The sequence below is a fragment of the Ruegeria sp. F11 genome (assembly GCF_056533855.1).
Window position 1 is genome coordinate 229,161 of sequence record NZ_JBQFOW010000004.1, and the last position, 57,022, is coordinate 286,182.

Below are 57,022 nucleotides of genomic sequence, written 5' to 3' on the forward strand. Positions count from 1 at the left end.
GAGGGTTATCCGGTGCTCCCCGCAGACAGGTTGGAAATGGCACAACCGCAAGAGATCGCCCGGACATTGTGTGATTACCTGTTTCACCGCGCGCCTCAGGCGGGATAGAATCGTGACCGATATGACAGATACCCACCTCACCGCAGCGCCCCAACCAGCAGGCGTCATCCGACACAGGCATTTCGGCCCGGCCTTGCCGCATGACAATTGGGTACCAGCGCCGCGCTACCTGTTGAGACGTGACAGGGTTATCCGGCATGTCGGAAATCTGACGCAGTGCAAAGTGCTGGACATCGGGTGTGGACCGGCTGCGTTGTTATCCGAACTGGCTGCACTTGGTTTTGAGGCCTATGGCGTGGACCGTTCCCGGCAGGCTCTGAACCTTGCGGAGAAGCTCAATACTTCGGCTAGCCCCATGACGCTTCAGCCCGAGCTTGATCCGGAATGGAAGAGTTCCTTTGATCTGATCATGTCATTTGAAGTGATTGAGCATCTGGAGCAAGATGTCGAGGCCATGAGAGAATGGCGGACTTATCTAAAGCCGGGTGGACATATGATTTTGTCGACACCCGCGCACCCATCCCGCTGGAACGCGGCGGATGTCTGGGCCGGGCATGTTCGGCGCTATGACAAAGAGCTTCTGGTACAGTCGATTCAGGACGCGGGCTTTGCTGTCGAAGTGATCGAATGTTACGGCTTCCCGCTGGCCAATATCATGGAGCATTGGCGGGCCCGAGCCTACGGAAAGATATTGGAAACCAACGCCAAGGCAGGGAAAACAGCAAGCGACCTTACAGATGAAAGCGGTAGCGACCGTTCTGTCGAAAGCCGCTTCTGGCCTTTGTTTTCTTCACTTCCCTCGGTGTTGGCAATGAGGTTGTTTTGCCAATTGCAACGTCCGTTCCTGAAGACAGAACTCGGAAACGGGTTTCTCGTTGTCGCTCGCAAAGTCTAAAGAGATGGCCACCGCCCTGCGCTATATCGGAACCGCAGCCGCCCTGGTTTTCATCGGCATTATCCTGATGCGGCATGCGGATGACATGGCATTGCTGAACCTCGGGTCAGGCAGTGCCCGGGTTGCGCTGGCAGGCGGGTTCATCCTGTACGTATTATCGCAACTCGTCGGTGCTACCGCGTGGCGCGTGACGCTGAGCATTCGTGACGTGGACCTGCCGCGCGCCCGTGCCGAAAGTCAGCTTATGGTCTCGCAGATCGGGAAGTATATCCCCGGGAACGTGGCGCACCTTGTGGGGCGGTTCGCGCTTGCGCGCGGCGATGGCGTGTCATCCGCCATTATCGCGTCATCGCTGTTACTCGAGCTCGGTTTCCTGCTGACCAGCGGTGTTCTGATCGTCGGGATTTTGCTACTGATCATGCCTGATTTCGTTGCCGCGATAACGACAGACCTTCCTGAAACTTGGCTCGACGCGTCGAAGTTGAAACTGTTCTTCGGGCTTCTGGCCTGCATCGCAATCGGTCAGATCGTCATCTGGCGCAAGGCAGGGCACCCAAAGCTTCCACTTTCAAAATGTTTGATAGTGTTTTTTCTGCACAGCCTTAACTTCTTGGTGCTGGGCATATCACTCTGGTATGTCGCGCAGGCGATCGACCCCAATGGCGGTGCCAGCATCTGGCAATGCGTCGCGATTTTCACGACAGCCTGGGTTGCAGGTTTCATGATGCCCGGAGCACCGGGTGGTATCGGCGTTCGGGACGGTATTATTGCTTTGGGGCTTGGGCTTTTCATCGACCAGGGCGCCGGTTTGGGAGCAGCGATTGCTCACCGTGCGATCTCGGTTCTGGGGGATGTTGGCGTGTTTGGGCTGGGTCTGGCTTTGCGTCGAAACCGAAACGGTAGTGAGCAAAAATCTGCATAGGCGACGGGCACCGTTCGCCGGGCTTGATGCGAAGGTGATGTTGGCCGAAGGGAGCACACCGTTGAAGGAAGTCACAGATCAGCCCGCAACCGGGTAACACTGGCTGCTACGCGGCCGTCCAAGTGAAGAAGGTCAACGTTCAAAAGTCTGCGACAGATCCAACCGCCGCGCCTAGCTCATCCGTTGCTTGTTGTGATTGAGGCTTAGAATGTCTTTGCGGCTGTAATGCCCGGCCGGGTCCAGCTTCATATGTGCGGCGACAACCTGATCCACGTCGATCTCGGCGTAGAGCGTGGTTTCCTCGCCCATGACTGGCCCTTCGATCACCTGACCGCCGGGCGCGGCGATCATGCTGCCGCCGTCATTGATGACATCCCGCCCGTCGGTCACGTATTGGCGCAAGGGAAAGCTGTCGGGAATGTCGCTGCTGCGCAGAAGGCCCGAGACCGAGACCACATAGATTCGCCCTTCCATCGCGATGAACTGGGTGATGTAGTCAGTGACATCCAGATCGCCGGGCCAGGTCGCGATGTGCAGTTGCTCGCCTTGCTGGTACAGCGCCTGACGGGCCAGCGGCTGCCAGTTTTCATAACAGTTCAAGCCGCCAATGCGTACTCCTTTCCAGCTTTGAACCGTCAGGCCGTGACCGTCGCCATCCGCCCAAAGAAGCCGTTCGTGAAAGGTGGGTTTGAGCTTGCGGTGCACATTCACGACCCCCTTGTCGGGGTGGATTGTCACCAGCGTCGCATAGACCGACCCGCCCGAGGCCGAGCGTTCGACGATACCGGTCATGACGGCCACGCCAAGCGCCGTCGCCTCGGCGCATATGGCGGCGATCTCTGGCCCATCCGTGGTGATGGCAGATTTCAGATAGGCCACATGCCCGATCTTCAGCAACTCGTCATTATGGGCCACGGCGCTGGCCCGCAGCCAGACGGGATAGCCTGACAAAAACACCTCGGGGAAGACCACCAATTCGGCCCCGTTGGCGGCGGCCTCGCGCAGCAGGGCGATCAGCTTGTCGGTGCTCGCCTGCGGGTCAAGAAAAACCGGAGCGGCCTGAACGGCGGCAACTTTCATCAGCGTATTCCTGCAACTGAACCTGCATCTTCCGCGCCGATCACAGCAGTCGCGGAACGGAGTGTCAAATCGCGGGCTTAGCCCGGATTGGCAGGGGCTTTGGCCATGTCGTCGCTCAGCGTACCCCAGGGCTGCGCGGAATCGCACCAGATCTGGATCGTCGGTTTGACCCACGAGCTATCCTGCAGCGTCCCGGCCTTGACCGCCGCCAGATTCTCAAAAGCAGGCAGTTCCGTGGCCAGCGGAGACCCGCAGTTCTTGCAGAAATTCCGCGTCACCGGCTGACCCGAGGCCCCGTTGACCACATATTGACTGAGGCTATCGCCGTTAAAGGTGATGGACGAGGTCGGCACCAGAACATTGGTGGAATAGGCGCAACCGCTTTGTTTCTGGCAATCGGGGCAGTGGCAGACCACCATCATCGCAGGTTCTTCCGCGCTTGAGCTATAGGTGACCTGACCGCACAGGCAGCTTCCTTCGATCTTGGGCATTGGGTTCTCCTTGCTGGTTGATTGGGTTGCGTTATCCGGACTTTTCCCGCTTGGGCATAAGATGGGCGGCGGACTGGTTGAACAGCGTGGTGTTTTGCCCGGCGGATGTTTTTTCGCTGAACTGCGCGTCCTTGTGCAGATTAATCGCGTCGATGACGGCGGGGCGCGTCTTGATGCGCTGCCGCCAGGCGGCGACATTCGGAAAAGCTTCCTCCAGCGGCACGCCCAGAGGTTTGGCGATAAAGGCCCAGGGAAAGCACATCATATCCGCGATGGTATAGCGGCCCATGATGTAGTCACGCCCATCCAGCCAGGTCTCCATCACTGCCAGGGCGCGTTCGAACTCACCCTTGTAGCGCTGGTGGGCATAGTCCTGGTCTTGGGGGGCGTAATTGACGAAGTGGCTCAGCTGCCCGCCCATGGGGCCCTGATTGGCGGCCTGCCAGAACAGCCATTCGTGAAAGGCGATCTGTTCCTGCGGCGTCTGCGGGCCGAACTGCCCTGACCGCGCGGCCAGATACAACAGGATCGCGCCGCTTTCGAACACGGTCTGCGGCCCGCCTTCGGCATCATGATCGACTATGGCGGGCATTTTCGCGTTGGGGCTGATGGCGCGGAATTCGGGCGTGAACTGGTCGCCCGCGCGCAGGTTCATCAGGATGGTCCGGTGCTCCAGCCCGGCTTCGCCGAGCATGATCGCCACTTTCCAGCCATTCGGCGTGGGAGAGTAGTAGAAATCAATCATGACGCATCCGCCAGATTTCCGCCGCTCAGTTCGGCCCGCACCTGGGCCGAGTGTTCGCCCAGTTCCGGAGCCGGGCGCAGATCGGTTGCGGGTGTGCCGTGGAACACCGCGGCAGGGCGTGTCTGGCGCAGACGGCCTGCCTTGGGGTGATCGTATTCGACAAACATGCCATTGGCCTGCAGTTGCGGATGCTGGCGCATCTCGCGCCGCGTCAGAACCGGGGCGCAGGGCACGCCGGCCTCTTCCAGCGCGGCCAGCAGCGTGTCGCGGTCCACATCGCGCACAATCGTCTGGGTCAGATCAAGGCGCGCATCGCGGTTGATGTCGCGCAGTTCGGTGGTTTTAAACCGCTCATCCTGCAGGATATCGGGGCGTCCGGTGGCGTGGGCCAGCGCCTCCCAATGCTTGTTCTGCATGATCGAAATGCTGATATACTCGCCTTTGACCTCGTAGATCAGATCATGGAAGGACTGGCTTTGCTCTTTCTCCATCTCGTCGCCCACAAAGGTGTGGCCGTTCATGTCGGATGCCCAGAGGAACGCCGCCACTGTATCCAGCATCGACAGGGTCACCTTCTGCCCATTGCCGGTACGTTCGCGCGCAAACAAGGCGGCAGTGACGGCCTGGCTGGCCTGCACGGCGGTCAGCTTGTCGGGCAGGATTGTGCGCACCAGACGGGGGCGTTCTTCGTCCGAGCCCGCCTGAACCGTGGTCAGCGCCGACAACGCTTGAATCAGCGGGTCATAGACCGGTTTGTGCGCCAAAGGCCCGTCGAACCCGAACCCGGAGATCGACATATAGACCAGACGCGGGTTGAGCGCGCTTAGCACCTCGTACCCCAACCCCAGACGCTCCACGACACCGGGCCGGAAATTCTGGATAAAGACGTCTGCCTCTTCGACCAGCCCTTTAATCATCGCGATGTCGTCGGGGTTCTTGAGGTCTGCAACCACCGACCGCTTGTTGCGGTTGTTGTTGAGGAATGAGGCCGAATGACCCCCCCGGCGCGTTGCCACGTGGCGGGTGAAATCGCCGTCTTCACGTTCGATCTTGATAACGTCCGCGCCCTGATCGGCCAGAATCATCGTGCACATGGGGCCGGATACAACCGCGGTCAGATCAATGACCCGAATGCCCGACAGGGGGCCGTTACGCTGAATGTCACTGTTCGGGGCCATCGCCAAACTCCTGCAATCTTAGAGTTGACGCTAAGATGCGAGGGGCGGGGGCGATACTGCAAAATCCTCATCAAGAGATGAAGAAAATTCAACTCCTCTGGCCCAACAGCCAGTCGTGAAATCGCTTGAGGTCTGACCGCATGGAGCCTTTGGGCCTCACCACGTAATAAGCGATATTGTCGGCATCCGGAACATCGAAGGGGGCGCACAGTACCCCTGCGGACAGCAGCGGGTCGACCAGCGGCCTGCGCCCCAGCGCGACGCCCAACCCATCCTGCGCGGCCTGAACCGTCAGTTCATAGGTCTCTAGGCCGTAGCGCTGAGCTGTGGCCGGCGGCTGAAGGCCACGCGCCGTGCACCATCCGTCCCATTCGGCGTCAACGGTGGTGTTAACCAGAATCCGCTGGGTTTTCAGAACCTCAGGCAGTGGCATGTCGCCAAGGGAGGCCGCCAGTTTTTGGGACATCACGGGCACGATCTGTTCCTGCAAAAGGGGTGTAACCACGGCCCCGGCCCAGTTCCCCGTTCCGCGTCGGATCGCCAGATCGACATTCTCGCGTTCCAGATCGACCACGCGGGTGGTGGTGACCAGATTGACCTCAAGATCCGGATGGCTGCGTTCCAGCCCTGCCAGCCTGGGCAACAGCCATCCGGCGGCAAAGGAAGGCGTCAGCGTCAGAGAAATGCGTTTTCGACCCGGCATCGACCGGATGGCCTCGGTCGCGCGCAGAATCTCGGACATCGGGCCCTTTATCCGGTCGAAGAACTGGCTACCGTCGGCGGTCAGATACAGCCGCCCTTTGCGGTTTTCGATCAGCCGGACACCCAGTTCGGCCTCAAGCGATTTGACCTGATGGCTGATGGACGAAGCCGACACGTTCAACCGCTCAGCCGCCTTCACCGCGCTGCCTGTCAGGGCAACCTCGTAAAAGGATTTCAAACCACCGAAAGGCGGGAAATAATCATGCTGATCCGTAGGTTTATTTGATGGCATGCCGGTATGTTAGCGCGAGAATACGCAAATGGCAGCCGCCGAAACGGCAGGTGGCCAAAATCTTATTGATATGTTTCTTCCCGCCCGGCGCAATGAAGGTTATCGGCAGCAAAAGACCTTTCATGGAGGGAGGCAAATTTAGCTGATCACGTTGGTAACCTTGATGCCATCCAAGGTAATGGATGCGAACCAATTCCGTTGCCGAGCCTGTCATTTTGATGAACCGTTGAGTCTGCTCAACAATGTTGTTCAAACAACTTAGGTTTGATGATTGGCACTTTGGGTAGGCGGCCAAGGCGATAGATCACGCCAAGCTACTGAAATCGCGCAGAACCCGGCCGGAGTTATTTGCAGTGCGTTGGCCGTTTTTCATCGCCAATTGTCCATTGACCAGAACATGGGCGATTCCAGACGCATAGCGCCGTGGGTTTTTGGCTGTTGCGTTGCTTGCAATGTTGGCCTGATCGAAAACGCAGATGTCAGCTTTTTGCCCTTGGACCAGAGACCCACGGTCCTTCAAACCCAGCCGATTGGCTGGGATCGATGTCAGCTTGGCCACACCTTGTTCCAACGTCAGCGCCGCTTTGTCGCGCACGTAGAACTGCAAGAACCGGGCCGCCCAGCCATAGCCCGAAAGCGAGCCGATATGGTCTTTCAGGATGCCTTCGTTCGCGATGGCAACCGTGTCCGAGATCACCGCGCATTCCGGTTGGTCCAGACACAGTTCGACATCTGAATTGCGGAAAGACTTCGAAGACCACATGCAGGCCATCAAGTTCTCGCCTTCCTCCAGCAGGATATCCAGCACCGCATCATAGGGATGGCAATTGCGCATCCGTCCGATCTCGGCAAAGTCGGCTCCGACGATGTCTTTGTTGACGGTGGCGTTCAGCAGGATGATGTCCGACCATTTCTCGGCCTTGACGATCAACCACATCGGCTGCGGGTTGGCTTTGATCTTTTTGCGGCACTCCGGGTCGGCCAACCGTTTGAGGACATCATCGACCGACCCCGCCTGCGCCCATTTCGGCAGGATCGCGGCCATCAGCGTATGGTTCCAGTCGTGCGGAATGACGTCGAAAGCGATGTCCACGTCGTGACGACGGGCTAGGTCGATCATCTCGAGCGTATGATCCATTGCGTAATCCGGCGCTCCGAATTTGGGCTGGATATGGCTGATCTGCAGTTTCGCGCCCGATTGGCGAGCGGTGGCGATGGCTTCGGCAAAGCCCAGATCATAGTGGGTGTCGCGATTGCGCACATGGGTGGCATAGAGGCGTTTGTACTTCGCCGCGACCTCGCACATCGGGACCAGATGCTCAGGAGAAGCCAGGCTGCCGGGGAAGTATTCCAGACCCGAAGAGAACCCCGCCGCGCCTTCATCCATGCATTGATCGACAAGACGTGCCATTTCGGCAATGTCCTCGACCTCGCCTGGGTGCAGTTGATCGCCCAGAACCGCGCGATGTACCGTGCCGTGGCCGACAAACGCCATGACGTTCACACCAAGGTCGGTTGCGTCCAGCACGTCGAGGTAATCGCCGAACCCGAGCCACGTGTCGTGCTTGGCCTGATCGGTGTACCACGGTGCCACGCGGCTGATATCATCCGGACTGTTTACCGGTGCGCAGCTGATGCCGCATTGGCCGATCACCTCAGTCGTCACCCCTTGATGTACTTGGCTTTCCGCTCGCCCGTCGGCGATCAGGGTGAAATCGGAATGGGTGTGCATGTCGATGAAGCCCGGCGCGACCACCAGACCTGATACGTCGATCTCTTGCGCGGCCTTGCGCTCAGATAGCTCACCTGCGGGGACCACAGCGGTGATTTGTCCACCTGTGACCGCCACGTCGCCGACAAACCCGTCCCGCCCTGTTCCATCGACAATCGTGCCGCCTTTCAGAACAAGATCGACCATGTCGCCTCCTATTTCGCTTCTCCGTACAGCCAGTCGGGCAGGAAAGTGGTAAGGTCGGGGAAGAATATCAGGATCACCATGCCGATGACATAGGCCAGAATGAACGGCAGCACTGCGACGGATATCCGTTCAATCGAGATGCCGGATATCCGCGCCGCAACCGTAAGGTTCGCGCCCAAGGGGGGCGTCAGGAAGCCGATCTCGCAGGTGATGACGGTGAAGATGCCGAACATCACCGGATCCACGCCCAGCGAACTGACCAGCGGCAGGAACACGGCGGTGAACAGGACGATCTGGGCCAGCGACTCCATGAATGTGCCGATGAAGATGTAGAACACGCCGATCAGCAGCAGCACGAGGAACTTGTTCTCGGTGATCGAGGTGATGCCGTCCTGAACCGCCTTGGGCACGTCATAGAACGCGGTCAGTTGCCCGAAGGCCAGCGTGGGCGTCAGCAGGATCAGGATGCCGGTCAGCAATGAGGTAAAGCGCAGGGCCTCGATCAGTTTTTTGATCGTCAATTCTCGGTAGATGAAGAAGCCCACGAACAGCGAATAGAACACGGCCACGCCTGCGGCCTCGGTTGGGGTGAAGGCCCCGCCATAGATGCCGCCCAGGATCAGAACCGGAGCGCCGATGGACCATTTGCCATCCCACGCCGCGCGCAGGAAAGGACCCCAGGAAAACCGCTCACCGTCGCCTCCGTACCCGCGGCGGCGGGCGACGATGTATGTGGTGATCATCAGCAGGATCGTGACCATGACCCCCGGAATCAACCCGGCCAGAAACAGACGCGGGATCGAGGTTTCAGAGACCAGGCCATAGATGATCAGCAGGTTCGAGGGCGGGATCAGGCTGCCCAACGCGCCCGCACTGGCAGTGATGGCGGCGGCAAAGGGCACGTCGTAGCCTTCGCGCTTCATCGCCGGAACCGTGACCGACCCAATCGCCGCCGTGGTGGCTGGGCCCGAGCCCGAAAGTGCGGCAAACAGCATGCAGGCAAAGACCGTCACCAGCCCCATTGAGCCGCGATAGGCCCCAACAAGGTTGGTCGCGATAGAGATCATGCGGGTCGCCATGCCCCCCACTTCCATCAATCGCCCGGCCAGCACGAACAGCGGAATGGTCAGCAGGGGAAATGGCGTCAGGCTGCCATAGCCGGTCTGTGCCATCAGTGTGTAGGGGATGTCGATCAGGTACAGTGCCAAAGCCGTGGTCAGACCGACCGACACGAACAGCGGCACGCCAATGACCGTCAGCACCACAAAGGCGACGGCCAGAACCATCAGAGAGCTCATATCTGATGCTCCTGATCTTTCGTGGTAGCTTCCCACTCCTCATTCAGCATGCCCGGTAAACCGTTTCGCCCGTCACGCCACCAGTTGACGTAAGTCTGCAAAAGACGGATCAGCATCAGGGCGTAACCGATCACGAGAATTGTCTGCGGATAGAACTGATTGATGCCAAGGCTGGGGCTGGTTTCAGGAAACCGCCAGAAGATCGCCAGATAGTCCCAACTGATCCGCAGCATGAACAGGCAGAAGAAGGCCCAGAAGATGTCAGCGACGAAAATGACGATCTTGCCAAACCCGGTGGGCAGCGCCTGTACCGCGACCATGATGCGGATGTGGAACCGCTCGCGCACGCACAGCGACGCGCCCATATAGACCGCCCAAACCATGCACATGGCGGCGGTTTCCTCGGTCCAGTGCAGGGCGACCTGAAACACATAGCGTGCCACCACCTGTGCAAAAACCGCCACGGCGATCACCGCCAGGCAGGTGCAGCAGATCAGTTCCTCGAAATGCCGTTCGAGCCACTTCAGAGCAGCCATCATTGTCCCTCGTCCGCTTTACGGGCCGAAAAAAGGGCGCCTTCTTGGGGCGCCCTTGTTGAGTTTATTGGGCTGCAGCTTGAATGGCGTTCACCAGTGCGATGAAATCTTCACCCCGCTTTTCAGCGAATTCCTGCTGAACACCCTGAGCAGCGGCAATGAAGTCAGCGCGGTCCGGATCGGTGCGCGCCATGCCGCCCTCATCAACCAGCCACTGGCGCACTTCTTCCGTTTCGGTCGCAACCTGGGCCGCGAACTCTGCGCCAGCCTCTTCGGCGGCAGCCATGATCTGCGCGCGCTGCTCATCATTCAGCTTCTTCATGAAGTTGTCTGACGCAAAGAGCGGTGCAAATGCCACGAAATGTTCTAGGATGACCAGATGTGGCTCGAACTCAAAGAACTTCATGTCGCGGATGAAGGACGTGCCGTTGTCGCCGCCATCCACAGTACCGGTCTGCAGCGCAGTGGGGGTTTCGGACCACGCCAGCGGCACCGGGTTCGCGCCAAAGGCCTCGAACGTGGCAATCATGACCTCATTTTTGGGCACGCGGATTTTCAGACCTTCCATATCAGCCATAGTGTTCACCGGGCGCACCGAATTGTAGAAATCCCGATAGAGCGCCGGACCAAAGGCCAGAAGGTGCACGCTGGTGTCGGCCTGTAGCTGGTCTTTCATCTGCTGGCCCACATCGCCGTTTAGCACACGATCCAGATGTTCGGCGTTCTGAAAGATGTAAGGCAGCACCGTTACATCCATCAGCGGCCAATGGGGTGAGACGTTGTTGGCGGTGATGAAGAACCCATCGACCGTGCCCAGCTGCATGGCCTTGAACGCTTCATCCTCGCTCGAGATCTGGTTGCAGCAGCGTAGTTTGACCTCAATCGCGCCGTCCGTGTGTTCGGTGACCTTTTCCTGGAAGATTTTACCGAAACGGCCGTAAAGGGACTCCTCCGGGGCTCCAAAACCCACATTCATCGTGATGTCGGCGGCCCAAACGGATGTCGCGGATAGCGCAAATGCCAAAACCGGCATCGTTACTTTTCTAAAATTGCTCAGTTTCATAAAGTCCTCCTGGTTGGTCGCGTGTATTATCTTGCCGTTTGTCGCCCCGATTTTATTTTAGTTTCACGCAAGGCTAGTACGAGAAGGTCGAATTCTGCAAATCCAGCACGTTGATGGTCTTGCCAAAAGCTGGGGTTTTGAAACCTTCTTCCGGGGTGAGTGTTGTGGGCAAACGCTACTCAATCCTGATAAATGCAGAAAACCATTGTTTTGTCGGGGTATTCATACATTTTTTGGCGCAATCAGAGAGCGTTAGTCTCAGTGGTTGAAATAAGATGGTCAAATCCACCCTGTTCCGCGATTTCACCGCAGGTTTCCAGCACCGTCCGTACCAGGGCCGATCGTTTACCGGCACCGGTATAAGCCACCCCGTAATACGGCGTGTCTTGGTGCCCCGAGATAGGGCGCGCTACGTACCCATTCTGACCCATTCTGTCCAAGGGCCCGCAAATGTTCAGGATCGCATAGCCCAGATCGGCCCCGACCATACCACGCAGAACGGATGAGCTTTTGGTGGTGTGCGCAACGCGCGGCCGCAGTCCTTCGGCGGTGAAGAGCGCCTCAAAGTAGTCAGGCGCGCCGGGCAGGTCCAAAAGGATCATGGGCAGATCAGCCAATTCGGACAGCGCGACCTGCGCTTTTTGTGCCATTGGCGAAACATCCGGGATCAAGGCAATCGGCGCAGCTTTGAACATCGCCAAAAAGGGTTGGGTTTTGGGTGCGGCACGGCGGTAGGTCAGCGCCAGATCAACGACACCACTGTTCAGCATCTCGGCAATGCTGAGCATGTCGCCCTCTTTGATCTCAACCCTGATCTTCGGAAAGTCTTGAGAGATGCGCTTCAGGATCGGTGGCAAAACATATGGGGCGGTGGGTGCGTAACACCCCAGGCGCAGAGTGCCCGCCGGATCGCCGGTCAATGTCAGCAAATCGGATTCAAAGATCCGCGCCTGCTCCAGGAAACTGCGAATTCGCGCACCGATTTCGATCCCCTTGTCGGTGGCCACGATCCCTTTGGCGGGCATACGACGCAACAGTTCGGTCTGCGTGGTGCTTTCGATCATGTCGATGGCAGCGGTGATCGAAGATTGCGAAATATTCACCTCGACCGACGCCCGAGCGATTGAACCGGTGCGCAGGGCTGCGTCAAAATACTGAAGCTGTTTGAGGGTAAAGCGCACAGCCTATCCTTCATTTTTTGTGTGATACTCAGATGGTAATTCTATTTTTCCATGTGACCAAGCTTGGATAGCTGTGGGGAAACAACGACAGGACGGCGATGCAAAAAACCCTTCTTTTCTGTGCAAAATCGGTTGTGACGATGGACCGGACCCAGCCCTATGCAACGCATGTCGCGGTACGGGACGGACGAATACTGGCCGTCGGCGGCCCGGATTGTGCGGTGCCATGGGGGGGTGCCGACGAGATTGTCGACCTTTCCGATTACGTGCTGATGCCCGGCTTCGTCGAGGGCCATGCCCACATGATGGCAGGGGCCATGTGGAATTATGTCTATTGCGGCTACCACGACCGGATTGATCCGCAAGGGCAACTGCACAAGGGCATGACCGAGATCGGGCAGGTCATAGATCGGCTCAGGCAATTCGATGCAGACCAGCCGGCGGATCAGCCCTTGGTGGGTTGGGGGTTTGACCCGATCTTCCTGACCAGCGAACGGCTCAGCCGGTACAATCTGGATCGGGTCAGCACGGATCGACCGATTGCAATCCTGTTTTCGAACTTTCACCTTCTGTGTGCCAACACTGCCGCGTTAAAACTGGCCGGGTACGACCGTGACACCAATGTGGAGGGCGTCATCAAGGATGATGGCGGAGAGCCCACCGGCGAGTTGCAGGAGATGGCGGCGATGTTCCCCGTCATGCGTCGGCTCGGAATTGACTTCCGGGCGCTGACCCAGACTGACGCCGCCCTTCGCACCTATGGTGAAGTCTGCAAGCGCGCAGGCGTGACCACGGTTACCGATCTTTTTGCGACGCTTACGGAAGACGATGTGACACGGTTGAACACCGCGACCAGCCGTGCGGATTTTCCCGTTCGTCTTGTCCCCGCTCTGGGCGCGATTGGGGCGATGCCCGAGGATATCGCCGCCGCAGCTCTGAAGATGCGCCAGGCATCGACCGACAAGCTGCGTCTGGGGGCGGTCAAATTGATGACAGACGGGTCAATTCAGGGCTGGACCGCCCGAGTCCGCGCGCCCGGATATATCGGTGGGCAACCCAACGGGCTTTGGAACACCGCGCCTGACCTGATCTTTCAACTGTGCGAAGCGATGCAGAAACACGGGTTGCAGATGCATATCCATGTAAACGGGGACGAAGCGGCAGAGGTGACGCTGGACGCGCTTGAGGCCGCCGCGCGAAAACACCCTTGGCCCGGTGCGCGCCACGTCTTGCAGCATTGTCAGATGATGGATGCAGCCTTGTTCCGGCGCGCCGCCGAACTGGGCGTTGCCTGCAACATCTTTGCCAATCACATCTGGTATTTTGGCGACCAGCATGCCGCGTTGACCATCGGTCCGAACCGGGCTTGTGCGATGGATGCCGTACGCGATTGCCTTGACGCCGGGGTTGTCACCGCGATCCATTCTGACGCGCCGGTGACGCCAATGGGGCCTCTGTTCACCGCCTGGTGCGCTGTGAACCGGCAAACCATGAGCGGGCAGATACTGGGCCCCGCCCAATGCATCACCGTTGAAGAGGCGCTTTACGCGATCACCCTCGGAGCCGCGCAGACGTTGAAAATGGATAATGAGATCGGCTCGATCCAAACCGGAAAGCGCGCTGATTTCGTCGTGCTGGGCGATGACCCTTTGGGCGTTGACCCGGTCGCGCTGAAAGACATACCGGTTCTGGGCACCGTTCTGGGCGGCGAGGTCCATCGCCTATGAAGCGCTTGCCTCTGACCGTGATCGGCGGATATCTGGGTGCGGGGAAAACAACCCTGATCAACCGGATATTGGGGTCGGATCACGGGCTGCGAATTCTGGTTCTGGTGAACGATTTCGGTGCGATCAACATTGATGCCAGCCTGCTGGTCTCGGCCAGGGAAGACACGCTGGAACTGTCCAATGGCTGCGTGTGCTGCACCATGGGTGCGGACTTGTTTCTTGCCGTCGGCGACGCGTTGGACCGTCACCCCCGCCCCGATCACATGATCATCGAAGCCAGCGGCATCGCCGATCCTGCCCGTATCGCAAACGTCGCCCATGCCGAACCCGACCTGCTGTATTCCGGAATCGTCACGGTTGTGGATGGCCTCCAATTCGACGCCTTGACCCGCGATCCGTTGATCGCGCCGCAGTTCAACCACCAGATCGCTTGCGCGCAACTGGTCGCGGTCAGCAAAGCGCTGTTGGATCAGAGCTTGCGAAAAAACCTGTCAGCATTGAATTCCGGTGCAGAGATAACAACAAGCGAGCAGCTTGGGGTCGAGCAGCTTCTACTGACAGGGCAAGCCCAGACCGACATGACCCACGCGGCCCATCCGGCTTATGTAAAATGGTCGTACGCCGGGCCCCAATCCTTTGATCAGGCAGAGCTTTCCCTGATACTGACATCCCGGCCTGAGGCTCTCTATCGCTTCAAAGGCCACGTCCGGGGAAGACATGGCGCTGGCTTCGCGGTTCAAATCGTCGGTTCCGTCGTCGCGATTAACGAGGTTGCCCAGCCACAGCAAACCGAACTCATAGGCATTGGCCTTTCGGCCCGACTGGACGTTGAAACCTGCGATGCGTGGTGGGCCGAGGCGTCTGTCGGGACTAGATAGACGAGCCCACGCCGCATTCAGATGCATGTTATAGCGACAGCTTGTTCAGGGATGCGGTCAAGGCGTCCAGCCGATCCGTTTGACGCAGATTGAAATGGGTCAGGAACTCGGGCTTTCCGAACGGCACGTTTTTGGCGCGGATGGCCTCAACGCAGGTTCGGGCCTTGTCCGGGTTCCCGGCTTCGGCATGCACGACCGCGCCGATCATGAAGACATAGAGATGCGGATTGGGCGCGTTCAGCGCGTGGTCGGCATAGGTGCTGGCTGCGGTCAGGTCGCCCGAGGCGAAGGCGGCCAAAGCGCGGGTGCCGTACATGGATTGCAGATGTGGGTCTAACGGGCTGAGCCGCAGGGCTGTCTGCACTTTTTGGTCGGCTGTTTCACCGTTACACAGCACCGTGTTCAGCGTGGCATTGTTGTAAAAGCCAAAGGCTTAGTTGGGGTTCAGGTCGATGGATCGGTCCACCCAAACCAGCCCTTGTTCGGCGTCCCCAAGCAACCATTTCGCGCGCCCGTAGATCAGATTGCAGAACGGGTCCAGCGGGTCGAGCTGCAGTGCATCTTCGGCATGTCCCAGCGCCAATCTGGCATGCAGGCCCGTATCTGCTGCGAAATGCTGAAAGGCGTTTTTGAACTCGGTATAGGACAGCCCGCAATGGGCGCGGGCAAATCCCGGGTCTTGGGCAATTGCCGTTCGAAAGTGACCGGCAGCGACCTGATTGTCGGCATGATTGTATCGGTACATATGCCGTATCCCGAGATGATAGTGCCCCCATGCATCAAGGTTTTCCGAAGGGATGTGGGTCAGGCGGTCGGCTTCGTGTACCGGCAGGCGCAATTCAAGCGCGATGGCGAGGTCGCGCGCGATGCGGGCGCGCATCTCGTACACGTCCGCGATGGCTCCGGTCACTCGGTCGCTCCAGATCACCTGGCCGGATCGGGCGTCGGATAATTCGGTGTGGATGGCAATCCGGGTGTCCTGCCATTCCACGGTGCCCGAGGCCACAAATTGCGCGGCGAGTTGCGAACCCATGCGGGTCAAATCGGTGTCGGGTCCCGAAAACCGAAAGCTGGACCCGCGAGCGATGATATTGATCCAGCGCAGCCGGGACAGGGTGGCGATCAATTCCGCAGGTATCGCCTCGGCTATCGCGATTTGGGTGGCGTCACCACCGATCAGTTGAAAGGGCCGGATCGCCAACGTGGGTTTACCCGCCGCCGCGACAAACCCGCCCGGGTTGGGTTGGCGGGTGTCAACAGGGCGGGCGCTGTGTTTTTCGGAAACCTCGGCCACGAAACGAAAGCCATAGCCGCGTATGGTGCGGATCATTGTCTGGCGGTTTCCGTCATCGTCCAGGGCCTTTCGTATTTGGCGAATGGCGGTCGATAGCGATGCTTCGGTCACGATCAGATCGGGCCAGACCGCCGCAAAAATCTGGTCTTTGGACACGGCGCGATCCCGGTTGCGGATCAGGAACTGCAGCAGGGCAAGGCATTTGGGCTCCAACGCAATGGGGCCGTTTGGGCCGGTCAGCTCCAAAAGCTCGGTATTCAGCCGATACGCGTCAAACTCATACAGCATTAAGTGTTTCTAGCCCGATCTTTGCGGCCGACACAAACCGCCTGATTTCAAGAAACCCTAAAATCTTCAGGAAATCCTCAGGCACCACTCAAGCATAGGGTCCTGTCCCCGCGTAATCCTGTCATGGCCCGCCGACAGTTTGCGGGTCGCGTAGAACTTACATTTAACAACAGGAGCCAGAGATGAAACGTCCCGGCCTTATCCTCTATGGCATTACAGCCTATGTCCTTTTTAACATGGTCTTTCTTTACATGATCGCGTTTCTGCTTGGGCTTCCGGTGGTCAAAACGATCAACAGTGGCGCGCCCGGCCCGGTTGGTATGGCCGTGTTAATCAATCTTGGGTTGGTCTTTCTGTTTGGCTTCTTCCACAGCCTGATGGCGCGGGACCGTTTCAAACGCTGGTGGACAACGATTGTCCCGGCTGAGGCTGAGCGCAGTACTTACGTTCTGCAATCGGCACTGTTTCTGGGCTTGGCTCTGTGGCAGTGGCAACCGATGCCCGCAACGATCTGGCAAGTCGGCGGTATCTACGCTTGGTTTGCCTACGCGGTCTGCGGCACGGGTGTCGTTCTGGTCCTGCTGTCGACCTTCCTGATCGACCATTTCGAACTGTTCGGCCTGCGCCAGATCTGGTCGGCCAATACTGGACGGGCGATGCCCAAGCCGCAGTTTCGCACCCCGGCGCTTTATCGCTTTGTGCGCCACCCGATGCAGTTGGGCGTCATTCTCGTGTTCTTTGGTACGCCCCATATGACGGCTGGCCACCTGCTGTTTGCCGGGGCGATGACAACCTATGTGCTGATCGGCTTGTGGTTCGAGGAGCGATCTCTGGTGCGCGAATTCGGCGACACCTACCGCGCCTATCAGAAATTGGTTCCGATGCTGATCCCCCGCCTTTTCCCGATTGCCCGCAATGCGCTGAAATCCCCGGCAAGTTGACCGGGCCTATCGTGACTACGAGGTTTAGAATGAAACAGGATCTCCCCGTTATTCTTGCCCTGCACGGCTCGGCCAGCACCGGCAAGCAGTGGCGCGCCTTGTCGGATGCGGTTTCAGGTCAGGCGACCGTTCTTGCACCGGACCTGCCCGGTTATGGTTCAGCGTCCGCGGACAAGACAGACCGGCTGGACATATTGGCTGCCCTGCTGGAGGGGCAGACGTGCCAGACCCATCTTTTGGCGCATTCCTTTGGCGGCGCAATTGCCATGCAGTTGGCCAATACCTTACCGGACCGGGTACAGAGCATAACGCTCTACGATCCGATCGTCGTGTCGCATGAGGGTACGCAGCATCTGTCGCCCGAATTGGATACGCTCTGGTTTGAACTCCGCGACCAGCCGCCTGTGACCCTGATCCGCGCGTTCATCGAGTTCTGGTCGGGGCAGGGAAGTTGGGCGCGATTGAACCCTGATCAGCAAAACCGTCTTTTGGCACATCACCCGGGCATGTTGCGCGACATGGCCGAGGTGTTCTCGGGTCGCTGGACGACGGATCAGGTCCGCTACGCAGGTCCTCTGACCATTTTGCGGGGTGGCCGTTCGCCGAGGGCGACGGAGACCATGTGCCGGGCCTTGGCGCGGGCGCATCCCCAGGCCGTCGAATTGCTGCTTCCCGATCAGGGGCACATGGCCCCGCTGACCCATGCTGGCGCAATGGCGGAGGTCTTTGTCGACTGCCTGACACCGTATCTGGCGGGCAGCGCTTTGGCGGCGTGATCGAAACTCGGAAAGGCGCGGGACGGTTGCAGAAATTTGGCAGGCCCGGGCACGGCCAGAATCCACCCGGAATAATGAAACGCGGCTCGAAATCCAGATGCAGGAGGCTTGATCATGTGTGACGCTCAGTTGGATGGGAGCTGCGATTGTGGCGCGGTCCGCTACAGGCTTTTGGCTTCACCCTTGATCGTGCATGGCTGCCATTGCCGGAAGTGCCAGCGGCAAACGGGCAGTACACATGCGATCAATGCTCTGATCGAGGCCAGCAATGTTCTGCTGTTGTCCGGCGATATCGTTGAAGACATAGCCCAAACGCCGTCTGGTTGCGGGCAGAGGATTTCGCGCTGCGCAAACTGCCATGTGGCCGTCTGGAGCGAGTACCTGCGGTTTTCCAAGGTTGTCTCTGCCCGGATCCTGTTCATTCGCGCCGGGACCCTGGACGCGCCGCAACAGGTCCCGCCCGATGTTTACATCTATATCGGAAGCAAACAGCCCCATGCGATCATTCAAAACGGAGTTCCGGCCTTCGAGGCTTTCTACGATCTAAGACAGGTCTGGTCGCAAAAAAGCCTGAACCGCTTGCGGAGCAGGTGATGTTATGCAAGTCGCGCGGGCTTGCATAAAAAGGCATATACCATCGACAACCGATACCTGTTTGTCGGGTCGTTCAACTGGAACCCCCGGTCGGTCAACATCAACACCGAAATGGGCGTGCTCGTTGACTCTGGCGATTTGACAACCCGAGCCATGGTCGTACTTTATGAAGCTTTGAAGGAAAAAACCTATTCGGTCCAGTATGGTGAGGATGATCGTGTCACCCAGAGATCGCGCTGCGCGGATAGTGCAATCCTGCTGTATCGACATGGACCGACCGCCAGTATCTTCGATCACATCAAGGCAGAGATTTTGGCCAATCGGCCCATTGGCTAGCAACTTGAGGTCAGGGGGAGACGCTGCGGAATTGGTGTTAGAGGTTTGTTGATGGATTTCTTTGTTGATGGGCTGAACGGTATTCTCTGGAAGTGTGTCCTTGTTTGCGGTCTGTTGGGGGTGGGTCTTTTTTCACAATCTGGCTGGGTGCCCCGTAGTTCCTGCACTTTGGCGGGATCAAAGCCATTGCCCGTGTCGCCGGGATTCTGGTGCCATTTGGAGAGTTCAAAGATGCTTAAACGTGTCCTTCTGATATCAACGCTCAGTCTCGTTGCGGCTTGTGCAAGCAAATCGGATCAGGCTGTGACTACCCTGTCATGGGAGCAGGCCGTGGATCTGATCAACAGCGGCGATGTGGTCTCGGCCATACAAGCCCACAGCCGTCTGGTGACGCTCAGTTTGCGGGACGGCTCGGTTGAGACGGCGATGGAACCTGAACTTGACGATTTATTCGACGTGATCCGCGAATGCGGCAGCCCCTGTGATAGTATCGCCCTGGCATCGGAGTAGCGTTTTACAGCGCTTTGGGTCGTGCACGAAGTTCTGTCGGAAACAGTGCCCCCATCAATCAAGTCGACAACACTTCCGGCATTGCTTGCCCGCATTTGATCCGGGTTAGCCGGGCCTTTGGGAAATCGGGCCCGTAAGCACCACTGAACCGCAATTCCGCCGCCTGACTACAGGCACAAAAAACCCCGGCTGGAATGCAGCCGGGGTTGCTTTCAAAGGTTCCCTCAGTGGAACTCGATCTCGGTGCAGTCGGTCGAGATCGTGGTGCCTTTGGTGCCTGCGACGATGCCTTCCAGATCGGCCAGCGCGCCGATGGCGGCGGCTTTGCCAGTGGCTTTTGCAAACTGGCAGGCGGCCTCGACCTTGGGACCCATCGAGCCTGCGGCAAAGTCGTATTGCTCGATCATCTCGGGCGAGGCTTTGCGGATCGCGCGCTGGTTCGGGGTGCCCCAATCCAGATAGACCGCGTCAGCGTCGGTGGCGGCCACGAACAGGTCAGCATCGACCTCACGGGCCAGCAACTCGGTCGCCAGGTCCTTGTCGATCACGGCTTCGACCCCGTGCAATGCGCCATCCGTACCGTACGAGGTCGGAATGCCGCCGCCGCCTGCACAGATGACCACGGTGTTCTTCTCGACCAGCCACTTGATGGGCCGGATCTGGAAGATCCGCTTGGGCATCGGCGAGGCCACAACCCGGCGCCACTTGTCGCCGTCGGCCTTGATGATCCAGCCTTTTTCGGCGGCCAGACGCTCGGCTTCTTCCTTTTCGTAGACCGGACCGATGAATTTGGTCGGGTCGGAAAAAGCCGGGTCTTCAGCATCGACCTCGATCATGGTCAGGATCGTGGCCAGCGGCGTTTCGGGCGGCAGCAGGTTTCCCAGCTCCTGCTCGATCATGTAGCCGATCATGCCTTCGGTTTCAGCGCCCAGAACGTCCAGAGGATACACCTCATCGGGGTTATACGCATTGCCCTGCAGGGCCAGCAAGCCGACCTGAGGACCGTTGCCGTGGGTCACGACCAGTTCATGATCCACAGCGATTTTCGACAACGCTTCTGCAGCAACAGCGGTGTTTTCCCGCTGGTTTTCCGCGGTCAGAGCCTGACCGCGGCGCAACAGGGCGTTGCCACCAAGAGCGGTGACAACACGCATTTACTTAGCTCCCCAATGTGGCGACAAGAACCGCCTTGATGGTGTGCATCCGGTTTTCCGCCTGTTCGAACTGAACGCCGGCGGGGCTTTCGAAAACTTCCTCGGTGACTTCCATTTCCGAGATGCCAAACTGTTCGGCGATCTCTTTGCCGACCTTGGTTTCGGTGTTGTGGAAGGCGGGCAGGCAGTGCATGAACTTGACGTTGGGGTTGTTGGCCGCAGCCATCAGTTCCGCGTTCACCTGATAGGGGCTCAGCTGCTTGATGCGGCTTTCCCAGACCTCGGCGGCCTCGCCCATCGACACCCAAACGTCGGTGTGGATGAAGTCGACACCGTCCACAGCGGCTTTGGGGTCTTCGGTGATGGTCAGCTTGCCACCGTAACGTTTGGCCAGCTCTTCCGCCGGGCCGCGGAACTCGTCAGCGGGCCACAGCTCTTTCGGGGCGGCGATGCGCACGTCCATGCCCATCAGGCAGCCTGCGATCATCAGCGAGTGGCCCATGTTCGAGCGCGCGTCGCCCACATAGGCATACTTGATGTCGTGCAGCGGCTTTTCGCCGTATTCCTGCATTGTCAGCAGGTCGGCCAGCATCTGGGTCGGGTGGAACTCGTCTGTCAGACCGTTATAGACCGGCACACCGGCATAGTCGGACAGGGTCTGCACCAGCTCTTGACCGAAGCCGCGATATTCGATGGCGTCGAACATGCGGCCCAGAACGCGGGCGGTGTCCTTCATGCTTTCCTTGTGACCGATCTGCGAGCCTTGCGGGCCCAGATAGGTGACACCGGCGCCCTGGTCCATGGCCGCCACTTCGAAGGCGCACATGGTACGGGTCGAGGTTTTTTCAAAGATCAGGCAGATGTTCTTGCCCTGCAGGTGCTGGATTTCCGAACCGGCGTATTTGGCCCGTTTGAGGTCGCGCGACAGGTCCAGCAGGTAGCGGATTTCGCGTTGTTCGAAGTCGAGCAGTTTGAGGAAGCTACGTCCTTTGAGATTGAAAGCCATTGTGATGTTTCCTTATGTGTGAGTGTGGGTTCAGTCGAGCGGATCGCGCGAGATGGGGCAGGTCATGCAGTGACCGCCGCCGCGCCCGCGGCCCAGTTCCGAACCCGAGATGGTGATGACTTCGATCCCTGCCTTACGCAGCAGGGTGTTGGTATAGGTGTTGCGGTCGTAGGCCACGACGACGCCCGGCTCCAGCGCCACGACGTTGTTGCCGTCATCCCACTGCTCGCGTTCTTGGTTGAAGCTGTCACCGCCGGTCTGGACGATGTGGAACTTCTTGATACCGGCCGCGTCGGCGGCGACGTCAAACAGGTGGCCGCTTTCCTTGCGGAAATCGATAGATCCTTCTTTGTTGCCGGGACGCAGGCTGTAGCATTCAACCTCGTCGCAGACTTCGACAAAGGCGGTTGCGATGTCGCGGTCGCACTGGCTGAACACGGTGTCCAGGTGCATCGCGGCGCGGGTCTTGGGCATCTGGCAGGCCACGACGCGTTCTGCCGCGCCTTTGGCGAACAGGGCCTTGGCAACCTGACCGACCGCTTGCGGTGTGGTGCGTTCGCCCATACCGATCAGGACCGATTTGTTGCCCCAGGGCATGACATCGCCGCCTTCGACGGTGGCCGGGCCATGGTCGGTGTCGGGATCGCCCCACCAGATCTCGAAATCGGCATCCTTGAAATCGGGATGGAATTTGTAGATCGCGGTCACCAGCAGCGTTTCAGGCTTGCGGGCGGGCCAGTACATCGGGTTCAGCGTGACGCCGCCGTAAATCCAGCAGCTGTTGTCACGGGTGAACTGGGTGTTGGGCAGCGGCGGAATGATAAAGCCGTGCTGTCCAAGGTAGTTGCCGAACATGCCGCTGGGCGAGAAAGGCAGGTCTTCGACGGCGATACCGCCGATCAGGAAGGTGGCCAGCGCAGCGGCGGGAAGCTCGTCCAGCCACGAGCGCAGATCGGCCAGCATGCCAACGCCAACCTGGTCGTTGGTGATGCGGCGGTCCAGAATCCACTTACGGGCTTCGGGATCGCGGACAGTTGTTTTCAGCAGGCTCTGGAATTCAAGCACCTCGATTCCGCGTTCTTCCATTTTCATGCGGAAATCGGCGTGATCGGTGCGAGCCTTGTGGACCCAAAGGACGTCATCATAGAGAAGCTCGGAAGCGTTCCCCGGCGTCAATCGCGAATGGGCAAGACCAGGCTCGCAGACCAGAACTTTTCGGAGTTTTCCGACTTCGGAATAAGCACCAAATCCGTTCATTTTTCAGTTCCTTTTAAGGTTGTTTGAGATGTCAGAACACCGTTGCCAAACGTAGATCGGCAGGCCTGCCGTAAGCAGCAGGAACCCCCAGAACACGACCTCTGCGCCGGTTCCGTAGATGGCCCAGAGCGAGTAGAAGAACCCGATGGTAGCCAGTGCTATGACTTTGAAAGACTGCGTCTTTTCAATTTTCCGACCTGTCATCGCGTTGATCATCAGTTCTGCCAACGAGCAGACAAGGTAGGGAAACAGGGTTGAAAGCGTGGCCAGCAGGATGATGAACTCAAACTGCTCGGACAGGCTTTCGGTGTAGTTCATCAGGATCAGACCGCTGGCCATAAGGCTGGACACGATCAGTCCGAATGCAGGGGTGCCAGTGCGCGACAGTTGCGCGAACCGGCGCGGGAACAGCCCGTCGCGGGCAGCCCCCAGGGGAACCTGACCCGAGATCATGGTGAACCCGTTCAGTGTTCCGAATGTAGAGACACAGGCACCAAGCGCGATAAAGCCAGCGCCCGTCAGTCCCCACATGCTTTCGGCGACCAGGGCCAGCGGCGCGTTGCTGCCAGCCAGATCGGACGCGGGCAGAACACCCAGCGCCACGATGGTCACGCCGATATAGACCGCCGCCGCGATGCAGGTCCCAAGAATGGTTGCCCGCGGGATGGTTTTTTCCGGCTCGGCCACCTCGCCCGCAGGCACGGTGGCGGATTCCAGTCCGATAAAGGCCCACAATGTCAGGGCGGCACAGGCCGCGATGGCAGAAATAGAGCCTTGGCCACTGGTGTTGACCGGAGTGAAATTCGCACTGTCGATATAAGCGATGCCCAACACGATAAGTGCAACTATAGGCAGGAGTTTCATCAGTGTTGTGACAAGTTGAATCAGACCTGCCTCTTGCACACCACGGATGTTCATCCATGTCAGCAGCCATATGGCGCCGAGCGATGTGGCCAGACCGGCCAGATGACTCTCGCCGATGGCCGGAACCATAAAGCTCAGGTAGCTGGCAAAGGCGACGGCGACCGCCGCATTGCCCGACCACAGAGCAATCCAGTAGCCCCAGGCGATCAGGAACCCGGCGAAATCGCCGAAGCCTTCTCGTGCATATGCATAGGGGCCACCGGTTTTCGGGCTGAGCACAGCGAGCCGCCCGAAGATCAGGGCCAGCGTGACCGCGCCGATGGCGGTCACGATCCAGCCCACGAGTGAGATGGGACCGAACTCTGCCAGTGCCGAAGGCAGCAGAAAGATGCCGGACCCGATCATGTTGCCGACAACGAGTGCCGTGCACATCCACAAGCCGAGGGACGGCTGGCGGGCATTCATGCCATTGGAGGTGACAGCGGCACTCATCGGATCACACCATTGCTGCGGCGCTGAGGCCGATGACGATGATGACGGTCACGATAATCAACAGCGGCCAGACGAACTTGAGCCAGCGCTGATAGGGCACGCGACCCAGGGCCAGACCACCCATGACAACGGCCGAGGTCGGAGTCACAAGGTTCACCAGACCCGAAGCGGACTGATAGGCGGTGACGACCAGGTCACGACCGACGTTCGAGAAGTCCGCCAGCGGTGCCATGATCGGCATGGTCAGAACAGCCAGACCCGAAGAGGACGGCACGAGGAATGACAGCACGGCCTGCAGACCGAACATGGTGTTGATGAAGGCCACCTTGCCAAGACCGTTCACTGCGCCTTCGGCCCAGTAAAGAACGGTGTCGGTCATGTTGCCTGCGTCCATCACCACGACGATACCGCGGGCGATACCGATCACCAGTGCCACGCCCAAAAGGTCGCGCGCACCGTCGACGAAGGTCGAGGTGAACTCTTCCTCGCCCATCCAGTCGATGACGCCGACCACCAGCGAGGCCGCGATGAACAGAGCCGACATCTCGGCCATCCACCAGCCACCAACAGAAACACCCCAGATCATGACGCCAAAGCTGGCGGCAAAGATCGTCAGGATGATTTTCTGCTTGCCGGTGAATTCAACCGGACCATCGGCATCTTTGCCGCCGGTCAGGAAGTGCGCCTCGTTCGATTCTCGTCGGTCTGCTACGATCGACAGGTCTGGATTGGTGCGAACACGTTCCGCATATCGCATCACGTAGACCACGCAGGCCAGCCAGCCGACGATCAGGATGGCAAAGCGCAGCAGGATACCGCTGGTGAACGGCACTTCGGCAGCGTTCGATGCGATAACGGTGGCGAAGGGGTTGATTGTGGACCCCAATGTCCCAATACCCGCGCCCAGCATGATTATGGCGACCCCGGTCAGCGCGTCATAGCGTGCCGCGATCATCACCGGAATGACAAGCGCATAGAAGGCCAGCGATTCTTCGGCCATACCGTAGATGGTGCCGCCTGCGGCGAACATCGCCATCAGGATCGGGATCATCCACTTTTCGCGGCCTTTCATCTTGGCCATGGCGCTGGCGATACCTGCGTCAATCGCACCGGTTTTGGTGACGACACCCAGGAAACCGCCGATGACCAGCACGAACAGTGCGATGTCGATGGCACCCGCTTCGTAGCTGGCTGGATTGTAGAACCCGGCGATCGGCGCCATCAGAACGTCATAGACACCCTGAGGTGTAGATTCGACCACCGAATATGTGCCCGGAACCGGAACATCCCGGCCCAGATCTTCATTCAGAACTCTGTCGTACTGTCCTGCCGGAACAATCCAGGTGGCCAGCGCGACCACGGCGATCAGGGCAAACAGAATAGTGTATGCGCTAGGGAATTTGAGCTTCATGTCGAGCCCCCCTCTAAGAGATTAGCGATTTTTTGAGAGATGCTAAGCTGCGACTCATATCGGCCGCAGCGTTGGCAGGTCGCCGCCCTGATAGGCCCGGAGGAAAAACGATTCTTTGAGATAAATCAAATTCTGCAAAACTCCGGCACGTCAGCCTGAAAATTTTCGAAACCCTGTAAGCACTTTGATTTACGTCAAAAAATAAATTCGCATTTTTGCTCAATATTTTAGGATCCAACGATTTGGACCGTAACGTCAGCGCCGGGTGAGAGAGGTGCTGGCAGGTAAGACGGCTGTGCTACAGGCCGCAGAATCATGAGCAAAACAGTGAAAGGCGGGCTTGTGACGCAGCCTTTGGCAGCGAAGATTACCAGTTCATCTAGTGGCGGATCAGGTCCATGTTTGGTCCTAGGCACCCGTTTGAATTGTACCTGATCTGGTCTGCATCGAATTGATCAACGTGATCCGGAAAACTCGGTTCACGCACCGGCCGCAGCCCGTTCGAGCAATTTGTCCAACTTGCGGTCAAGGCCCACACATAATTCTGCTTTCAAAGGGATCAGCAACGGAACCAACAGCCGAAGAGGTTAAACCGAGGCTTGTCCAACGAGCCAGCGCGCCTTTATCGAACGCCTTCCACGACCCCCTCAGTGTCGGCTGACCAGTTCACACCTGTATCAATGGGGTGAATTGGACGAGGTGTTTTTTTGAAATCTATTCGCGACAATTCGGGAGAGGTCAGGCCCGGACCGTCGATTTCGACAACGCGGTCAGGTGGGAAAAACTCGTCGAACCCCGCTCTGAAATGGCCGCGGGATTTGACTACGATTGTGTTGAAGTCCGCGATGTCCAATCCAAATCGCTCTATGAAGGCAGGCTCGCATAGCTGGCGACGAATGCTGGAAACGATGATCAAAACGCCCTCGCACCTCAGAAGCGCACATTGGCCAAGGTCTTGCTGGCCGCCCGCGTAAAGGCCGCGTCGGCAAATTACCGGGCCATCGGCCAATTTAACGACCTCGACGTCGGCTGCGTGACGCTCGGACTGGGAGTCGATTTCAGAGCGGTTGAATTCAGCCCGAAAGATTGCGCCCTCGCCAAGTTGAGCCGCTTCTGCGGCGAGTTCGGGATCAAAAAGCATTCCGACCAAGGCGTTCTCGACGCCTGCTTCGAGCATGGCTTGCAGAATGGCCAGCGTGTTGCCACGCCCGCCGCCGCCCGGATTGTCCGCGACGTCCGCATAAATGCGAGAGGTGCTTGAGTCCGACATATACCTGACGGCATCCGGTATCGAGGTGAGGTCAATCCGAAATTCACCTCGTGCATCCCAAAATGCTTTTGCAATGGTGCGTGCCGTTTTAAGCGCCGATGTGGAGTTGTCTGCCGTGACAGTCACGTTCACGCCAGCTTTCGAGGAATCGCCGACAGAAAAGCCAGCGCACAGCGAAACGTTCCAGATCGGACCGGTCGCTTGCGCTACGGCGAAATTCATCAACCGACCGTATGGTCCGCCAGTCGTATCCAGAGTGGTTGAGGGCGGAATGAACGGCAAGCGGACCAATGCGCGTCCTGTCTGCTCTCCGTTCAGAAGGCGTTTCATCGCGGCAGCGGCTTCCTGTCCCCGTTCAAACTGGTCCACATGCGGATTGGTTCGATATGCGGCAATAAAATCCGCGCCAGCAATCATGGCCGGGCTGACATGGGCATGTAAGTCCAACGTGACCACAAGTGGAGTTTCCGGCCCTACCATGCTACGGATCAGGGAAATCAGGGTCCCATCCGGGTCTTCGTCATTGGTTGCGATGCAGGCCCCATGCGCATCCAGATAGACGCCATCCACATCCGCCGGAAGCCGATCCCGAACCTCTTGCAAAAGGTCGTCGAAGAACGGGCCATCCATCATGCCGCCCGCACCCGCAAAGGCCGCAAACACCGGGACGGGTTCGAAATTGCCAAAGCTCTCTCTGAACCCTCTTGTGCCTGCCGAGGCCAGTTCCGGTTTTTCTTTCAGGTCCCGGGCAAAGTCTTCGCCGATGGCCAGGCGTTGGGCGGCAAAATCCGCGCGCGCCGTTATTGGGGCAGCGCGATTGCTTTCCAGGTGGAAATGGATCAGGGCAATCCGTGGCAGAGTCATGTTTTCGGTTTCACTATATGTGGTGGTCGCTCTGGTTACTGGCTAGCGACGCTCCAGTGCGATAAGCAGATCGGTCCGGGATCTCGACCGGTGTTTCTTCAGTGCTGCCGCCGCTTCTTCGGCGCGGCGTTCCATCGCCAAACCCATGATCAGCGCGTGTTCTTCATCAACCAACTGGACGTAATCGGGTTCGAAGATCCTCTTGGGCAGCAGAATCCGGCGGTATCGTTCGGAATGCAGGCTGAGGGTGCGGATAAAGAACTGATGCCATTCCGAGGTATGTGCGCCGATCAGGGCCAGATGGAATTCCCGGTGGAAATACTCCCGTTCGATCAGCGAGGTTCCTTCCCGCGCGCGCTCGCGTTCCAGCCTGTGAAACGCCAGAACCATGCGTTCTTCCCACTCGGTATCCCCATGCTGGATCGCCTTGATAAAAGCCTGCGATTCCAGCTGGTCCCTTAAATCGAGCACTTCGACCAGATCCTCGGATGACAGATCGCGGACGCTGAAACCCGTCATGCCTTTGGTTTGCACAAAGCGCTCACCCGCAAGCCGGTTCAGGACTTCGCGGCATGATCCGGTCGAGCCGCCATACTCGGATGTCAGCTCGCGCACCTTCAGCTTTTGCCCCGGTTCCAGCTTGCCTGACCGGATGTCCTCGAGAATCGAATCGTAGATTCGGTTCGTTATGGGCTCTTTGGCGGTCGAGGCCGCCGAGGTGGGCAAAATTTCCGTGCGCATTCTTCATGTTTAACATGCGATCGGGCATCAGAAAATAGTCGAATTTGAAATTATTGACCGATAATTGCACGTCTGCTACAAATCTGCTAATCATCGAAATAATAGAAATGTTCGAACATATGACTGGACACTACGACATAGCCCCCATGCCGGACCAGATCGACGGCGAAATCTTGTCGATGCTGTCGGGTGTTTCGGTCGCAACGGTCGGTCATCTGACCTGGACCGGCTTTGTGGATCATCACCGCATCACCCCGCGCCAGTCCGAGAAGCGCATCATGGGAACAGCCGTAACGCTGCGGCTGCCCACGCCGGATTCCACTCTGCTCCACTATGCGTCGGGACGGGTGCGCCCTGGCGACATCGTCGTGATTGATAGGGCAGGGGATACCCGTCTGGCCTGTCTTGGCGGCAATGTTGCTTTTGGGTTGGTGCAGGCGGGTGCGATCGGTGCCATTGTCGATGGCCCGATCTGCGATCCTGACGAAATCCGCGAACATGGTTTTCCGGTCTGGTCCCACGGTGTTTCGCCTATCACCACGCGTCGGACCGGCCCGGCTGGCAGCCTGAACCTGCCCGTCAACTGCGGCGGCGTTGTGGTTCATGCGGGCGATCTGATCATGGCCGACGAGAGCGGCGTGATCTGCATCCCTCGCGCTCAAGCCGCAGAGCTCGCCAATGCAGCGGCGGCGAAAGAGAACACCAGCACCCAGCGCCGGGCGGAGATGAAGGCCGGGGCCACCTTGGGTGCTTTGTCCGGTGCCGATGATCTGGTCGCGCAATACGCCGTGACCGTGGAGACAGCGCAATGACCCAGCTTGCCGCAACCACCATCCTGAACGCCCGCGCGGCCGTTGCCGCCGACACGCCCTTTCTGATCCCGGTGGGATCGACCGAACCGCACGGGTGCTATACGCCCATGGGGGATTACCGGTTGGTCGATGTGGTTGCGAAACGTCTGGCCGAGGCGACAGGTTGCATCGCCGTGCCGACGCTGCCCTTTGGCCATGCCACCTATTTTCAGAATGCCCCCGCAGGCATCGCCCTGTCGGCCGAGACATTTGCGGCCGTATTTTCGGAAATCGTTGAGGGCCTCATTCGGGACGGCGTTCGGAATATCCTTGTCCTGAACGGGCATGGCGGCAATGCCGGGATCATCGCCAATCAGCTTCGGTTGGCGCGTGCCAAGCACGGCATCATCATTCCTTCGGTCAATGTCTGGGGCAAGTTCGACGACGATGTGTGGAACCGCGCACAGCCCGAGTTCGGCATTCGCGCCAAAGGCCACGGGACCGAGCCGATGGGCTCGCTCAGCCGCTATCTGTTCCCCGATGACTGCCCCCCGCAGCAGGACGTGTATCGTGAGGGCAAGGGCGAAATGAACGGAATCCCCCTTGTCTCGATGCATCAGGGCAAGTTCGAGGATCTGGACATAAACCTACCCGTTTATGCCGAGGACATCAGCGAAGACGCAAAAATCAACGGCGAAAACGTGCCGTTCCGTGCCGAGGCAGGCAAGATCTTCTTCGACGACATCCTGCAGAAGCTGACCCGCTTTGTGGATGCTTACTTCAACCTCAAATCTGCGCATACCAATCAAGGGAGAACACCATGTACAGAACACTTAAAAGCGTAGCCGCAAGCGCGACGATCGCGCTGGCCGCGATGGCCGGTGCGGCAACCGCAGCCGACAACTTTCCGAACGGGCCGGTCACAATCGTTGTGGGCGCGAAACCCGGTGGCGGGCTTGACACATTGTCCCGCATCTTCGCGCCGGCTTTGACCGAAGCGCTGGACGACCAGCCCATCGTCGTGGCGAACCGTCCGGGTGCAGGTCAGCTGATTGGCCTGAAATACACCAAGCCTGCAAAGGCTGACGGCCAGACGGTCGTGATGATCTCGGGCTCGGCCATGATCGCGACGATGGTCAAGGAAACCGGCGTCGACGTTCTGAACGACTTCAAACCGGTGGCGCATGTCGCCGTGGCAAACCTGGCCGTTGTTGCGCCCAAGGCGCGCAACCTGAACTCGGTTGCCGATCTGAAACAAGCCATTCTGGACGCGGATGCGGCAGGCGAACAGCTTCGCTGGGCCCATACCGGTAAGGGCTCGATCACCGACGTGGCAATGACAAGCTGGCTGCTGGCCAACGGTCTGCAGGACAAGGTGCAGGACGTGCCCTTTGCGGGCGGTGCCCCGGCCCGTGCTGCGATCATCGGCGATCAGGTGGCCTTTGGCGTGGTTGGCACGCACCACTATCTGGCCAACCTCGACACCATGAGCGCCATCGGCGTCATGGCCGAAGAACGTGATGGTCTGGCCCCCGACATGAAGTCTTTTGCCGAACAGAACACCGAGTTCGTCGCCATGCCCGCGCCCTACATCGTGCTGGCCCCCAAAGACACGCCGGACGAGGTTGTTGCCGAACTGACGGCGGCGTTCAAATTCGCCATCGACGACCCTGCGACGCAGGAAAAAGTCAAGAACGCGAACCTGAATGTCGTGTTCATGGATGGTGCTGAAACCCACGAGCACATGAAAGTCCTCATGGATGCATGGCGTCCGACGACCGACTCGGTCGCAGGCTCGCTGTAAGAGCATCTTGATCAGGACCAGAGGCGGTGCGCTGCCTCTGGTCAACGGAATGAGGGAGAGAGAGAGATGCCTAAGTGGCTTGACGGCGAGATCCTGTTCGGGATCTTCATGATCGTTGTTTTTCTGGCGGGCGCGTATGATCTGCTGTCCGTTGGTGGCTTGGCCGGGATTGCGCAGGACAGCGGAGTTGCCTTTGCATTGGCCATCATCGTCCTGTCGGTCATCTTGCTGGCCGTGGTTATCCTGTCGCCCGCAGCACGTGCCAGTCTGGAAGAGCGCGAGGACCCGGATGCCTATTTTCCGTTCATGACACGGCGCGGCGTTCTGATTGGGCTGGTGGGCTGTGCCTATCCGATCCTGTTCTGGGCTGCCGAATACATCATCGCCACCACCATCGTGGGCTTTGTCGCGGTCAGCCTGTTTACCGGAGCGTTCGGTCGCAAGCAGGCAACGATCGCGGTGTGTTTCACCCTGATTTCCTACCTTCTGTTCTTCTTTGTGCTGGGCATCACCGAAGGCGACGGCGCGCTGATTTCGACCGGGTTGAACGACAAGGTGCCCACATGGCGCCGCGACTTCTTTGCCGCGTTCTGAACGCATCCGAAGACCGATCAAAAGGACCTAGAATATGTCTCCATTCCTGGAAGGTATGTCGGCGTTCATCACCAGCCCCAGCGCAGTGATTGTTGCCATCATCGGCTCGGTTGCGGGTATTCTCGTCGGTGCCGTGCCCGGCCTCAGCGGTACCACGGCTGTTGCTCTGCTTCTGCCCTTTTCGTTCTATCTGGATCCGCTGATCGCGTTGATCCTGATGTACACGATCTCAAAATCATCGGATTTCGGCGGCTCGATCCCCGGAATTCTGTTCAACACTCCCGGGACCCCTTCCGCGGCGGCAACCATGATCGAAGGTCATCCGCTGGCGCGGAAGGGTTACCCGGTAAAGGCGCTGCGTGCGGCCACGGCGGCCTCGGCCACGGGCGATTTCTTCTCGGAATGTCTGCTGATCTTCGGTGCGGCCTATCTTGCCGTTTACGCCGTGAAAATCGGCCCGCCCGAGCTGGTGACGATCTATATTCTGGCCTTTGTGGTGATCTCGTCGATCATCGGTGAATCGATGATCAAAGGCATCATCAGCACCTTGTTCGGCATCACTCTGGCCTTGGTCGGGTTCGACCCGATCTCGGGCAACCTGCGCATGACCTTTGATCAGCTGCCGCTGATGGATGGCCTGCCGCTGGTTCCGGCGCTGATCGGTATCTTTGTGGTCGGCGAAGTGTTCCACCGCTTTGACGTTCGGGATTTCGGCGCGACCTCGCACAAAGACCAAGAGAACCAGAAAAACGAAGTCAGCAAACCCGACGACACGTTCGGCCTTGCGGATTATCTGCGGGTTCTGCCGACGATCGTGCGGTCGATGTTCATCGGGGCCTCGGTCGGCATGTTCCCCGGCATCGGAGCCTCGGTTGCGTCGTTCCTGTCCTTCGGCGAGGCGCGACGTCAGGCCAAGCCCGATGATGAATGGGGCGATGGCGAGGTCAAAGGCGTCGCAGCATCCGAGGCGGCCAACAACGCAACCTCGGGCGCGAACCTGATCCCGCTGCTGACGCTTGGGATCCCCGGTTCAACGCAGGCAGCACTGCTGGCGGGTGCGATGCTGATCCACGGCATCACAGTGGGCCCGCAGGTGTTCACCGAAGACGCCAATCTGATCTATGCGCTGTTCAGTGCCGGTCTGTTCTGCATCATCGCCTATTTCGTCGTGGGCTTCTGGTTCAGCCCGATGATCGGACGGATCATTCTGGCGGTGCCTGCGCGGATCACTTATTCGCTGATCCTGATGATCTCGGTCTCGTCGGCTTATGTGCTTCAATCGTCCTTGTTCGACGTTTGGATCATGGTCCTGTTTGGCGTACTTGGCTATCTGTTCCGGCGCTACAACTACAACATCCCCGCCTTCATGATCGCCCTGCTTCTGGGCGGCGGTATGGAGCGCGCCGTGCGCCAGACCATGCTGCTGGACAACGATGGCCTCTGGATCATCTTCCAGCGCCCGATTTCGCTGACGATCCTGATCCTGACGGTGATCATGATCATCATGCGGATCAGAAAAGCCCGGATGAACAAGGCGCTTGCCGCCATTCAGGACGATTGATCCCAAACACGGGTCTCTGCCCTCTGCCAGACGCAGGCAGAGGGCGGGGCCTTTTCAATGCATGAGGTCTCTTATGGCTATTCCTTCTGAAATCGCCGCCTTTGCCGGTGAAATGACCAGCTGGCGCCGACATCTCCATGCCCACCCCGAGCTGGGGTATCAGGAGTTCGAGACCTCGGATTTCGTCGCCCGGCACCTGACGGAATGGGGCATCCCGTTCGAGCGCCTGACCGAGACCGGCATTGTCGCATCCCTGCGCGTAGGCGACGGCAACCGCGCGGTGGCCTTGCGGGCTGATATGGACGCGCTGCCGATGGAAGATCAAGGCGACGCGCCGTGGGCCTCGACCGTGCCGGGGGTCATGCATGGCTGCGGCCATGACGGGCATACCGCAACGCTGTTGGGTGCGATGAAATACCTGTCGCAGACGCGCCGGTTCTCGGGCACGGTTCATGCGATCTTTCAACCCGCCGAGGAAGGGCTGGCCGGGGCCAAAAGCCTGCTTGAGGCGGGCCTCTTCGAAAAGTTCCCTGCCGACATGGTGTTTGGCCAGCACAACGACCCACTATTGCCCGAAGGTGTGATGAGTGTGGTCAAAGGCCCGACAATGGCCGCGTCCGACCGGTTTTCGATCACGGTCACGGGCAAGGGTGGTCACGCCGCGCGCCCGCATCACACTGTTGATCCCCTGATCGCCGGGGCGCAGGTTGCTTTGTCTCTGCAGACGATCCTCTCGCGCCGCATCGATCCGTTGGAGAACGGCGTGATCTCGGTCACGCAGTTTCATGCAGGCACCACAGGCAATGTGATCCCCGAGGTGGCTGAACTGCAAGGCACCGCCCGCAGTCTGACGCCCGAGGTTCAGGACGAGCTTGAAAGGCTGATTTCCGAGGTTGCCCGCAACGCGGCGGCAACGATGGGGGCCGAGGTCGCCGTCGATTACCGACGCGGCTATCCGCCTGTGATCAACGCGGACGCGCCGACTGATTTCGGCATGGATGCCGCGATTGCCGTTGTTGGCGGCGAGAATGTGATGCTGAAGCGGCCACCGGCAATGGGGGGTGAGGATTTCGCCTTTTTGGCACAAGCGCGCCCCGGTTGCTTTGCCCGGATCGGCACCACCAAACCCGGAGAGCAGGCCGTGCCGCTGCACAATCCGCGTTACGATTTCAACGATGATGTCCTGCCCGTCGGCGCGGCGTGGTTTGCCGAGGTCGTCGAGACCGTGCTGGCCCCGACCAGCATGCCCAACTGATATGGGCACTGTTCTGGAACGCTTCGCGGATTGGTGTATCTTTTCCCAATCGACAGAACGTCAGCGCGCACTTACGGCCGCTGCAATCAATAGAACCGCATCCCGAATGCGAAATGCAAGCCGGGTTTTCCATGTTCTATTGCATCGCGCGTGCCGTGCGGGCGGGCCGGTTGTACGTCGCGGATTATACCCCTGAAGGGATCGAGGTCTATGCGGACGAACCTCTGCTGGGCCAGATCAAGATGGCTCACTACACAGTCGAGGAAGAAGCGTTCGAAGACTTTCTGCCGCGTATCCTGACCGCGGCACTCGTGGACGGATCGTTAGTCGAGCGGGTTACGCGCAATCCAAAGGGCAACATCACCAAGCCATTCTTGGAGACGCAGAAACGTGAAAAATTCCTCGACTGTATGGGTGGACACTCAAGCGCAGAGGGTCTTTACGAACAGTTGCAACACTTGGTTGCGCTGAGGTCTCTGGGCGTCTTCATCCCATTGTTTTGGTGAAGTCGCTGGGCCTGAGCCCATCATCAGGTGCGCAGCAGATTTCGGACGGTGCTTCAAAGCAAGCCTGCGTGAATATCGCGTGGGATTGCAGAGTTACCTGCCAACGAAGAGGCCACGCATTTCCTCTCCCGTCCAGCCTAAAAGTACTAAGCAGCGGTCAGTTCCGACAGAACCGTTACGTGCCGGAGTACCTTATCCGGTGGCAAAGGGTGGATGGGTCATCCAGTATTGCCCCGTAGTTTTGCGGCAAATCGTCAAACACTGTTTCACCTAAAATAAGCGCGTCCAGAGCCGGGTCTTTCAATAAGGCGATAGCCTTGCTCAATCGCCTGCGGTGATCCCAGCGTGCGGCCATATGCGCGGGGATGCGCCCCACCTGACTGCTGACGATCCGCAATCTTTCCTGATGAAACTGGGCACCCAACGGCACGTTGCTTATACGATTTCCGTACCAACTGGCTTCTACGATTGTCGCCTCGGTCCCTGCGGCGGCTATGGCGGTTGCCAGCCCTTCAGAAGTCGCGGAAGCATGGATCACAACATCCGAGTTCCGAGGTGCCGCGTCCGGGGTCGCAAAGTTATAGCCAAATTGCTGCGCAAGCAGGGCCTTGTCGGGGTTGATATCCACGATGCAGACCTCGGTTCCCGGGATCTTTGCGCAGAGATACCCGGTCAAAGCCCCCACAACTCCGCCGCCGACAATGGTGACCCTGCTTCCAGCAGACACGCCCGCATCCCAAACAATGTTCAACGCTGTTTCCATATTGGCCGCCAAAATGGCGCGGGCGGGCGGGATGTCGGGGCTGACCGTGACAGCTGAGTGCGAAGGTACGCTGAACTGAGTTTGATGAGGATGCAGAACAAAAACGACCTCACCCGCCCGTGGACCGGATTGCACGGTTCCAACCGCTGCATAGCCGTATTTGATCGGGAATGCGAAGCTGCCCTCCTGAAACGGTGCGCGCATGGTGTCAAAAACGCTCGGCGGAACCTGCCCCCGGTACACCAGACGTTCCGTGCCCCGGCTGATGCCTGAGTACAGTGTTTTGACCAGTATGTGGTCCGGCTGTTCTGTTACAGCCACGTCCCGGAATTCAGCGATTTCAGCTTGAGTGATCCAAAAAGCTCTGGCGGTTGGGTTTGTATCGGCTGTCATTGTCCAGATTTGGTTTGGCGGGTGTCAGGGTCCGTAGGCAAAGGAACGTCAGGGCGCATGGGCTGCTGTGCGACATGGAAGAGGATACGACATTTCTTGCACAAGTGCAGGTTCAAGCGTGCAGTCAAACAGCACATCCGTGCCAAGACCATAGGCATCCGTTTTGGGGCGCAGCGCTTGCGCCAGACTTGCGACCGGCGACGTGGTCAACCCTTGTGGGCCAGCGCCGATCAACAACGGCGCAACCGCGACGTGCAGCCGGGTCAGAAAGCCGGCCTGGAGGAATTGCGCAATCGTTATCCCGCCACCTTCGACCAGAATCCGGTTCAACCCGCGTTGACGCAATGCTTCAAGAATCTGTTCAGGTGAAATCCAGCGGGTTCGCGGCAGCTTGATCACCTCGATATGGTCCGGGCGTGGCACATCCACGGATTGGATGACGATGCAGCGTGCGGTGTGGTCCTGCATCAGGCCAAGGTCGGTGGGCATGCGCCCGTTTGGGTCAATGATCACGCGAACCGGGTTTTGCCCCTTTACCATGCGGACCGTCAGGCGCGGATTGTCATGAAGCGCTGTTTTCACGCCAATCACAACCGCATCGGACAACGCGCGTAGCCGATGCAGGTGCAAAAGGCCGTCACGCCCCGAGATATCTTTGGCGTCCCCCGAAACAGTCGCAATGCGTCCGTCCAAAGACTGCCCGATCTGCGCTACCACCTGGCCTGATCCTTGCGGCTGCGCCAATGCACCATAAAGCGCGATGGCCCGCTTTTCGCCCTCGGTCCAGTCCGGTCCGCACAAACAGCCCTGACCCGCCCGCACGGCGAGAATGCGGTCCCAAACCCTGGCGGTTACGTCAACGTCGTGCATCGGGGCCTCCGGGTTCTGCTGCGCTTTGACGGGTCTTTCGCTTCGGGATTGCCAAGTGGTCGGAATGGCCAATTATCCCCTCGGTGTCAGAGACGGCGTTTTGCCTGTCCCGGCACCATCCCGGCGCTTGCATGGCACCTGCTTCGTGCGCGGCGCGCCCAATTCCGGTCAACAGCATGTGGTGGAGGGCTGTTTCTTCCACCCCGAGCCGCCACGGGCTGTCGGCTGAAATGACATCGCAGCCCCTTTCCTGGCACAGTTGGGTAAATTTTGAACCCGCGTCCGGGCCGAGAGCCGGGCCCATGCCTTTGTCTTTCTTCTGATGTCGGTTGAACGCCTGGGTAATGGCATCGTCGCGCAGGTCGCTGGGGGACCAACGCATGATGCCGTTATAGTTGAGGGCGGTGTAAATCGGTATCCCTGCGCTGAACGCCTGTGTCATCAGCGCGTCGACCCAGTCTTCCGGCATAAGGTCGAACAGGGCCGATGCTGTAATCAGCCCCACCCCGTCAAGGGGCAGATCGCCAGCATGGCGCAGGTCGCCCAGAACACACTCTGCCTTGGGATGGCGGGCATTGGCGATGCCCAGCAGGGCCGGATCATTGTCAAAGAACCGCCAGTGCAAATCCGGGAACCCGGCGGCCGCAAAGGCCCGCGCAGTTGAACCGGTGCCGCTACCCAGATCAAGGATCGTCATCCCGCCATCTACGCAGGCGGCGGCCTGCGCCAACAATCCCGGCGCGCGCGCTGCGTGATCGACCGGTTCCCGCAGGCTCAGCCAATCCGGTTGGAAAAGGGTCTCAGATGTCTGCTTCATACCATCCACGTGCCACATGGCTTTCGTGCAGTTGGACCCGGATTCGCCGGACACGGCCATTGTCACCAAGCCCGCTGGTTTTGGCGACAGTTCTGAGCTGATCCCAGATGTGGTGGCACAGGAATTCCGTCGTGGTGATTTTCCCCTTGAACGCAGGCACGTCGTCCAGATTGGCGTAGCGCAGGGGGGCCAGGGTCTGTGCCAGGGCTTCGGTGGCCAGACCGATATCAACGACCAACCCGTTTTCATCCAGATCTTCGGTGTAAAAGGCCGCATCCACAACAAATGTGGCCCCGTGAACCCCCTGGGCAGGGCCAAAAACGGGTGAGGGCAGGGAATGTGCGATCATCACGTGGTCGCGGACTTCGACGGCAAACATAAGCGTTCCAGTTCATTGCAGGGGAATGGGAGTGTAAAAGGGCGACTCATCGGGCAACCTTTGTGATCACATCTATGAAAGCCTGCGTGGTGTCATGCCAGGTCGGCAACTTCGCGGCCCTCTGTTCCGAGGCCCGCGCAGCCTGAGCCAGTAGATCGGGATGTTCCAGAAGGTTGCGTAATTCTGCGGCAAAGGCTTCGGGTCGGTCCGGGGGCACCAGACAACCCGCATCGCCAACCGTGTCCGGAACTGCACCAACCGCGCAGGAGACTACGGGCAACCCGTGCAACATCGCCTCGCTCAGGACCATTCCGTAGCCTTCGTACCGCGTGGCCAAGGCAAAGATACTGGCGCGCCGATAGGCACCCTCGATCGCGGCGGCATCCACTTCGCCCGCCAGATGGACACGGTGCCCGAGGTCTGCGTTGTTGATCCGTTCCCGCAAAGCAGCCGTGTAGTCAGGATCTTGTGGTCGGCCTATGATTTCAGCTTGCCAGGGCAGATCGGCAATTTGCTCCAACGCCGCGATCAGCACGTCATGCCCTTTGCGCAGGGCCAGCAATCCAACGCTCAGGATAAGAGGCGGTGAAACGGGCGCGGGTATGGTCTGTGGACGGTTGAAGCCGGGATGGGCCACAGTTATGCGATCCGAAGAGACCCCGAAATCAGCCGAAAGCGTCCGAGCGATATGGGTGCTGGTCACGATGACATGCGCGGTATGCTGCAGAACGGCAGCCTCATTGCGGATCAACTCCGCCGCCCGTGCCGGGGGCACACCGGTTTCAAGGCCAAGCGGATGGTGAACAAGCGCGATGACCGGCGCGTCGATGTTGGCAACCCCGTCGGGGGGCATCGCGCCCAGAGCCAGGCCATCTACGATGATCGGGGCAGAGCCCGGAACGGATTGCAGAGCATCCAAAGCGGTTTCCATATCCCCGGGCGGTGCGTCCGGAAAGCTGCCAGGCAATTGCAGATGTTTGGTCGCACATCCGGTCTTGTTCAGCAAAGCCAGCACCGTTGCGTCATAGATATAACCTCCGGTGCGCTGATCCTTGTCTCCGGGTATCGCAAAAACTGCGTTCATTATGCTTTTTCCAATGATCTGGTTTCTAAAGAAGACTCTGTTCGAACGAACATAAAACCAAAGGCGGGGAAAGCGGCCAGTAGCATGACCGCACCGTAGCAGATGCCCATGGCGATCCCGGCCTCGGCCGAAGCGCCCGCCAATGGCAAGAGGGCAGCCGCGGCGCCTTCTCTCCACCCCCACCCCGCGATTGAGAGCGGGATGAGCATCGCGCAAAGGACCAGAGGCAGGATCGTAAAACAGGCCTCAAGGGGTAATACGGTGCCGATCGCCCGCGCACAGGCATAAAGGCCAAAGATCAACAGGGCAGTCGCCGTCACCGCATGTAACACGATATCTGGCCGGGCCAAAAGGCCAAGGCTGAATCGTGTGAATCTTGCGGTCACTCTTGCCTTTGCAAACCACACGATGGCGCTTGTCGCAAGGATCAGGCCGGCGCCCAGAATCCATCCTGTGGCATTGGGCCACTGAATTCCCCCGGGCAAGATTAGCGCGGCGCTCAGGCCGACGACGAGGATCATCAGCAGGGCAGTCTGCCCCAGAAGCCGTTCCGCCAGCACGGATTGGGCGGCGCGTTTCAAGTCGCCGTGGTGTCGCGCTCGAATGGCGCGGCTGACATCTCCGACAACACCGCCGGGCAGGATCGAGTTGGCGAGCAGGGAAATATAGTACTCCCTCAGCGCTCTAAAGTAGCTGATGTCCAACGCAAGGGCGTGCGCCGTGATCTGCCACCGGCGCGCCATGGACAACGTGCTGCAACTGAGCGCCAGAACGGCAATTGCGATCCAGACGGGATCGGCATCGCGCAAACGTAACCAGACATCTACGGCCGCGCAGTACCACAGCAAGCCGCCCAAGAGCGCAAGCGATCCGAGTAGCCGTAGCACGCGTCCGGTCATTGCCCCGCCTCCGCCAGTTGGGCAGAAGAGGTGAACGCTGCAAGGAAATCATCCCGGAAGGAATCCATACGACGCACCGGTCCGTCTGCCTGCGGCACTATCCCATTTGTCCACCCCCAGTGGTTGATATGCGACAGCACCTCGGGCGGGCCGATCACGTGGACGGGGACATCCCGATTGTCACTGCCAGCCACAAATCCGGCGGCTTGATGATCCCCTGCTACAATGACGAGGGGGGCTTGCGGGCCCAGATTGGCGACGTGGGAAAATACGACCTGCAGGCTGTAGTCGACCGAACGTCGATAGGCGTCGCGCACCGCGTCCCGATCCTTCCACAATTCACGCGGCGACGGGCCCTGTTCGGCCATCGGGTTGAATACGGTTCCATCCCCCACATCCTTCCAAGGGACCATATGTGGCACCGGCGTCCATGGCGCGTGTGACGAGATCAGAGCCACCTGAACAAAGTCAGGCCTTGGATCAGGGGGTAACAGGTCGGGATATGCCGCAAGCGTAAACTGATCGGGCATCGTCACCCAGTTGAATCGCTTGCCCTGATAAGGAATGTCTGCTGCTGCAAAAACATGGTCGAACCCCATCGCGCTGCTTTCTGGCCACGCCAGTGTGATGGCTGGCATGATCGCTGACGTGCGGTACCCGGCATCCTGCGCGTAATGGAACAACCACTTGCGACCGCTTGCGATCATCGCGTTGTACCGACCGTTGTCCGAGGCCCACAAGCCCGTGGCCAGCGTGCCATGTGCCAACCAGCTTTCGCCGCCCGCCGTGGGGGAGGTCAGCCAGACGCTTTTGATGGACATTCCGGTCTGCGCAAGGGCCGCCTCGGCCTGCAGCAGGGTTCTCTTATGCGTTTCCGAATACAATGGGTTGTCGAAGCTAGCGCGTCCGTAGCTTTCGATCCACACGAGCAGCACATCGCGACCTTGCAACCGGTCCAGCAAGCCTTGGGCCTGTCTCATCGGATCCGATTGCGCATCGTTCCGGAACTGGGCAAGGTCCGCCGCAGTCGCTCGCATTTCGGTGCCTCGTTTATAGACAAGGCGTGAGGTCCAGGCGGTACCGGGTGGGCTGCGTTCAAAGCGCCACTGGTTGAGGTGATGCCCGGTATCGGCCACGGCCCACGCGCCCGTGACCAGAAGGCCTGCTGCTGCGGCGGCCTTGACCCAGCTGGAGGTTGGCAGAGAGCTCCACGCCGTCAGCGCCGCCCGCAGCGAGACGAAAAGAAGGATCACAAGGACACACGCGACAAGCGCCAGGGCAATTGCCAGAGGCTGGCCGATACTGTCCTGCAACAATCCAAACCCGGCATCGACAAGGAACGTGTCAACAATCGGATTAAACGTCCGGTTATACGCCGTGAATGTTGCGTAGTCCGCCAGTTTCAAAAGGGTTGCGACGACCAGAAGCAGGGCCAGGCCTGTCGCCAGACCCCGGACCCTGCCCCGTGTGATCATAAGCAGCAGGATCACGGGCAATTCCAGCGGCCAGCGCTGCAGGGCAGACCAGTTCATCGTTCCGGGGTGATTGGGCAGAACCAGAATGCAAAAGATTAAGCCGGCACCGAGGCAGAGAGATAGCCACATCCTCATGAGGCGCGGCGCAGCAGCCAGTGGATATCGACCCCGAAGGAATAGCACAACGCAATCGACGCGCCGATCGATAGCGGTGCGATCAGCATGACCGGTGTCAGCGGGCACACCAGTATCAGCAAGGCGGCGATCTGCACCACGCAGATGACCTTGCGCCGGAACGAAGGCGGAAGATCCCTGCGCAATTTCGGCAGTGCCCATCCGGCTAAGACAAACGCGTAGCGGGCAAAGCCGAGGATCAACACCTCGGCCTGCGTGGTTCCCGACAGCATCAGCCAAAGCGCCAGAGTGGCCCCCAGCGCGGCGTCCGTTTCCATGTCGAACCGCGCGCCGAAATCCGATTGCAGCCCTGAGCGGCGCGCAAGCCATCCGTCCAGCCCGTCCATCGCAAACGCAATCACGCCGATGCAGAAGACCAGCCAAACAGGGACAGCATCCGGTGCAAACAAGATGCCGAACAACAAAGCGACCAGAGCGACCCGAAACAGCGTGACGGTGTTGCACAATCCCAGCACATCATAGGGATATCGATTGGCAAGACCCCAACCGGCCGCCGCCGACGCTGCAAAGAAGGCTGCCAGAGCCCACAGCGCTGATGGCAAAATCCACATGGCGACAAGCGCCAGCCCCAGAGCGATCAGAACAGTCTGACCTGCAAAGACGAACAGGGGGGACAGCGGGCCGTCGAAGTGATGCGCCTTTGTCGCGGAGTATTGAGTTTGGGCTTTGGATCGGACTGACATAACTTCTTGTAAACTAGCGCGGGTTTTTGATGTGGCTAATGTAATAACAACCGGTGCGCTCGATTATTCAGGTGATCACGAAACCGTTACCTTGGCAATCAAGGGCAAATGGTCGGACGCCATGCGCAGATTTGATGTGTTGCAGGCCGCGGCGTTGGATATCGCATCCTGACGATCCGTTAGAATCCGGTCCAGCGGCAGGGTGGGGCGTTTTGCCGGGAAGGTGGCGCGCGCTGGTCCCCAAAAGGGCTGCCCGACAAGGCGCGGATGAAACATCAAACCACCCCAGGGTCGCCATTCGTTGAAATCCCCCAGCAAAATGTTTTTCATTTTGGGGCGGCGGCGCAGGTATTGCCCGATGATACGCATCTGTATGATCCGCAAAGGTTGAAACAGGGACAAATGGGTCGAAAGGATGCGGACCGGAATGCCGTCACACCGTGCCTCGACAACCACGGCACCGCGATGACAATGACCTGGAAGATCAAGAACGTCCCTATGGGTTACCTCGTATCGCGGGTTTAGAAACAGGATTGTCCCTAAAAAACCGTCGCTTTCGGGCCCCCACCGCATCCTCGGCTCCCGGTTCTGGTACGACAAGCCGGTGTCGGCTGTGATCCGGTCCATGTTCAGAGTGCGCGCATGCGGGCGGCATTCACCATCGGCTTCTTGCAACGCCAAAACATCCAGCCCGAGCGGAGCCAGATCTTGGGCAATGGCCTGATGGATACGGTCAGGATCGACAAGCCCGTCGCCCCCTTTGGCGCGGTGAATATTCCATGTTGCGCAGATCAATCGGGTCGGGCTCATGGTGTTTGCTTTATCGGCGCGGTTTGCGGACTATATCAGAGTTTCGACACAGTCACTTAGTTCAACGACCTGTAAGGGGCCAGCCATGCGCAATCTTGCTTTGGGATTTCTGATCGCAACCACTCCACTTGCTGCTGCTGCCGAAATGGCCAGTTACGAACTGGACCCCGATCACACCACGGTGTTCTTTACTGTGGATCACGTCGGATATGCCAAGACACTGGGTGTTTTCGGCACGGTCGAGGGTACGTTCGACTATGATGCCGAGACTCAGGAGCTGGCGAATGTGCGCGTGTCAATTGATGCCAACAGCGTCGATACCTTTCACGATGCGCGCAATGGGCACGTAAAGAACAAGGATTTTCTGAACGTACCTAATTTTCCCGAAATCACCTTTGTGGCAAGTTCGGGAACCGCACAGACCGAAAACGCGGGCACGGTTACTGGTGATCTGACGATTTTGGGGGTCACCCGGCCAGTGACGCTGAACGTGACGCTGAACAAGGCGGATGCCTATCCGTTCGGGCATAAACGCTTTGTGCTTGGTCTTTCAATTGATGCGGTTGTCCAACGTAGCGATTTTGGCATGACCTATGCCGTCGACAATGGATTGGTCGGCGATCGCGTGGATATCAGCATTGAAACAGAAGCCATGCAGGTCGGGTCCTGAACTGAGCTTGTTTCATGGTGCCAGAGCGACGCAAAAGACGTGTTTCGATCTGGTTGACCCCATCGTTCGGCCTCAGCGGTTCGGTCAACTGCAAACCGCATCTCGTAATTGCTGCGTTGGGCAGGGTCCCTTCTTAGGTGCCGGAATACACGTGGCGCAGGCGCGGGTCGCCTGAACCCAAGCTATCGCTTCTTGTCTGTATTCGTGACCGCGTGCCAATTGTCTGATGGAGGGCTGTCCAACAGGTCCTGGGCGCGAGACATCATTACGACTGAGGCGGGATCACCGTTTCGGGCCCGGTCGGCGGCTTCAAATGCGGCAATAGCCTTGTCGAAACGACCGGCCCGGTAGTGTGCAAGGCCTTGTTCGTAGCTCTGAATCCAGTCCAGCGACCCGTGGAAACCATCCGCCATCGCAACCAGTTCATATACCACCAATTCTTCGGTGCGCCCGAATACCGTTAGCGTATCCAACTCGCGCGCGACGATTTTATCGGCCGCCTGGCGTCTAGTTTCCGGGCCAATCAGAATCAGCGTGCCATAGTCCTTGTTGGCCCCTTCCAACCGGCTGGCCACGTTGACCACATCGCCGATCGCTGTGTAGTTCAACCGTTGCTCTGACCCGATATTGCCAACCAGCGCCTCGCCGCTGTTCAGTCCGATCCTGACATGCAGGGGATTGCCATCGTCGTCTTTGATCCCGGCCTCTTTCACGGCGGCGACAAGGTCGAGCGCAGCGCGGCAGGCGTTTTGGGCGTGGTCGACATCTTTGCGCGGCGCACCCCAAAACGCCATCACAGCGTCACCCATGAATTTGTCGATCGTTCCACCGTTCTGCGCGATGGCTTCGGACGCTTCGTTGAAAAAAGGCTCCATAAGCTGGACAATCTTCGGGCCAAGTTTCTCGGACAGTCCGGTGAATCCGGTGACATCGCAGAACAACACGGAAATCTGTTTCATGTCTCCGCCCGGCTGGGTCTTGATGCCCTCGGCGACCAGCATGCGCACCAGATCAGTGGGCACATACTTTCGAAAAGCCGACAGACCCGCAGCCATGCTCGCGGTCGCGGCAGAGAGGTTGGCAAGTTCGGACAGTTTCGAGGGCCTGCGCGATATGCGCTCAACATCAAAACGCTCGATTTTGCTCAGGTCTTCGGCAATGTATGCCAGCGGCTGTGCGATGACTTTGCGGACCAGCCAGATTGCCATTCCGGTCGCGACCACAACCACTCCGATCAAAATATAGAGCAGGTTGATCAGGGTCTTGTCGATGCCGGACAGAAAGGCGGATTCTGGAATGACTGTGGCGACGCGCCAGCCATAGAACCCCAAAGGTGTCAGGGCCACGGCGTAAGGCACGCCGTCGATGACGACGCGATTTGTCAAAGTGCCCGGTGCGTTCGTGCCGGGGGCACCCAGCAGGTTTTCCCCTGCGATCATGGCGACCTCATAAAGTTCGCCTTCGCCCATACGGGCCGGTGTAACCTCATCCGCCTGGGCATCCGGTACGGCAATCACTTTGCCATCGGCGTCCAGGATGAATGCGGCCCCGAATTCGCCCGGCGCAAGGGTCGCCAGAAAGCGCGAGAGGCGGTCGGTTTCGATCGCAACCGCAAGAACGCCTTGCCGCCTTCGGTTGACATCTATGGGACCGGCATATGTGTAGACAGTCTTTTCGCTTCCCGGCAGGTCGCGCGCTTCGATCCAGCCTGTGGATTCGAGGCCCATGAAGTTCTCAAACCAGGCATGTTCGCGCGGGTCATAAGTTGTTTCGGTAAAACTCCGCTCTTCGAACTGGATGTCACCGGGAATGAATATGTAGCGATCCTTTCGCAACTGCCGGTCGCGGATATTCTTGTCGATTTCGATCATCTCAAGCCCGCCATCGCCCAAACGGTGCGACGCGAAAAAATTCCCATCCGGCCAGCCGAAGAAAATCCACGAAATATTTGGTTGCGCCTGCAATTGCGACAAAAACACGAACTCTCGCTTGTCGGCTTGCCGCGTCGCGATGACGTTCTGGACAAAGATCGTACGCACGGCGGCCCAGGCGGCCTCGGCTGATCGGAGCGTTACGCCCACTTCGATGCGGACCGTGTTCGCAATTTGGCTGTTGATTTCAGCCGCAAGCATGCGGCTGTTGTCGCGCGCTGTTGTCCACCACAGGGAATGGACAATAATGGTTGATACGCCGATGGAAATGGCAACCAGTATTGATACGGCGATGCCTACGCTAATTCGCATCAAAGCTCCGCAAGTAGGGACAGGTGGCTCAGTATTGAATTGAGACAGCCCAGAGAGCAAAGCCTAGTTTGCCATAGCGTTGAAATCTCACGCAACTGTTAGGTGAAGCGATCTGTACCGCTTGTGAAACAGGCACCCGAGCCGATTTTGCGAAACATAGCACGGATTTTGTTACATTGGCGATTGCAACACAGTCTAAGACACTGCGCCCGGCTTCAGGTTACGCCGCAAAAAGGTTCTGACATATATCTCGATCCAACTGCCTGTCTTCGTCGATCAAAGCCCCAATGGCGCGCCGTCCCAAAACACGCTCGCGATAAGCGTCGAGATTCGGGAACTTGGTGTGATCGACCTGCGCATAACCGGACAGGACAAAGAACCAGGCCAGATAGGCATCGGCGGCTGAAAACCTGTCGCCCAGAAGATAGTTCCGGTCCGTCAGATAGCTATCCAGCAGCTCAAAGCGCGACGGCATCAGGCCCCGTACACGGTCTTTCACCTCGTTCGTTGCTTCTTGATAAAAGACGACGCGAAACAGACCCTTGTGCAGTTCGGTCGCGCAAAAGGCCAACCAGCGCAGCATCTGGAAATAGGCGGGATCAGACGGCGCGATCCGGAAGCCTGGGTTGGTGGACTGCGATTGAATCCAAGTTAGGACGGTCGAGGTTTCGGTCAGTTTCGTGCCGTCCTCAAGCTGCAGAACGGCAACCTGACCCAGCGGATTTATATCGTACAGCGAGCCTCCGGCCTGTGTTTTTTTGGTGGTCAGGTTCACCAGCGCAAGATTCAGATCAACTGCCCCTTCAGCTGCGGCGAACCGGGCCGCCAATGAGCATGTGAGCGGCGCGTGATAGAGGGTTGTCATATGCGCCTCATTCCCTTTTGAAGGTTGTCAGTCTGGTCAGGCTCGTACGATTGCCGCCGCGCAGCTTTCGCACGACAGGCTTTCAACCCTAGCGCAAGCCGTGCAAGGACAACAGCCACATTAACGTTGCGCCGTTGCAGCGCGGCGTAAATAGTGATCCCATGAAACCTTATGCACAGAGCGTCGCGTACTGGATGAAACGGACCGGCTGGCTGCTTTGCATCCTCGCCGCAACAGCAATTGCGGGCATGGCCGTCGCGCAGTCACAAACGTCTTCCCCCCCCAGCGTGATCGTGGCGTCTGCTGCGATGCAGGATATCAAAAAGCAGGACGATTTCGTGGGTCGGGTGGTTGCCGATCAAAGCGTTGACCTGCAAGCCCGGGTTGAAGGCGTCCTTGAAGAAGTCAATTTCACCGAAGGTGGAATGGTGGCCAAGGATGACGTTCTGTTCAGGATCGAGAGGCGAACATACCAAGCCAGCGTGGCCAGAGCCGAGGCGGAGCTAAAAAGCGCGCAAGCCGCAGCGCAACGCGACAAGACGGCACTGGAACGACAGCAGGCCCTTTTTGAGAAAGGCGACATCTCGCAGTCGGTCCTGGACGCGGCACGTGCCACCTATGCCGAAGGTCAAGCTGCGGTTGATGAGGCTGAGGCCAATCTGAACATTGCCCGGATCAATCTGGATTATACTGACATAGTCAGCCCTTTGGACGGACGTATCGGATTGTCGACGGTGGATGCCGGAAATATCGTCAATTCGGACAGCGGCGTTTTGGCGACGGTCACAAGCATCGATCCGATGTTGGTCAGCTTTTTTGTCAGCGAACCGGTCTTGCTGCAAGAACGCCGCAACGGTTCGATCACTCCGCAAGGTATCAAGCTGAAAACCCGGATCACTCTGGCCGATGGGCAAAGATACTCTGCGGAAGGCCAGGTCACTTTTGTCGGTGACTCGGTCGGGCAAGACACAGATACGATTGAATTGAGAGCCACATTCCCGAACCCCGACGGTCTTTTGATCCCGGGCCAACTTGTCACTGTTGGCCTTATTGGTTCCGATGACAACAAGGTGCTGACAGTGCCGCGTAACGCGGTGCAATTTGACAAGCAGGGATATTTTGTTTTCGCGGTCGATGACAAGAACACCGTTCACCGCAAGAATATCGAGATCGGCCTTCAGACCGCCACCACAACGCAGGTCACCTCAGGGATCAAAGAGGGCGACCGGGTGGTTGTGCAGGGCTTGCAGAAGATTCACGACGGATTGGTCGTAAAACCGGTTGATAGCCAGGGATAGGAACGGGCTTGATCTCTCATTACTTTATAGACCGACCGCATTTTGCTGCCGTCATCGCGATTCTGATGGTGTTGTTCGGGGCGGTATGTGTCCGGTTGATGCCGATTTCAGAATATCCCGATATTACGCCAACGCAGATTTACGTAACCGCCAGCTATCCGGGGGCCGATGCGCAGGTCATTCAGGAATCGGTTGCAACGCCCATTGAGGAACGCGTCAACGGCATCGAGGGTATGCTCTACATGCGGTCCAAAAGTTCGAACGATGGTCAGTATGACCTGAGTGTGTCGTTCGAGTTGGGTACAGATCCAAATGTTGCCGCGGTCGAGGTGCAGAACCGGATCGCTTTGGCAAGCTCGGAACTGCCGCCGATTGTGCTGCAGCAGGGCATCGAAGTTACAAAACAATCCGGCAATATGATCGTGGTGATCAACCTGACCTCGCCCGATGGATCACGGGATGAGTTGTATCTGAGCAATTACGCTGCCGATTTTCTGCACGACCCTCTGCAACGTCTGCCCGGGGTTGGCGGCGTCTCGCAGTTCGGCCAGTTGGAATACAGTATGCGGGTCTGGATCAACCCTGTACGCATGGCAGCGTTGAACATCACGGCGGCCGAAATCGCCGAGGCGATAAGAAACCAGAACGTGATTGCTGCGGCAGGGCAGGTTGGCGCCCCTCCGTTTGGGGACGCGCGCACAGACTTTCAGTTCAAGTTGCGCGCCGAGGGTCTGCTGCGCGATGCCGAGGCGTTCGGACGGATTATAATCGCGACCGGCGACAACGGATCGGTCACGCGGCTTGAGGATGTGGCCCGGATCGAACTGGGATCGGCCACCTATTCAGGATCGTCCCAGTTGAACGGTCAGGACACTGCAGCGATTGCCGTGCATCAGGAAAGCACGGCCAATGCGCTGGAAATCTCGGACCGCATCCAAGCGTTGCTGCAAGAGATGTCGCCAAAGTTCCCGCAGGGCGTTTCCTACAAGATCACCTATGACGTTACGGACGCCGTCAGGGTATCAATCGCGGATATCCTCAGGACGCTCGCGCTGACCGCCGGTCTGGTGATTGCAGTGACCTTCTTCTTTCTGGCCAGTTTTCGCGCAACCCTTGTGCCCGCAATCGCGGTTCCGGTGTCTCTGCTGGGGGCGGTTGCACTAATCTATGCCATTGGATTCAGCGCCAACATGATCACTTTGTTTGCGCTGGTGCTGGCGATCACCCTGGTTGTGGATGATGCAATCATCATCATCGAAAACGCCGAGCGCATTCTGAAAGAGGAAAATCTGGAACCGCGCGCGGCCACGCTGAAAGCGATGTCGCAGGTGAACCGGCCGATTGTGGCAACCACTTTCGTTCTGGCTGCGGTGTTCGTGCCGGTTTGCTTCTTTCCTGGCGTGACCGGGACCATCTATTTTCAATTCGCGGCGACCATTATTTTTGCTTTTGTCCTGTCCGCCGTAAACGCACTGACGCTGGCCCCGGTTTTGTGTGCGATGGTTCTGAAATCCGGAACCAAACCCATCGGGCCGTTAAGGTTCGTCCCTGCAGCCGTTGGGTGGATCAGGCGTTTGTACATGCGTCTTGTCGCATTGATGTTGCGCTACATTATTCTGTCGCTGCTGGTTTTCGCGGCTTGCGTCGCAGCAACCGTCTATCTTTTCAAGACGGTTCCCACTGGCCTGATTCCGCAGGAAGACAACGGCGTTCTGCTGGCTTCGATGCAATTGCCGGATGGGGCATCATTGCAACGGACGCAAAGGTTCATGTCGAAAGCTGGCGAGGTGATAGAAAAAGTGCCCGGCGTGGACACGGTGACCACGGTATCCGGCGCAAGCATGTTGGCCGGGGGCAGGTCCAATGCGGGCATGGCGATTGTCACCCTTTCCCCTTGGGACCAGCGGACAAGCCCGGATCTGCAGTGGCATGCCATCATGAAAAATCTGGACAGGCAATTGGCTGCTTTGCCCGAGGCCGAAAGCTATGTCTTTCCCTTCCCGACCATTCACGGGCTGGGCTCGACCGGAGGTATCTCGGTCGAATTGCTGGATCTTCAGCAGGACGACGGCAGCAATTTGGGCTCCGTGATGAATGCACTCGTAACCGCGCTGAACGCCGCGCCCGAATTTGTCCGCGCGCATGGCAGTTTTTCGGGTCAGACACCGCAATATCGCTTGTCGGTAGACCGAGACCGGGCCGAGACGCTGGGCGTCAGTGTTTCTGATATCTTCACCGCCTTGCAGGCCAACCTCAGTTCCTACTTCGTCGATAATTTCATTCTGTCCGAGCGGGTCTATTGGGTCATCATCTCTGCAGACGCACAGTTTCGGCAGACGTTGAGCGCTGTAGACAACATCTATGTCAAAAACACCGCCGGTGAGTCGTTGCCCCTGCGCAACTTTGTCAGTAGTGAGCCGGTTCTGGCGCCGGACTCCATCCCACGTTACAACCTCATAACGGCGGCCTCGGTCAGTGCGCAACTGGCGGATAATGTCAGTTCGGGCGCGGGGATTGAAGCTGTGCAGCGGATTGCAGACCAAACGCTGCCGGACGGTTTTCGGATAGAATGGTCCGGCGTAACCCAGCAAGAAGTGAAGTCGAAAAACCTGGTGCCCTATATCATGCTGTCGGCGCTGATCCTGGCTTATCTGTTTCTGGTGGTGCTGTATGAAAGCTGGGTCCTGCCTTTCGCGATCATCACCTCAGCCGTCTTTGCCTTGCTGGGCGCGCTTATTCCACTGGCGTTCTATCCGTTTCTGACCAGCAACATCTTTGCGCAGGTCGGGATGGTTCTGCTGATCGGTCTTGCGGCCAAGAAAGCCATTATGGTTGTTGAATTTGCAAACCAGGAACGTCTGTCCGGGGTCAGCATCAAGGACGCAGCCCTGAAAGCTGCTGAGATCCGCTTTCGCCCTGTCACCATGACAGGTCTGTGCTTTATCATCGGTGTTCTGCCGCTGGTCCTGGCCAGTGGGGCCGGTGCTGCAGCCCGGACGTCTATCGGTTATCCGGTCCTGTTTGGAATGATCGTTGACAGTACACTTGGCCTGCTGATGATCCCGGTGCTGTACACGGCGTTTCAGTCACTTAGGGAATATCTCGTGCGTCTGGGAAACAGGGCATAGCCCCATCATCATGGGTATCGGTAAGGCCCGTGGCGCGGGTTGCGACGGTTCCATAATGTCTATGTCCGATAGTCTTGCAACATCGTACAGTGTGGGGGGTTTGACACAGCGGTTTGATGATGTGGTTCTTTCGTTAAACTAGAAGGAAGCACTACGGGACAAAATTGCTTAAGGCAGTCTCGACGCACACCATGCGAACCCACATACAACGATAACGCGCCGCTCATTTCGGAAATCACTTGTCCTCATTGGACCTTCTTTGAAGAAATAGAGCTCCACTCAGACATGGTGAAGATATGCGAAATGCGAGATCGCTCTTCTGACGCGTTACAGACTATTTACGCTGGTGGAGCTCCGCCGAATACCACTTTTTTGAAGATGACATGTTTATCGGAAACTTGAACCAGAGCGAATTCAAAGGCCTCGGTCTTGATCTTGTTGGTAAGCGGAAGGGTCAGCCAAGTTCCGCCAAACAAGTTAGATGGAAAGACGGGTTCCTGGTTCAGGCGCTAAAATGCGTCTGACATTGATGAAACGTCACCCTTTCTCGGCACCTGCATTGAGGCCGGATCTTACGTATTTCTGTGAGACGAGGAAGACCAGAATAATGGGCAGCACCACCAGAATTGCGGCCTGAATGGCCTCTGGTTGGCCAACGGGCAGGTTGTTTGCAGCCTCTTGCGGATTCAGCGCGCCGGACGAGTTGATCAGCGTTGTCAGCCCGACGGGAAGGTTTTGCTTGTCGTCATCCGAGATCAGTACGAAGGCCAGAAAGTAGTTGTTCCAGTTGTTGACGAAACTGAAAAATGCCACCAACGCCAGCAGGGGTTTTGCCAGCGGTAACGCCATATGAATGAAACACTGGAAGTGGCCACACCCGTCGATCCGCGCGCTTTCTACGACACTTTTGGGCAGTGACGTCGTGTAGTAAATATAAGACAGGTAGACACCGAAGGGAAAAAAAGACGACGCAAGGATCAGGCCCAGATACGTGTTCGTCAGGCCCAGCATCGTCATCTCTAGAAAGATCGGAAGGATGATCGCCTGCGATGGCGTGATCATCGCCACCAACGTCATGATGAGGATCATCTTGCGACCGCGGAACTCCGACATTGCCAACGCATATCCGGCCGGGACGCAGGACACGAGGGTCAGTGTCACGCTGCCAACCGTGTAAATGACCGAGTTCGCAGCCCAGGTCAGCATCTGGAAATCGTTGTAGCCCGCCAGGTTCAGAAAAGTCTCTTTCATTGCCGCGAAGCTGCCCAGGGCAAGGGGCGGGTCCGATATCAGAGAGCTTTCGGATCGAGTTCCTGCGATGAACAACCAAAGCAGTGGCAAGCCGTAAACGACAACAAAAAAGGCCAGAATCGACCAGATCACAAAGGAGCTCAGGCGCAGTTTGTTTTTTGGAAGTAACGTATCCATGACGGGCCTAGTCGATTTTGTAGAAACGGGTGGCGAAGATCAGCGTGAAGGCGATGATCAGGGGCAGGACCAGCGACAAAGTGCTGATCGCGGCGGCGACACCGAAATCGCCAAAGCGAAAGGCATAGAAATAAGCCAACTGCGTGACCGACCAGTCAGGCTTGTCGAATTGACCACCTGCCAGGGACATCAGATGCGGTTCGACGAAAATCTGCATACCAACCGCCAGTGTCATGATTGCCATCAGCGTGATCGTCTTTGAGATCATGGGGATCTTGATACGCGTAGCCATTTGCCAGGGGTTCGCTCCGTCGATCCGCGCGGCCTCGAGGATGTCGCGCGAAAGGCCGGACAATGCGCCGCCCAGTACCACGATCCAGCCACCGGAATTCCCCAGGAACCCCATCAGCGCAAATATCCAGACCTCACCCAGGCCGCTGATCGTGCTTTGCCGGTTGTCCCAACCGACCGCCTCGAACACAAAACCGAAGGGTGAGACCAGCGGATCCAGAAGGAACAGCCACAACACCACGACAGCTGATGACGCAATCGCGCCGGGCATGAAATAGACCGAACGGATCACTGCGGCGGGACGCTCGGATAAGGTGTCCAGCAGCAGCGCCAGCAGCGTGACACCGATCACCATCATCGACACCCAGATGACAACATACTGCAATACATTCCAGATGGCGGGCACGAGGCGGTAGTCGTTCAGAGCTTCGCGATAGTTGGTCAGGCCCCAGAACACGTTCTCGAACGTGTCAAAAAAGCTGAGCCCGAACGCGTAAAGGACAGGGAAAACCGCAAACATCACCATCAGCGCCAGATAGGGAAGCAACAGGACGTAAGACACCAAAGTCTGTCGGCGCGCCGCTCTCCGCTTGCGGTTCTCTCGCTCGGTTTCTGTGAGTGATGACATGGTCGCCCAGCCTGTTGCGATGGACGCGCCGCAGGCTCCGGCCCGCGGCGCGCTTCGTTTTGTTTAGTCGGTGACGACCTTGTAGCCCGCCAACTGCGCGGCGTTCACAAACTCTTCCTGCAGTTGTGGCAGCAAGGATTCAAAGGTAGCACCGCTGGCCAAATCGTTGACCACTGCCTTGGTGAAACTGGCGCGGGTGTCCAGCCGCAGCGAGGCATAGCCGGGATGCCCGAAAGCGGCGGCGTCAACCATGGTGCCGAACGAGCCGTCGGTGGCGTAGTAACCAGAGCCGTCAAACGCCTCGCCCCACTCGACCGAGGCGGGCTGATAAGCTGGCATAGTGACAGCGGTGCGGTTCACGTCTGCATCCGTCGTGACGAATTTCAGCAGATCGATGACCTCGTCCGGGTGCTCGGTGTCTTTCCAGCCGCCCCAGACGCCGCCGCCCCAGCTCCAGATCAGCGGGTCGTCCTGTGCTGCCCATTTCGGGGTCATTGCGACACCAGTCATGCCATCGGTGAATTCGTAGCGACGTTTGATGATGAATTCACCAAACCAAGTCGGACCGGGGATCATCAGAAGCTTGTTGGATTTCGCCAGTTCCAGGAACTCTGGATCGAATGGGGCGACACGCGCCAATGCGCCCGAGGCCAGCATCCGGTCTACCAATTGTGCGGCCTCAACGCATTGCGGGGCCGTGGCATTGATCTTCAGGGTTTCAGGGTCATCCGCCAGCGGAACTGCCAGTTCGCACCCGTTGGAATAGAGGAAATTCATCAGCGGTATATGCATGGCAGCGGCACCAGAGACGATACCGGAGCCATCGGCGGCAGCAGCGGTGCCAACGGCTTCATATTCTTCCCAAGTGGTCGGGACGTTCAGCCCGAGCTCCTGCATCAGAGGTGCGTTGTACCACAGCATGAAATGAGCCACATCGTTGCGCAGGCAGATCAACGACCCGTTGGCCTTTTCGCAGGGGGCAAGCGACGTGGGATAGAACCCATCCACTGTGTCCTGATCCACCTTGTCCGAAAGCTCCATCAGGTAGTTCGCGCGCCGGGTCGAAAGTTGGGCGGCGAAATTGACGTCTTGCATGAATATCGCATCCGGAACACCTTCGCCGGACCGCAGGGCCAGCTGTAATTTGGCCACCATTTCGTTGCGGGCAATCGAGACGAACTCGACGTCGATGTCGTCTCTGGCTTCGTCAAAGGCCTGAAAGAACGGCTCGCGGACAGGATCGCCCCAAACCAGAAGCTTGACCTTGTCCTGAGCGAAACTGCTGGTCGCGCACAGCACGGCAGCGCATCCGAACGCTAGTGTTTTTATAGTTTTCTTCATCCCAATTCCTCCCTCTTGGGGTGTCTGTTTATGGCTTGGCCGGCGAGCACCGGTTTCCCTGCGGATTGAAAACATCGATCCGATCTGCGGAAACCGTCAGAGTGACAGTCGTATCCGTCTGAATCTTGCGTTTCTGAAAAGTCTGAACTGTCAGGTTCGTCCCCAGCCCCGCGTTGACATAGGCGTAGGTGATGTTGCCCAGCCTGTCCGCGATTTCGACGGTTCCGCGCAGGTTCAGGACGTTGTCCTGGTCGTTATCTGCGTCGGCAATGTGAAGTTCTTCGGGGCGAATGCCCAAATCAATCTTGTCACCCTCAGAAAGGCCGGAGGCCGTCAGGGTGATCTGGGCATCCGGAAGCCCGTCGATCCGGGCCACTACGCTGTCGCCCACGGACGACAGAACGGTAGCGGCAAGAAAGTTGATTTTGGGCGAGCCGATGAACCCTGCCACAAATTTGTTCGTTGGCGCATTATACAAATCGTCAGGTGTGCCGATCTGCTGCACCTCGCCGTAGTCCAGCGCAACGATGCGGTCGGCCAATGTCATCGCTTCGGTCTGGTCATGGGTTACATATATCATCGTGGCCCCGATTTCACGGTGCAGAGTCTCGATCTCCAACCGCATCTGAGTGCGAAGGGCAGCGTCGAGGTTCGACAATGGCTCATCAAACAGGAACACCTTGGGCTTGCGTACAATCGCGCGGCCAATTGCGACGCGTTGGCGTTGCCCACCGGACAATTGCGCAGGCGACCGGTCCAGAAGCTCATCCAGATGCAGGATACGGGCCGCTTCCATCACGCGCTCATGCACCTCGGTTTTGGGCATTTTTGCAAGACGAAGGTTGAAGGCGATGTTGCCGTAGACGTCCATATGCGGATAAAGCGCATAGTTCTGAAATACCATGGCGATTCCGCGATCAGAGGGCTCGTCGTAAGTGACATCCTGGCCTTCGATCTCAATGACACCGTCCGTCACCGATTCAAGACCTGCAATCATGCGTAGAAGTGTGGATTTTCCACTGCCGGACGGGCCCACAAACACGACAAACTCGCCCGTGTCGATTTCAAGGTCCACGCCGTCGAACAGGTCGACGGTCCCATAGGACTTTTTGATATCCGACAAAGTCACCTGAGCCATGTTTCAGGCCGCCTCCCACGCTTAAATTCAATCCGCCAACCCTGTCACGGAAGGTATCGACTTGAGCGGAGCCTAAAACGTAAAACTATTTATAGCAACTTTAAAAATATTTAAAAATGCATTTGAAAGATTGACTGCATGTTTTAAGTCGGTGATTATTGGGTAATTCTGATGACGGATCAGCCCGGAGCGCCGCGAGGCAATGAAAATCACGCAAAAATCCCAAGATCTGGAAAGGTTCGTGCAGGCCATCCTGTCCGAGGATATCAAGGTGGGTGAGGTCATCCGCCAGGCGGAACTGTGCGAGATTCTGGGCACCTCGATGTCACCCTTGCGTGAGTTGCTGGTG

The 57,022-nt window shown here is 58.3% G+C and carries 55 protein-coding genes (2 of these 55 only partly in view); 21 read left to right on the top strand and 34 right to left on the bottom strand.

Features of this window, described 5'->3' with window-relative positions:
* The 3 genes in view from ACR0NJ_RS07240 to ACR0NJ_RS07250 are tightly spaced (at most 13 nt apart) and all read left to right on the top strand, a layout consistent with a single transcriptional unit that may run on beyond the window.
* Window positions 1-108, top strand: partial view of a glycosyltransferase gene (locus ACR0NJ_RS07240; RefSeq protein ID WP_480816456.1) — the 3' end only. The gene continues 927 nt to the left of window position 1, outside the view; only the last 108 of its 1,035 coding nucleotides appear in the window; its start codon lies beyond the left edge, outside the window; the stop codon is at window positions 106-108.
* Window positions 109-121: 13 nt separating this feature from the next.
* Window positions 122-955: a class I SAM-dependent methyltransferase gene (locus ACR0NJ_RS07245; protein WP_480816522.1), complete on the top strand. Its 834-nt coding sequence runs from the start codon at window positions 122-124 to the stop codon at window positions 953-955.
* Between the two features lie 4 nt (window positions 956-959).
* Entirely contained in the window at window positions 960-1,877 is a 918-nt protein-coding gene (locus tag ACR0NJ_RS07250) for a hypothetical protein (protein ID WP_480816457.1), read from the top strand.
* Window positions 1,878-2,048: 171 nt separating this feature from the next.
* Here ACR0NJ_RS07250 and ACR0NJ_RS07255 read toward each other — a convergent pair whose 3' ends face one another.
* The 10 genes from ACR0NJ_RS07255 to ACR0NJ_RS07300 all read right to left on the bottom strand — a co-directional run bounded on the left by ACR0NJ_RS07255 (window position 2,049) and on the right by ACR0NJ_RS07300 (window position 12,361).
* A complete protein-coding gene (locus ACR0NJ_RS07255) occupies window positions 2,049-2,957 on the bottom strand; it encodes a carbon-nitrogen hydrolase family protein (protein WP_480816458.1) in 909 nt (302 codons plus the stop codon).
* A 77-nt stretch (window positions 2,958-3,034) separates the two neighbouring features.
* Window positions 3,035-3,448: a GFA family protein gene (locus tag ACR0NJ_RS07260; protein WP_480816459.1), complete on the bottom strand. Its 414-nt coding sequence runs from the start codon at window positions 3,446-3,448 to the stop codon at window positions 3,035-3,037.
* 31 nt (window positions 3,449-3,479) lie between these two features.
* Window positions 3,480-4,193 (bottom strand): glutathione S-transferase family protein, encoded by a 714-nt coding sequence (locus ACR0NJ_RS07265; RefSeq protein WP_480816460.1) that lies wholly within the window; start codon window positions 4,191-4,193, stop codon window positions 3,480-3,482.
* The gene (locus ACR0NJ_RS07270; RefSeq protein ID WP_480816461.1) at window positions 4,190-5,371 is read right to left on the bottom strand and encodes a CaiB/BaiF CoA transferase family protein; all 1,182 of its coding nucleotides are present in this window, start codon (window positions 5,369-5,371) and stop codon (window positions 4,190-4,192) included. Before ACR0NJ_RS07270 ends, ACR0NJ_RS07265 begins: the two co-directional genes overlap by 4 nt.
* Window positions 5,372-5,459: 88 nt before the next feature.
* The gene (locus tag ACR0NJ_RS07275; RefSeq protein WP_480816462.1) at window positions 5,460-6,365 is read right to left on the bottom strand and encodes a LysR substrate-binding domain-containing protein; all 906 of its coding nucleotides are present in this window, start codon (window positions 6,363-6,365) and stop codon (window positions 5,460-5,462) included.
* A 304-nt stretch (window positions 6,366-6,669) separates the two neighbouring features.
* Window positions 6,670-8,283, bottom strand: coding sequence for an N-acyl-D-amino-acid deacylase family protein (locus ACR0NJ_RS07280; protein ID WP_480816463.1), 1,614 nt, complete (start codon window positions 8,281-8,283; stop codon window positions 6,670-6,672).
* 8 nt (window positions 8,284-8,291) lie between these two features.
* The gene (locus tag ACR0NJ_RS07285; protein ID WP_480816464.1) at window positions 8,292-9,581 is read right to left on the bottom strand and encodes a TRAP transporter large permease; all 1,290 of its coding nucleotides are present in this window, start codon (window positions 9,579-9,581) and stop codon (window positions 8,292-8,294) included.
* Window positions 9,578-10,117 carry a TRAP transporter small permease gene (locus tag ACR0NJ_RS07290; RefSeq protein ID WP_480816465.1) on the bottom strand — a complete coding sequence of 180 codons (540 nt, stop codon included), beginning with the start codon at window positions 10,115-10,117 and terminating at the stop codon, window positions 9,578-9,580. Before ACR0NJ_RS07290 ends, ACR0NJ_RS07285 begins: the two co-directional genes overlap by 4 nt.
* Before the next feature lie 64 nt (window positions 10,118-10,181).
* Complete coding sequence (locus ACR0NJ_RS07295) at window positions 10,182-11,180, bottom strand: TRAP transporter substrate-binding protein (RefSeq protein WP_480816466.1); 999 nt, start codon at window positions 11,178-11,180, stop codon at window positions 10,182-10,184.
* Between the two features lie 242 nt (window positions 11,181-11,422).
* Complete coding sequence (locus ACR0NJ_RS07300; RefSeq protein ID WP_480816467.1) at window positions 11,423-12,361, bottom strand: LysR substrate-binding domain-containing protein; 939 nt, start codon at window positions 12,359-12,361, stop codon at window positions 11,423-11,425.
* A gap of 140 nt (window positions 12,362-12,501) precedes the next feature.
* Between ACR0NJ_RS07300 and ACR0NJ_RS07305 the strand changes: the two genes are divergently transcribed.
* Window positions 12,502-14,088: an amidohydrolase gene (locus ACR0NJ_RS07305; protein ID WP_480816468.1), complete on the top strand. Its 1,587-nt coding sequence runs from the start codon at window positions 12,502-12,504 to the stop codon at window positions 14,086-14,088.
* The gene (locus ACR0NJ_RS07310; protein WP_480816469.1) at window positions 14,085-14,966 is read left to right on the top strand and encodes a CobW family GTP-binding protein; all 882 of its coding nucleotides are present in this window, start codon (window positions 14,085-14,087) and stop codon (window positions 14,964-14,966) included. The genes ACR0NJ_RS07305 and ACR0NJ_RS07310 overlap by 4 nt, the downstream gene beginning before the upstream one ends.
* 28 nt (window positions 14,967-14,994) lie before the next feature.
* Here ACR0NJ_RS07310 and ACR0NJ_RS07315 read toward each other — a convergent pair whose 3' ends face one another.
* Window positions 14,995-15,330, bottom strand: a complete 336-nt coding sequence (locus ACR0NJ_RS07315) for a tetratricopeptide repeat protein (RefSeq protein WP_480816470.1) — start codon at window positions 15,328-15,330, stop codon at window positions 14,995-14,997.
* 69 nt (window positions 15,331-15,399) lie between these two features.
* Window positions 15,400-16,548, bottom strand: a complete 1,149-nt coding sequence (locus ACR0NJ_RS07320; protein ID WP_480816471.1) for a winged helix-turn-helix domain-containing protein — start codon at window positions 16,546-16,548, stop codon at window positions 15,400-15,402.
* A 182-nt stretch (window positions 16,549-16,730) separates the two neighbouring features.
* Between ACR0NJ_RS07320 and mddA the strand changes: the two genes are divergently transcribed.
* From mddA to ACR0NJ_RS07345, 5 genes are all read left to right on the top strand, one after another.
* Window positions 16,731-17,489, top strand: coding sequence for a methanethiol S-methyltransferase (gene mddA, locus ACR0NJ_RS07325; protein WP_480816472.1), 759 nt, complete (start codon window positions 16,731-16,733; stop codon window positions 17,487-17,489).
* Window positions 17,490-17,518: 29 nt separating this feature from the next.
* Complete coding sequence (locus tag ACR0NJ_RS07330; protein ID WP_480816473.1) at window positions 17,519-18,265, top strand: alpha/beta fold hydrolase; 747 nt, start codon at window positions 17,519-17,521, stop codon at window positions 18,263-18,265.
* Window positions 18,266-18,379: 114 nt separating this feature from the next.
* Complete coding sequence (locus tag ACR0NJ_RS07335) at window positions 18,380-18,859, top strand: GFA family protein (protein ID WP_480816474.1); 480 nt, start codon at window positions 18,380-18,382, stop codon at window positions 18,857-18,859.
* 21 nt (window positions 18,860-18,880) lie between these two features.
* Window positions 18,881-19,195 carry a phospholipase D-like domain-containing protein gene (locus ACR0NJ_RS07340; RefSeq protein WP_480816475.1) on the top strand — a complete coding sequence of 105 codons (315 nt, stop codon included), beginning with the start codon at window positions 18,881-18,883 and terminating at the stop codon, window positions 19,193-19,195.
* A gap of 303 nt (window positions 19,196-19,498) precedes the next feature.
* Window positions 19,499-19,705 carry a hypothetical protein gene (locus ACR0NJ_RS07345; protein WP_480816476.1) on the top strand — a complete coding sequence of 69 codons (207 nt, stop codon included), beginning with the start codon at window positions 19,499-19,501 and terminating at the stop codon, window positions 19,703-19,705.
* 224 nt (window positions 19,706-19,929) lie between these two features.
* Here the strand turns inward: ACR0NJ_RS07345 and arcC are convergent, their stop codons facing one another.
* The 7 genes from arcC to ACR0NJ_RS07380 form a co-directional block, all read right to left on the bottom strand.
* Entirely contained in the window at window positions 19,930-20,859 is a 930-nt protein-coding gene (gene arcC, locus ACR0NJ_RS07350; RefSeq protein WP_480816477.1) for a carbamate kinase, read from the bottom strand.
* A gap of 4 nt (window positions 20,860-20,863) precedes the next feature.
* On the bottom strand, window positions 20,864-21,865 hold the full coding sequence (gene argF, locus ACR0NJ_RS07355; protein ID WP_480816478.1) for an ornithine carbamoyltransferase: 1,002 nt from the start codon (window positions 21,863-21,865) through the stop codon (window positions 20,864-20,866).
* 30 nt (window positions 21,866-21,895) lie between these two features.
* Window positions 21,896-23,122, bottom strand: coding sequence for an arginine deiminase (locus ACR0NJ_RS07360; RefSeq protein WP_480816479.1), 1,227 nt, complete (start codon window positions 23,120-23,122; stop codon window positions 21,896-21,898).
* Window positions 23,123-23,125: 3 nt separating this feature from the next.
* Window positions 23,126-24,478 carry an amino acid permease gene (locus ACR0NJ_RS07365; RefSeq protein ID WP_480816480.1) on the bottom strand — a complete coding sequence of 451 codons (1,353 nt, stop codon included), beginning with the start codon at window positions 24,476-24,478 and terminating at the stop codon, window positions 23,126-23,128.
* 4 nt (window positions 24,479-24,482) lie between these two features.
* Window positions 24,483-25,889 carry a YfcC family protein gene (locus tag ACR0NJ_RS07370; RefSeq protein ID WP_480816481.1) on the bottom strand — a complete coding sequence of 469 codons (1,407 nt, stop codon included), beginning with the start codon at window positions 25,887-25,889 and terminating at the stop codon, window positions 24,483-24,485.
* A gap of 622 nt (window positions 25,890-26,511) precedes the next feature.
* Window positions 26,512-28,023 (bottom strand): M81 family metallopeptidase, encoded by a 1,512-nt coding sequence (locus ACR0NJ_RS07375; RefSeq protein WP_480816482.1) that lies wholly within the window; start codon window positions 28,021-28,023, stop codon window positions 26,512-26,514.
* Between the two features lie 42 nt (window positions 28,024-28,065).
* On the bottom strand, window positions 28,066-28,764 hold the full coding sequence (locus ACR0NJ_RS07380) for a GntR family transcriptional regulator (protein WP_480816483.1): 699 nt from the start codon (window positions 28,762-28,764) through the stop codon (window positions 28,066-28,068).
* A gap of 119 nt (window positions 28,765-28,883) precedes the next feature.
* Here ACR0NJ_RS07380 and ACR0NJ_RS07385 point away from each other — a divergent pair, with 119 nt between their 5' ends.
* The 7 genes from ACR0NJ_RS07385 (at window position 28,884) to ACR0NJ_RS07415 (ending at window position 35,275) form a co-directional block, all read left to right on the top strand.
* Complete coding sequence (locus ACR0NJ_RS07385) at window positions 28,884-29,576, top strand: RraA family protein (RefSeq protein ID WP_480816484.1); 693 nt, start codon at window positions 28,884-28,886, stop codon at window positions 29,574-29,576.
* A complete protein-coding gene (locus tag ACR0NJ_RS07390) occupies window positions 29,573-30,400 on the top strand; it encodes a creatininase family protein (RefSeq protein WP_480816485.1) in 828 nt (275 codons plus the stop codon). The genes ACR0NJ_RS07385 and ACR0NJ_RS07390 overlap by 4 nt, the downstream gene beginning before the upstream one ends.
* A complete protein-coding gene (locus ACR0NJ_RS07395; protein ID WP_480816486.1) occupies window positions 30,376-31,359 on the top strand; it encodes a tripartite tricarboxylate transporter substrate binding protein in 984 nt (327 codons plus the stop codon). The genes ACR0NJ_RS07390 and ACR0NJ_RS07395 overlap by 25 nt, the downstream gene beginning before the upstream one ends.
* A 66-nt stretch (window positions 31,360-31,425) precedes the next feature.
* A complete protein-coding gene (locus ACR0NJ_RS07400) occupies window positions 31,426-31,953 on the top strand; it encodes a hypothetical protein (RefSeq protein WP_480816487.1) in 528 nt (175 codons plus the stop codon).
* Between the two features lie 34 nt (window positions 31,954-31,987).
* Window positions 31,988-33,514, top strand: a complete 1,527-nt coding sequence (locus ACR0NJ_RS07405; protein ID WP_480816488.1) for a tripartite tricarboxylate transporter permease — start codon at window positions 31,988-31,990, stop codon at window positions 33,512-33,514.
* 73 nt (window positions 33,515-33,587) lie between these two features.
* On the top strand, window positions 33,588-34,769 hold the full coding sequence (locus tag ACR0NJ_RS07410; RefSeq protein WP_480816489.1) for a M20 aminoacylase family protein: 1,182 nt from the start codon (window positions 33,588-33,590) through the stop codon (window positions 34,767-34,769).
* The gene (locus ACR0NJ_RS07415; protein WP_480816490.1) at window positions 34,715-35,275 is read left to right on the top strand and encodes a hypothetical protein; all 561 of its coding nucleotides are present in this window, start codon (window positions 34,715-34,717) and stop codon (window positions 35,273-35,275) included. Before ACR0NJ_RS07410 ends, ACR0NJ_RS07415 begins: the two co-directional genes overlap by 55 nt.
* Window positions 35,276-35,450: 175 nt before the next feature.
* Here the strand turns inward: ACR0NJ_RS07415 and ACR0NJ_RS07420 are convergent, their stop codons facing one another.
* From ACR0NJ_RS07420 to ACR0NJ_RS07460, 9 genes are all read right to left on the bottom strand, one after another.
* Complete coding sequence (locus ACR0NJ_RS07420; RefSeq protein WP_480816491.1) at window positions 35,451-36,431, bottom strand: zinc-dependent alcohol dehydrogenase; 981 nt, start codon at window positions 36,429-36,431, stop codon at window positions 35,451-35,453.
* Window positions 36,432-36,479: 48 nt separating this feature from the next.
* Window positions 36,480-37,301 carry a RibD family protein gene (locus ACR0NJ_RS07425; RefSeq protein WP_480816492.1) on the bottom strand — a complete coding sequence of 274 codons (822 nt, stop codon included), beginning with the start codon at window positions 37,299-37,301 and terminating at the stop codon, window positions 36,480-36,482.
* A complete protein-coding gene (locus tag ACR0NJ_RS07430; protein ID WP_480816493.1) occupies window positions 37,288-38,118 on the bottom strand; it encodes a class I SAM-dependent methyltransferase in 831 nt (276 codons plus the stop codon). The genes ACR0NJ_RS07425 and ACR0NJ_RS07430 overlap by 14 nt, the downstream gene beginning before the upstream one ends.
* Window positions 38,102-38,497: a 6-pyruvoyl trahydropterin synthase family protein gene (locus ACR0NJ_RS07435; protein WP_480816494.1), complete on the bottom strand. Its 396-nt coding sequence runs from the start codon at window positions 38,495-38,497 to the stop codon at window positions 38,102-38,104. The genes ACR0NJ_RS07430 and ACR0NJ_RS07435 overlap by 17 nt, the downstream gene beginning before the upstream one ends.
* Before the next feature lie 46 nt (window positions 38,498-38,543).
* Complete coding sequence (locus tag ACR0NJ_RS07440) at window positions 38,544-39,581, bottom strand: glycosyltransferase family 4 protein (RefSeq protein WP_480816495.1); 1,038 nt, start codon at window positions 39,579-39,581, stop codon at window positions 38,544-38,546.
* Window positions 39,581-40,480 (bottom strand): lysylphosphatidylglycerol synthase transmembrane domain-containing protein, encoded by a 900-nt coding sequence (locus ACR0NJ_RS07445; protein WP_480816496.1) that lies wholly within the window; start codon window positions 40,478-40,480, stop codon window positions 39,581-39,583. Before ACR0NJ_RS07445 ends, ACR0NJ_RS07440 begins: the two co-directional genes overlap by 1 nt.
* A complete protein-coding gene (locus ACR0NJ_RS07450; RefSeq protein WP_480816497.1) occupies window positions 40,477-42,012 on the bottom strand; it encodes a sulfatase-like hydrolase/transferase in 1,536 nt (511 codons plus the stop codon). Before ACR0NJ_RS07450 ends, ACR0NJ_RS07445 begins: the two co-directional genes overlap by 4 nt.
* Before the next feature lie 74 nt (window positions 42,013-42,086).
* On the bottom strand, window positions 42,087-42,833 hold the full coding sequence (locus ACR0NJ_RS07455; protein ID WP_480816498.1) for a CDP-alcohol phosphatidyltransferase family protein: 747 nt from the start codon (window positions 42,831-42,833) through the stop codon (window positions 42,087-42,089).
* Window positions 42,834-42,908: 75 nt separating this feature from the next.
* Entirely contained in the window at window positions 42,909-43,643 is a 735-nt protein-coding gene (locus ACR0NJ_RS07460; RefSeq protein ID WP_480816499.1) for an endonuclease/exonuclease/phosphatase family protein, read from the bottom strand.
* 85 nt (window positions 43,644-43,728) lie between these two features.
* Between ACR0NJ_RS07460 and ACR0NJ_RS07465 the strand changes: the two genes are divergently transcribed.
* Entirely contained in the window at window positions 43,729-44,313 is a 585-nt protein-coding gene (locus ACR0NJ_RS07465) for a YceI family protein (protein ID WP_480816500.1), read from the top strand.
* A 182-nt stretch (window positions 44,314-44,495) separates the two neighbouring features.
* Here ACR0NJ_RS07465 and ACR0NJ_RS07470 read toward each other — a convergent pair whose 3' ends face one another.
* Together ACR0NJ_RS07470 and ACR0NJ_RS07475 are read right to left on the bottom strand one after the other, a co-directional pair.
* Entirely contained in the window at window positions 44,496-46,556 is a 2,061-nt protein-coding gene (locus ACR0NJ_RS07470) for an adenylate/guanylate cyclase domain-containing protein (RefSeq protein ID WP_480816501.1), read from the bottom strand.
* Window positions 46,557-46,776: 220 nt separating this feature from the next.
* Window positions 46,777-47,421 (bottom strand): glutathione binding-like protein, encoded by a 645-nt coding sequence (locus tag ACR0NJ_RS07475; RefSeq protein ID WP_480816502.1) that lies wholly within the window; start codon window positions 47,419-47,421, stop codon window positions 46,777-46,779.
* 161 nt (window positions 47,422-47,582) lie between these two features.
* On the opposite strand from ACR0NJ_RS07475, the gene ACR0NJ_RS07480 reads away from it, so the two are divergent.
* Both ACR0NJ_RS07480 and ACR0NJ_RS07485 read left to right on the top strand, forming a co-directional pair.
* A complete protein-coding gene (locus ACR0NJ_RS07480) occupies window positions 47,583-48,719 on the top strand; it encodes an efflux RND transporter periplasmic adaptor subunit (protein WP_480816503.1) in 1,137 nt (378 codons plus the stop codon).
* Window positions 48,720-48,727: 8 nt separating this feature from the next.
* Window positions 48,728-51,847 carry an efflux RND transporter permease subunit gene (locus ACR0NJ_RS07485; RefSeq protein WP_480816504.1) on the top strand — a complete coding sequence of 1,040 codons (3,120 nt, stop codon included), beginning with the start codon at window positions 48,728-48,730 and terminating at the stop codon, window positions 51,845-51,847.
* Between the two features lie 537 nt (window positions 51,848-52,384).
* Here ACR0NJ_RS07485 and ACR0NJ_RS07490 read toward each other — a convergent pair.
* From ACR0NJ_RS07490 to ACR0NJ_RS07505, 4 genes are all read right to left on the bottom strand, one after another.
* On the bottom strand, window positions 52,385-53,098 hold the full coding sequence (locus ACR0NJ_RS07490) for a carbohydrate ABC transporter permease (RefSeq protein ID WP_480816505.1): 714 nt from the start codon (window positions 53,096-53,098) through the stop codon (window positions 52,385-52,387).
* Window positions 53,099-53,282: 184 nt separating this feature from the next.
* The gene (locus ACR0NJ_RS07495; protein ID WP_480816506.1) at window positions 53,283-54,194 is read right to left on the bottom strand and encodes a carbohydrate ABC transporter permease; all 912 of its coding nucleotides are present in this window, start codon (window positions 54,192-54,194) and stop codon (window positions 53,283-53,285) included.
* Between the two features lie 63 nt (window positions 54,195-54,257).
* Complete coding sequence (locus ACR0NJ_RS07500; protein ID WP_480816507.1) at window positions 54,258-55,535, bottom strand: ABC transporter substrate-binding protein; 1,278 nt, start codon at window positions 55,533-55,535, stop codon at window positions 54,258-54,260.
* A gap of 28 nt (window positions 55,536-55,563) precedes the next feature.
* Window positions 55,564-56,673 carry an ABC transporter ATP-binding protein gene (locus tag ACR0NJ_RS07505; protein ID WP_480816508.1) on the bottom strand — a complete coding sequence of 370 codons (1,110 nt, stop codon included), beginning with the start codon at window positions 56,671-56,673 and terminating at the stop codon, window positions 55,564-55,566.
* A gap of 202 nt (window positions 56,674-56,875) precedes the next feature.
* On the opposite strand from ACR0NJ_RS07505, the gene ACR0NJ_RS07510 reads away from it, so the two are divergent.
* On the top strand, window positions 56,876-57,022 hold the 5' end (the start) of the coding sequence (locus ACR0NJ_RS07510) for a GntR family transcriptional regulator (RefSeq protein WP_480816509.1). The gene runs 507 nt beyond the window's last position; 147 of the gene's 654 nt are visible here — the first part of the coding sequence; it begins with the start codon at window positions 56,876-56,878; its stop codon lies beyond the right edge, outside the window.

Coding starts and splice junctions, on each gene's coding strand:
- ACR0NJ_RS07245 (WP_480816522.1), top strand. CDS start 122: ATGACAGATACCCACCTCACCGCAGCGCCCCAACCAGCAGGCGTCATC.
- ACR0NJ_RS07250 (WP_480816457.1), top strand. CDS start 960: ATGGCCACCGCCCTGCGCTATATCGGAACCGCAGCCGCCCTGGTTTTC.
- ACR0NJ_RS07255 (WP_480816458.1), bottom strand. CDS start 2,957: ATGAAAGTTGCCGCCGTTCAGGCCGCTCCGGTTTTTCTTGACCCGCAG.
- ACR0NJ_RS07260 (WP_480816459.1), bottom strand. CDS start 3,448: ATGCCCAAGATCGAAGGAAGCTGCCTGTGCGGTCAGGTCACCTATAGC.
- ACR0NJ_RS07265 (WP_480816460.1), bottom strand. CDS start 4,193: ATGATTGATTTCTACTACTCTCCCACGCCGAATGGCTGGAAAGTGGCG.
- ACR0NJ_RS07270 (WP_480816461.1), bottom strand. CDS start 5,371: ATGGCCCCGAACAGTGACATTCAGCGTAACGGCCCCCTGTCGGGCATT.
- ACR0NJ_RS07275 (WP_480816462.1), bottom strand. CDS start 6,365: ATGCCATCAAATAAACCTACGGATCAGCATGATTATTTCCCGCCTTTC.
- ACR0NJ_RS07280 (WP_480816463.1), bottom strand. CDS start 8,283: ATGGTCGATCTTGTTCTGAAAGGCGGCACGATTGTCGATGGAACAGGG.
- ACR0NJ_RS07285 (WP_480816464.1), bottom strand. CDS start 9,581: ATGAGCTCTCTGATGGTTCTGGCCGTCGCCTTTGTGGTGCTGACGGTC.
- ACR0NJ_RS07290 (WP_480816465.1), bottom strand. CDS start 10,117: ATGGCTGCTCTGAAGTGGCTCGAACGGCATTTCGAGGAACTGATCTGC.
- ACR0NJ_RS07295 (WP_480816466.1), bottom strand. CDS start 11,180: ATGAAACTGAGCAATTTTAGAAAAGTAACGATGCCGGTTTTGGCATTT.
- ACR0NJ_RS07305 (WP_480816468.1), top strand. CDS start 12,502: ATGGACCGGACCCAGCCCTATGCAACGCATGTCGCGGTACGGGACGGA.
- ACR0NJ_RS07310 (WP_480816469.1), top strand. CDS start 14,085: ATGAAGCGCTTGCCTCTGACCGTGATCGGCGGATATCTGGGTGCGGGG.
- ACR0NJ_RS07320 (WP_480816471.1), bottom strand. CDS start 16,548: ATGCTGTATGAGTTTGACGCGTATCGGCTGAATACCGAGCTTTTGGAG.
- mddA (WP_480816472.1), top strand. CDS start 16,731: ATGAAACGTCCCGGCCTTATCCTCTATGGCATTACAGCCTATGTCCTT.
- ACR0NJ_RS07330 (WP_480816473.1), top strand. CDS start 17,519: ATGAAACAGGATCTCCCCGTTATTCTTGCCCTGCACGGCTCGGCCAGC.
- ACR0NJ_RS07335 (WP_480816474.1), top strand. CDS start 18,380: ATGTGTGACGCTCAGTTGGATGGGAGCTGCGATTGTGGCGCGGTCCGC.
- arcC (WP_480816477.1), bottom strand. CDS start 20,859: ATGCGTGTTGTCACCGCTCTTGGTGGCAACGCCCTGTTGCGCCGCGGT.
- argF (WP_480816478.1), bottom strand. CDS start 21,865: ATGGCTTTCAATCTCAAAGGACGTAGCTTCCTCAAACTGCTCGACTTC.
- ACR0NJ_RS07360 (WP_480816479.1), bottom strand. CDS start 23,122: ATGAACGGATTTGGTGCTTATTCCGAAGTCGGAAAACTCCGAAAAGTT.
- ACR0NJ_RS07365 (WP_480816480.1), bottom strand. CDS start 24,478: ATGAGTGCCGCTGTCACCTCCAATGGCATGAATGCCCGCCAGCCGTCC.
- ACR0NJ_RS07370 (WP_480816481.1), bottom strand. CDS start 25,889: ATGAAGCTCAAATTCCCTAGCGCATACACTATTCTGTTTGCCCTGATC.
- ACR0NJ_RS07375 (WP_480816482.1), bottom strand. CDS start 28,023: ATGACTCTGCCACGGATTGCCCTGATCCATTTCCACCTGGAAAGCAAT.
- ACR0NJ_RS07380 (WP_480816483.1), bottom strand. CDS start 28,764: ATGCGCACGGAAATTTTGCCCACCTCGGCGGCCTCGACCGCCAAAGAG.
- ACR0NJ_RS07385 (WP_480816484.1), top strand. CDS start 28,884: ATGACTGGACACTACGACATAGCCCCCATGCCGGACCAGATCGACGGC.
- ACR0NJ_RS07390 (WP_480816485.1), top strand. CDS start 29,573: ATGACCCAGCTTGCCGCAACCACCATCCTGAACGCCCGCGCGGCCGTT.
- ACR0NJ_RS07395 (WP_480816486.1), top strand. CDS start 30,376: ATGTACAGAACACTTAAAAGCGTAGCCGCAAGCGCGACGATCGCGCTG.
- ACR0NJ_RS07400 (WP_480816487.1), top strand. CDS start 31,426: ATGCCTAAGTGGCTTGACGGCGAGATCCTGTTCGGGATCTTCATGATC.
- ACR0NJ_RS07405 (WP_480816488.1), top strand. CDS start 31,988: ATGTCTCCATTCCTGGAAGGTATGTCGGCGTTCATCACCAGCCCCAGC.
- ACR0NJ_RS07410 (WP_480816489.1), top strand. CDS start 33,588: ATGGCTATTCCTTCTGAAATCGCCGCCTTTGCCGGTGAAATGACCAGC.
- ACR0NJ_RS07420 (WP_480816491.1), bottom strand. CDS start 36,431: ATGACAGCCGATACAAACCCAACCGCCAGAGCTTTTTGGATCACTCAA.
- ACR0NJ_RS07425 (WP_480816492.1), bottom strand. CDS start 37,301: ATGCACGACGTTGACGTAACCGCCAGGGTTTGGGACCGCATTCTCGCC.
- ACR0NJ_RS07430 (WP_480816493.1), bottom strand. CDS start 38,118: ATGAAGCAGACATCTGAGACCCTTTTCCAACCGGATTGGCTGAGCCTG.
- ACR0NJ_RS07435 (WP_480816494.1), bottom strand. CDS start 38,497: ATGTTTGCCGTCGAAGTCCGCGACCACGTGATGATCGCACATTCCCTG.
- ACR0NJ_RS07440 (WP_480816495.1), bottom strand. CDS start 39,581: ATGAACGCAGTTTTTGCGATACCCGGAGACAAGGATCAGCGCACCGGA.
- ACR0NJ_RS07445 (WP_480816496.1), bottom strand. CDS start 40,480: ATGACCGGACGCGTGCTACGGCTACTCGGATCGCTTGCGCTCTTGGGC.
- ACR0NJ_RS07450 (WP_480816497.1), bottom strand. CDS start 42,012: ATGAACTGGTCTGCCCTGCAGCGCTGGCCGCTGGAATTGCCCGTGATC.
- ACR0NJ_RS07455 (WP_480816498.1), bottom strand. CDS start 42,833: ATGTCAGTCCGATCCAAAGCCCAAACTCAATACTCCGCGACAAAGGCG.
- ACR0NJ_RS07460 (WP_480816499.1), bottom strand. CDS start 43,643: ATGAGCCCGACCCGATTGATCTGCGCAACATGGAATATTCACCGCGCC.
- ACR0NJ_RS07465 (WP_480816500.1), top strand. CDS start 43,729: ATGCGCAATCTTGCTTTGGGATTTCTGATCGCAACCACTCCACTTGCT.
- ACR0NJ_RS07470 (WP_480816501.1), bottom strand. CDS start 46,556: ATGCGAATTAGCGTAGGCATCGCCGTATCAATACTGGTTGCCATTTCC.
- ACR0NJ_RS07475 (WP_480816502.1), bottom strand. CDS start 47,421: ATGACAACCCTCTATCACGCGCCGCTCACATGCTCATTGGCGGCCCGG.
- ACR0NJ_RS07480 (WP_480816503.1), top strand. CDS start 47,583: ATGAAACCTTATGCACAGAGCGTCGCGTACTGGATGAAACGGACCGGC.
- ACR0NJ_RS07490 (WP_480816505.1), bottom strand. CDS start 53,098: ATGAAAGAGACTTTTCTGAACCTGGCGGGCTACAACGATTTCCAGATG.
- ACR0NJ_RS07495 (WP_480816506.1), bottom strand. CDS start 54,194: ATGTCATCACTCACAGAAACCGAGCGAGAGAACCGCAAGCGGAGAGCG.
- ACR0NJ_RS07500 (WP_480816507.1), bottom strand. CDS start 55,535: ATGAAGAAAACTATAAAAACACTAGCGTTCGGATGCGCTGCCGTGCTG.
- ACR0NJ_RS07505 (WP_480816508.1), bottom strand. CDS start 56,673: ATGGCTCAGGTGACTTTGTCGGATATCAAAAAGTCCTATGGGACCGTC.